This window comes from Cereibacter ovatus, from assembly GCF_900207575.1.
GTDB lineage: Bacteria > Pseudomonadota > Alphaproteobacteria > Rhodobacterales > Rhodobacteraceae > Cereibacter_A > Cereibacter_A ovatus.
This window is the reverse complement of sequence record NZ_OAOQ01000019.1, coordinates 1-56,013: the sequence shown is the minus strand read 5'-3', so window position 1 is coordinate 56,013 and position 56,013 is coordinate 1. Positions and strand designations below refer to the sequence as shown.

55 protein-coding genes and 1 pseudogene are annotated in these 56,013 nt (G+C 66.8%); 40 read left to right on the top strand and 16 right to left on the bottom strand.

Annotation, left to right across the window (positions count from 1 at the left end; genetic code table 11):
• Positions 1 to 386 precede the first annotated feature (386 nt).
• The 4 genes from rsgA (at position 387) to CRO07_RS15360 (ending at position 4,332) form a co-directional block, all read left to right on the top strand.
• Positions 387 to 1,427, top strand: a complete 1,041-nt coding sequence (gene rsgA / locus CRO07_RS15375; protein WP_097031550.1) for a ribosome small subunit-dependent GTPase A — start codon at positions 387 to 389, stop codon at positions 1,425 to 1,427.
• An 848-nt stretch (positions 1,428 to 2,275) separates the two neighbouring features.
• Entirely contained in the window at positions 2,276 to 2,518 is a 243-nt protein-coding gene (locus CRO07_RS18770; RefSeq protein WP_176504594.1) for a PqqD family protein, read from the top strand.
• Positions 2,515 to 3,630 carry a radical SAM protein gene (locus CRO07_RS15365; protein ID WP_097031548.1) on the top strand — a complete coding sequence of 372 codons (1,116 nt, stop codon included), beginning with the start codon at positions 2,515 to 2,517 and terminating at the stop codon, positions 3,628 to 3,630. Before CRO07_RS18770 ends, CRO07_RS15365 begins: the two co-directional genes overlap by 4 nt.
• 225 nt (positions 3,631 to 3,855) lie before the next feature.
• Complete coding sequence (locus CRO07_RS15360) at positions 3,856 to 4,332, top strand: hypothetical protein (RefSeq protein ID WP_141400079.1); 477 nt, start codon at positions 3,856 to 3,858, stop codon at positions 4,330 to 4,332.
• 365 nt (positions 4,333 to 4,697) lie between these two features.
• On the opposite strand, the gene CRO07_RS18460 is transcribed toward CRO07_RS15360, so the two are convergent.
• Positions 4,698 to 4,955 (bottom strand): hypothetical protein, encoded by a 258-nt coding sequence (locus CRO07_RS18460; protein ID WP_141400078.1) that lies wholly within the window; start codon positions 4,953 to 4,955, stop codon positions 4,698 to 4,700.
• A 99-nt stretch (positions 4,956 to 5,054) separates the two neighbouring features.
• Here CRO07_RS18460 and CRO07_RS18455 point away from each other — a divergent pair, with 99 nt between their 5' ends.
• The 4 genes from CRO07_RS18455 to CRO07_RS15335 all read left to right on the top strand — a co-directional run bounded on the left by CRO07_RS18455 (position 5,055) and on the right by CRO07_RS15335 (position 9,104).
• Positions 5,055 to 5,504 carry a hypothetical protein gene (locus CRO07_RS18455; protein ID WP_141400077.1) on the top strand — a complete coding sequence of 150 codons (450 nt, stop codon included), beginning with the start codon at positions 5,055 to 5,057 and terminating at the stop codon, positions 5,502 to 5,504.
• 227 nt (positions 5,505 to 5,731) lie between these two features.
• Positions 5,732 to 6,976: an ATP-grasp domain-containing protein gene (locus CRO07_RS15350; RefSeq protein ID WP_204840028.1), complete on the top strand. Its 1,245-nt coding sequence runs from the start codon at positions 5,732 to 5,734 to the stop codon at positions 6,974 to 6,976.
• 173 nt (positions 6,977 to 7,149) lie between these two features.
• Positions 7,150 to 8,034 carry a GNAT family N-acetyltransferase gene (locus CRO07_RS15345; protein WP_204840027.1) on the top strand — a complete coding sequence of 295 codons (885 nt, stop codon included), beginning with the start codon at positions 7,150 to 7,152 and terminating at the stop codon, positions 8,032 to 8,034.
• Positions 8,035 to 8,441: 407 nt separating this feature from the next.
• The gene (locus CRO07_RS15335) at positions 8,442 to 9,104 is read left to right on the top strand and encodes a trimeric intracellular cation channel family protein (RefSeq protein ID WP_097031542.1); all 663 of its coding nucleotides are present in this window, start codon (positions 8,442 to 8,444) and stop codon (positions 9,102 to 9,104) included.
• 68 nt (positions 9,105 to 9,172) lie between these two features.
• On the opposite strand, the gene CRO07_RS15330 is transcribed toward CRO07_RS15335, so the two are convergent.
• Positions 9,173 to 10,330 (bottom strand): amidohydrolase, encoded by a 1,158-nt coding sequence (locus tag CRO07_RS15330; RefSeq protein ID WP_176504592.1) that lies wholly within the window; start codon positions 10,328 to 10,330, stop codon positions 9,173 to 9,175.
• 46 nt (positions 10,331 to 10,376) lie between these two features.
• A complete protein-coding gene (locus CRO07_RS15325; RefSeq protein WP_097031557.1) occupies positions 10,377 to 11,843 on the bottom strand; it encodes an MFS transporter in 1,467 nt (488 codons plus the stop codon).
• A 378-nt stretch (positions 11,844 to 12,221) separates the two neighbouring features.
• On the opposite strand from CRO07_RS15325, the gene CRO07_RS15320 reads away from it, so the two are divergent.
• The gene (locus tag CRO07_RS15320) at positions 12,222 to 12,749 is read left to right on the top strand and encodes a MarR family winged helix-turn-helix transcriptional regulator (RefSeq protein ID WP_097031541.1); all 528 of its coding nucleotides are present in this window, start codon (positions 12,222 to 12,224) and stop codon (positions 12,747 to 12,749) included.
• A 187-nt stretch (positions 12,750 to 12,936) separates the two neighbouring features.
• Here the strand turns inward: CRO07_RS15320 and CRO07_RS15315 are convergent, their stop codons facing one another.
• Positions 12,937 to 14,721 (bottom strand): ABC transporter ATP-binding protein, encoded by a 1,785-nt coding sequence (locus tag CRO07_RS15315; protein ID WP_097031556.1) that lies wholly within the window; start codon positions 14,719 to 14,721, stop codon positions 12,937 to 12,939.
• A gap of 239 nt (positions 14,722 to 14,960) precedes the next feature.
• On the opposite strand from CRO07_RS15315, the gene CRO07_RS15310 reads away from it, so the two are divergent.
• The 4 genes from CRO07_RS15310 to CRO07_RS15295 all read left to right on the top strand — a co-directional run bounded on the left by CRO07_RS15310 (position 14,961) and on the right by CRO07_RS15295 (position 18,966).
• Positions 14,961 to 15,950, top strand: a complete 990-nt coding sequence (locus tag CRO07_RS15310; protein ID WP_097031540.1) for a glycosyltransferase family 2 protein — start codon at positions 14,961 to 14,963, stop codon at positions 15,948 to 15,950.
• A 69-nt stretch (positions 15,951 to 16,019) separates the two neighbouring features.
• Positions 16,020 to 17,915 (top strand): hypothetical protein, encoded by a 1,896-nt coding sequence (locus CRO07_RS18765; protein WP_204840026.1) that lies wholly within the window; start codon positions 16,020 to 16,022, stop codon positions 17,913 to 17,915.
• Positions 17,912 to 18,751: a hypothetical protein gene (locus tag CRO07_RS15300; RefSeq protein WP_141400076.1), complete on the top strand. Its 840-nt coding sequence runs from the start codon at positions 17,912 to 17,914 to the stop codon at positions 18,749 to 18,751. Before CRO07_RS18765 ends, CRO07_RS15300 begins: the two co-directional genes overlap by 4 nt.
• Positions 18,718 to 18,966: a hypothetical protein gene (locus CRO07_RS15295; RefSeq protein ID WP_097031538.1), complete on the top strand. Its 249-nt coding sequence runs from the start codon at positions 18,718 to 18,720 to the stop codon at positions 18,964 to 18,966. The genes CRO07_RS15300 and CRO07_RS15295 overlap by 34 nt, the downstream gene beginning before the upstream one ends.
• Before the next feature lie 50 nt (positions 18,967 to 19,016).
• Here CRO07_RS15295 and CRO07_RS15290 read toward each other — a convergent pair whose 3' ends face one another.
• The gene (locus tag CRO07_RS15290; RefSeq protein ID WP_235841036.1) at positions 19,017 to 19,295 is read right to left on the bottom strand and encodes a GAF domain-containing protein; all 279 of its coding nucleotides are present in this window, start codon (positions 19,293 to 19,295) and stop codon (positions 19,017 to 19,019) included.
• A 400-nt stretch (positions 19,296 to 19,695) separates the two neighbouring features.
• On the opposite strand from CRO07_RS15290, the gene CRO07_RS15285 reads away from it, so the two are divergent.
• From CRO07_RS15285 to CRO07_RS15245, 9 genes are all read left to right on the top strand, one after another.
• Positions 19,696 to 19,959, top strand: a complete 264-nt coding sequence (locus CRO07_RS15285) for a hypothetical protein (RefSeq protein ID WP_097031537.1) — start codon at positions 19,696 to 19,698, stop codon at positions 19,957 to 19,959.
• 101 nt (positions 19,960 to 20,060) lie between these two features.
• The gene (locus CRO07_RS15280) at positions 20,061 to 21,068 is read left to right on the top strand and encodes a sulfate ABC transporter substrate-binding protein (RefSeq protein WP_097031536.1); all 1,008 of its coding nucleotides are present in this window, start codon (positions 20,061 to 20,063) and stop codon (positions 21,066 to 21,068) included.
• 1 nt (position 21,069) lies between these two features.
• Positions 21,070 to 21,903, top strand: coding sequence for a sulfate ABC transporter permease subunit CysT (cysT, locus tag CRO07_RS15275; RefSeq protein WP_097031535.1), 834 nt, complete (start codon positions 21,070 to 21,072; stop codon positions 21,901 to 21,903).
• A gap of 11 nt (positions 21,904 to 21,914) precedes the next feature.
• A complete protein-coding gene (locus CRO07_RS15270) occupies positions 21,915 to 22,145 on the top strand; it encodes a hypothetical protein (RefSeq protein WP_097031534.1) in 231 nt (76 codons plus the stop codon).
• The gene (cysW, locus tag CRO07_RS15265) at positions 22,138 to 23,013 is read left to right on the top strand and encodes a sulfate ABC transporter permease subunit CysW (protein ID WP_097031533.1); all 876 of its coding nucleotides are present in this window, start codon (positions 22,138 to 22,140) and stop codon (positions 23,011 to 23,013) included. Before CRO07_RS15270 ends, cysW begins: the two co-directional genes overlap by 8 nt.
• 10 nt (positions 23,014 to 23,023) lie before the next feature.
• Positions 23,024 to 23,743 carry a sulfate/molybdate ABC transporter ATP-binding protein gene (locus tag CRO07_RS15260; RefSeq protein ID WP_097031532.1) on the top strand — a complete coding sequence of 240 codons (720 nt, stop codon included), beginning with the start codon at positions 23,024 to 23,026 and terminating at the stop codon, positions 23,741 to 23,743.
• A gap of 3 nt (positions 23,744 to 23,746) precedes the next feature.
• Entirely contained in the window at positions 23,747 to 24,199 is a 453-nt protein-coding gene (locus CRO07_RS15255) for a hypothetical protein (protein ID WP_141400075.1), read from the top strand.
• Entirely contained in the window at positions 24,196 to 24,708 is a 513-nt protein-coding gene (locus tag CRO07_RS15250; RefSeq protein WP_097031530.1) for an Lrp/AsnC family transcriptional regulator, read from the top strand. Before CRO07_RS15255 ends, CRO07_RS15250 begins: the two co-directional genes overlap by 4 nt.
• A 165-nt stretch (positions 24,709 to 24,873) precedes the next feature.
• Positions 24,874 to 25,104 (top strand): hypothetical protein, encoded by a 231-nt coding sequence (locus CRO07_RS15245; RefSeq protein WP_097031529.1) that lies wholly within the window; start codon positions 24,874 to 24,876, stop codon positions 25,102 to 25,104.
• 254 nt (positions 25,105 to 25,358) lie between these two features.
• Here the strand turns inward: CRO07_RS15245 and CRO07_RS15235 are convergent, their stop codons facing one another.
• Entirely contained in the window at positions 25,359 to 27,008 is a 1,650-nt protein-coding gene (locus tag CRO07_RS15235; RefSeq protein WP_097031527.1) for an AMP-binding protein, read from the bottom strand.
• A 14-nt stretch (positions 27,009 to 27,022) separates the two neighbouring features.
• Positions 27,023 to 27,817, bottom strand: a complete 795-nt coding sequence (locus CRO07_RS15230; RefSeq protein WP_097031526.1) for a MetQ/NlpA family ABC transporter substrate-binding protein — start codon at positions 27,815 to 27,817, stop codon at positions 27,023 to 27,025.
• A 428-nt stretch (positions 27,818 to 28,245) separates the two neighbouring features.
• Between CRO07_RS15230 and CRO07_RS15225 the strand changes: the two genes are divergently transcribed.
• From CRO07_RS15225 to CRO07_RS15200, 6 genes are all read left to right on the top strand, one after another.
• On the top strand, positions 28,246 to 29,346 hold the full coding sequence (locus CRO07_RS15225; RefSeq protein WP_235841035.1) for a methionine ABC transporter ATP-binding protein: 1,101 nt from the start codon (positions 28,246 to 28,248) through the stop codon (positions 29,344 to 29,346).
• Positions 29,336 to 30,001 (top strand): methionine ABC transporter permease, encoded by a 666-nt coding sequence (locus tag CRO07_RS15220; RefSeq protein ID WP_097031524.1) that lies wholly within the window; start codon positions 29,336 to 29,338, stop codon positions 29,999 to 30,001. The genes CRO07_RS15225 and CRO07_RS15220 overlap by 11 nt, the downstream gene beginning before the upstream one ends.
• Positions 30,002 to 30,034: 33 nt before the next feature.
• The gene (locus CRO07_RS15215) at positions 30,035 to 30,826 is read left to right on the top strand and encodes a MetQ/NlpA family ABC transporter substrate-binding protein (protein ID WP_097031523.1); all 792 of its coding nucleotides are present in this window, start codon (positions 30,035 to 30,037) and stop codon (positions 30,824 to 30,826) included.
• Positions 30,827 to 30,890: 64 nt separating this feature from the next.
• A complete protein-coding gene (gene acs / locus CRO07_RS15210) occupies positions 30,891 to 32,840 on the top strand; it encodes an acetate--CoA ligase (protein ID WP_097031522.1) in 1,950 nt (649 codons plus the stop codon).
• Positions 32,837 to 33,346, top strand: a complete 510-nt coding sequence (locus CRO07_RS15205) for an OsmC family protein (RefSeq protein WP_097031521.1) — start codon at positions 32,837 to 32,839, stop codon at positions 33,344 to 33,346. Before acs ends, CRO07_RS15205 begins: the two co-directional genes overlap by 4 nt.
• Positions 33,339 to 34,478 (top strand): trans-sulfuration enzyme family protein, encoded by a 1,140-nt coding sequence (locus tag CRO07_RS15200; protein WP_097031520.1) that lies wholly within the window; start codon positions 33,339 to 33,341, stop codon positions 34,476 to 34,478. The genes CRO07_RS15205 and CRO07_RS15200 overlap by 8 nt, the downstream gene beginning before the upstream one ends.
• Positions 34,479 to 34,512: 34 nt before the next feature.
• Here CRO07_RS15200 and CRO07_RS19175 read toward each other — a convergent pair whose 3' ends face one another.
• The 5 genes from CRO07_RS19175 to CRO07_RS15180 form a co-directional block, all read right to left on the bottom strand.
• The gene (locus tag CRO07_RS19175) at positions 34,513 to 34,707 is read right to left on the bottom strand and encodes a hypothetical protein (protein ID WP_235841034.1); all 195 of its coding nucleotides are present in this window, start codon (positions 34,705 to 34,707) and stop codon (positions 34,513 to 34,515) included.
• A complete protein-coding gene (locus CRO07_RS15195; protein ID WP_235841033.1) occupies positions 34,697 to 35,263 on the bottom strand; it encodes an ABC transporter ATP-binding protein in 567 nt (188 codons plus the stop codon). Before CRO07_RS15195 ends, CRO07_RS19175 begins: the two co-directional genes overlap by 11 nt.
• A gap of 8 nt (positions 35,264 to 35,271) precedes the next feature.
• The gene (locus tag CRO07_RS15190; RefSeq protein WP_097031519.1) at positions 35,272 to 36,084 is read right to left on the bottom strand and encodes an ABC transporter permease; all 813 of its coding nucleotides are present in this window, start codon (positions 36,082 to 36,084) and stop codon (positions 35,272 to 35,274) included.
• A gap of 12 nt (positions 36,085 to 36,096) precedes the next feature.
• Positions 36,097 to 37,065 (bottom strand): aliphatic sulfonate ABC transporter substrate-binding protein, encoded by a 969-nt coding sequence (locus CRO07_RS15185; protein ID WP_097031518.1) that lies wholly within the window; start codon positions 37,063 to 37,065, stop codon positions 36,097 to 36,099.
• 95 nt (positions 37,066 to 37,160) lie between these two features.
• On the bottom strand, positions 37,161 to 38,468 hold the full coding sequence (locus CRO07_RS15180) for an O-acetylhomoserine aminocarboxypropyltransferase/cysteine synthase family protein (protein WP_097031555.1): 1,308 nt from the start codon (positions 38,466 to 38,468) through the stop codon (positions 37,161 to 37,163).
• A gap of 423 nt (positions 38,469 to 38,891) precedes the next feature.
• Here CRO07_RS15180 and CRO07_RS15175 point away from each other — a divergent pair, with 423 nt between their 5' ends.
• The 5 genes from CRO07_RS15175 to CRO07_RS15155 all read left to right on the top strand — a co-directional run bounded on the left by CRO07_RS15175 (position 38,892) and on the right by CRO07_RS15155 (position 44,252).
• Positions 38,892 to 40,106 (top strand): radical SAM protein, encoded by a 1,215-nt coding sequence (locus CRO07_RS15175; RefSeq protein ID WP_097031517.1) that lies wholly within the window; start codon positions 38,892 to 38,894, stop codon positions 40,104 to 40,106.
• Positions 40,107 to 40,158: 52 nt separating this feature from the next.
• A complete protein-coding gene (locus CRO07_RS15170) occupies positions 40,159 to 40,746 on the top strand; it encodes a nucleotide-binding protein (protein ID WP_235841032.1) in 588 nt (195 codons plus the stop codon).
• The gene (locus CRO07_RS15165) at positions 40,746 to 42,101 is read left to right on the top strand and encodes a nitrogenase component 1 (protein ID WP_097031516.1); all 1,356 of its coding nucleotides are present in this window, start codon (positions 40,746 to 40,748) and stop codon (positions 42,099 to 42,101) included. Before CRO07_RS15170 ends, CRO07_RS15165 begins: the two co-directional genes overlap by 1 nt.
• A gap of 197 nt (positions 42,102 to 42,298) precedes the next feature.
• Positions 42,299 to 42,862, top strand: coding sequence for an FMN reductase (msuE, locus tag CRO07_RS15160; RefSeq protein ID WP_097031515.1), 564 nt, complete (start codon positions 42,299 to 42,301; stop codon positions 42,860 to 42,862).
• Positions 42,863 to 42,899: 37 nt separating this feature from the next.
• The gene (locus tag CRO07_RS15155; protein WP_097031514.1) at positions 42,900 to 44,252 is read left to right on the top strand and encodes an LLM class flavin-dependent oxidoreductase; all 1,353 of its coding nucleotides are present in this window, start codon (positions 42,900 to 42,902) and stop codon (positions 44,250 to 44,252) included.
• Positions 44,253 to 44,319: 67 nt separating this feature from the next.
• Here the strand turns inward: CRO07_RS15155 and CRO07_RS15150 are convergent, their stop codons facing one another.
• From CRO07_RS15150 to CRO07_RS15140, 3 genes and pseudogenes are all read right to left on the bottom strand, one after another.
• Positions 44,320 to 45,213: a dimethyl sulfoxide reductase anchor subunit family protein gene (locus CRO07_RS15150; protein WP_097031513.1), complete on the bottom strand. Its 894-nt coding sequence runs from the start codon at positions 45,211 to 45,213 to the stop codon at positions 44,320 to 44,322.
• A complete protein-coding gene (locus CRO07_RS15145) occupies positions 45,213 to 45,926 on the bottom strand; it encodes a 4Fe-4S dicluster domain-containing protein (RefSeq protein WP_097031512.1) in 714 nt (237 codons plus the stop codon). The genes CRO07_RS15150 and CRO07_RS15145 overlap by 1 nt, the downstream gene beginning before the upstream one ends.
• A pseudogene (locus tag CRO07_RS15140) lies at positions 45,923 to 47,656 on the bottom strand (molybdopterin-dependent oxidoreductase); the annotation flags it as partial. The pseudogene CRO07_RS15140 and the gene CRO07_RS15145, both read right to left, overlap by 4 nt.
• Positions 47,657 to 47,722: 66 nt before the next feature.
• On the opposite strand from CRO07_RS15140, the gene CRO07_RS15135 reads away from it, so the two are divergent.
• From CRO07_RS15135 to CRO07_RS15115, 5 genes are all read left to right on the top strand, one after another.
• On the top strand, positions 47,723 to 47,917 hold the full coding sequence (locus tag CRO07_RS15135) for a hypothetical protein (RefSeq protein WP_407919639.1): 195 nt from the start codon (positions 47,723 to 47,725) through the stop codon (positions 47,915 to 47,917).
• 55 nt (positions 47,918 to 47,972) lie between these two features.
• On the top strand, positions 47,973 to 48,899 hold the full coding sequence (locus tag CRO07_RS15130) for a family 2A encapsulin nanocompartment shell protein (RefSeq protein ID WP_097031511.1): 927 nt from the start codon (positions 47,973 to 47,975) through the stop codon (positions 48,897 to 48,899).
• Positions 48,874 to 50,700: a family 2A encapsulin nanocompartment cargo protein cysteine desulfurase gene (locus tag CRO07_RS15125; RefSeq protein WP_097031510.1), complete on the top strand. Its 1,827-nt coding sequence runs from the start codon at positions 48,874 to 48,876 to the stop codon at positions 50,698 to 50,700. Before CRO07_RS15130 ends, CRO07_RS15125 begins: the two co-directional genes overlap by 26 nt.
• Before the next feature lie 38 nt (positions 50,701 to 50,738).
• Positions 50,739 to 51,437, top strand: a complete 699-nt coding sequence (locus CRO07_RS15120; protein WP_235841030.1) for a terminase gpA endonuclease subunit — start codon at positions 50,739 to 50,741, stop codon at positions 51,435 to 51,437.
• Positions 51,438 to 51,611: 174 nt separating this feature from the next.
• Complete coding sequence (locus tag CRO07_RS15115) at positions 51,612 to 52,949, top strand: DNA cytosine methyltransferase (protein WP_097031509.1); 1,338 nt, start codon at positions 51,612 to 51,614, stop codon at positions 52,947 to 52,949.
• On the opposite strand, the gene CRO07_RS18950 is transcribed toward CRO07_RS15115, so the two are convergent.
• Positions 52,936 to 53,712, bottom strand: coding sequence for a hypothetical protein (locus CRO07_RS18950; protein WP_204840025.1), 777 nt, complete (start codon positions 53,710 to 53,712; stop codon positions 52,936 to 52,938). The two genes, CRO07_RS15115 and CRO07_RS18950, sit on opposite strands and share 14 nt — an antisense overlap.
• A 278-nt stretch (positions 53,713 to 53,990) precedes the next feature.
• On the opposite strand from CRO07_RS18950, the gene CRO07_RS15105 reads away from it, so the two are divergent.
• Positions 53,991 to 55,400, top strand: a complete 1,410-nt coding sequence (locus CRO07_RS15105; protein ID WP_097031508.1) for a phage portal protein — start codon at positions 53,991 to 53,993, stop codon at positions 55,398 to 55,400.
• A partial coding sequence (locus tag CRO07_RS15100) for an HK97 family phage prohead protease (protein WP_176504589.1) occupies positions 55,393 to 56,013 on the top strand: 621 nt, incomplete at its 3' end. The genes CRO07_RS15105 and CRO07_RS15100, both read left to right, overlap by 8 nt.

Genomic DNA, 56,013 nt, shown 5'->3' with positions numbered 1-56,013 from the left:
CTTGACGCACAGGACACAAAGTCCGCTTTCGGGGCCGCGCGGGGGGATGCGATCGACGGGGCCGGCAAGACCCTCGCCCCCGGGATCAGAGGGGCGTAAGGAAAAGAGGCAAAGGGCGCGGCCTCGTGACGGGGAGCACTGTTGCCATTCTGGCGCGGACCGTGCCCCTTTGCCAGCCGCGCGCCCAAGCCGCCTTGGACCGCCGCACCCGAGGTTGTAACATGCCCCACGACCGTCGCAACCACAGCCCAAGGAGAGGACATGTCAGAGCTTGCATCCCTTCGGGCCGGGGCCGTCTGAGCGGGACACCCGCCGCCGCCCCGCCCGCCTGAACGTCACCGGCGCCCCCGGCGCCTGTTCTTCAGTGTCCATGCGAGGGCTATTCCTTGACCCCATCCTTCACGCTCGCCGATCTCGGCTGGGCTTCCGACTTCCTGCGCCAGCTCGACCTTCAGGAACTGGCGGCCACCCCCTGCCGCATCGCGGCCGTCCACCGCAGCCGTGTCGAGGCGCTTTCGGCCGCCGGCCCGCTGTCGCTGACACCGCCTTCCGGCGTCTCCACCGGCGAGATCGCCGTGGGCGACTGGGCGCTCTGCGACGGCACGCGGCTGCTGCGCCTTCTTGACCGCCGAAGCAGCCTATCGCGCCGCGCGGCGGGCACCGGGGCGGCGCGGCAACTGATCGCCGCGAATGTCGACACGCTGTTCGTCGTCACCTCCTGCAACGCCGACTTCAATCCGGCGCGGCTGGAACGCTACCTTGCGCTTGCCCACTCGGCCGGGGTCGAGGCGGTGATCCTGCTGACCAAGGCGGATCTTGCGCCCGACCCCGAGGCATGGCGCGCGCGGGCCGAGGCGGTTGACCGCCGCGTTGCCGTGCAACTGATCGACGCCACCGCGCCCGAGGTCGCCGTTTCGCTTGCCGACTGGTGCCGCAAGGGGCAGACGGTCGCGCTGGCGGGATCTTCGGGCGTCGGCAAGACCACGCTTGCCAATGCGCTGACCGGCGCGGCCGAGGCCACGGCGCCGATCCGCGACGACGACGCCAAGGGGCGCCACACCACGACGGGCCGCCACCTGCGCCCCATCACGGGCGGAGGCTGGCTGATCGACACGCCCGGCATGCGCGAGTTGCGCCTGACCGACGCGAAAGACGGCATCGCCACGGTCTTCGACGACATCGACGCTCTGGCGCGGGCCTGCCGCTTTGCCAACTGCCTTCACCTGCAAGAGCCGGGCTGCGCGGTGCAGGCAGCCCTGACCGACGGACGGCTTGATCCCGGCCGCCTCGCCCGGTGGGAGAAGCTCCGGCGCGAGGACCGGCACAACTCGGCAACGCTGGCCGAGGCGCACGCCCGCGACCGCGCTTTCGGCCGCATGGTCCGCGAGGTGCTGCGCGACAAGAACCGCCGTCGCGGCGACAGTTGACAATCGGGCTGCGGGCGGCTGCATCGCCCGCAGTCCCTTCACGGCCTGCGCGGTTGACAGCGCCCCCCGTCGGGCGATGCCGGCCCCGTATCATCCGGATGGCCTCATCGCCCGCCATCTTGCCCCGTCGGCGGTCATAAGACGTTCTGGTTTCGGGACAGCCGGGCCGGCGGCGGATGCATCGGCCCGGCGGACGGGTTCCCGAAATGCGGGTTTGCACGGTCATGCCTTTCCGGCCTTGCGCCGAGGCGATGACAGCGCCGGCAAGAACCGGAGGTCTGACAAAACGGAACGTCTGGCCCCTGCGCCCGGCCGGCAGGTGCGACGATCCGCGACATTGACCGATCGTGCGGCCGGATGCAGCACTTGGCTACCCTCGCATCCATTGTGCGGGATCTTCGGCACCCGGCAGATCGGCGGGACAGTCAGGACAAACCCTTCCGCGAGCGATCTGTTCATGATCCGGCTTCCAGGAGAACGTCCATGAACGTTGCATGTGCGCCCACCAGAACACCGCTTGAAAGCAGACTGCCCTACGCCACTCCGACTGTCCGGGTCTCGGAGATCCTGGCTGGAAGCGAGTCCGCCTCGAACGGCAATTATCCAAGTCCCAACGAGCCCTGCGACTGCGGCCAGCCACAACCCCCCGGCAATTATCCCAGCCCGAACAGCCCCTGCGACTGCAAATAGGGTTGGGCGCACCGCGCCGGCATCACATCGCCCGGCATCTTGATTGCCCGCGCCGCGACATTCGCCCTGCACGCCGCGTCAGCGGGGCGAATGTCGGTTGCCGTCCGGGCGCATCGTCGATCGGAGGAACGGCCATCAGACAGCAGGACGGTTTTCGGGTGCGCAGCATCGGCAGCGATCACCTTCTTGTTCCTCTCGGGGCCCGCACCCGCGAGGTCAGGGGCCTTGTGGTTCTGAACGAACCGGCCCGGTTCATGTGGGATCTTCTGGCCGAGGAATGCTGCGTCGAGGATCTGGCGGCGGCGCTGACGGCCCGGTTCAATGTGAACGCCGACCGCGCGCGTGCGGATGCCGCTGCCTTTGTCGAGGAAATCTCGCAGATCGGGTTGCTTCGGCCATGAGCCCGCACCCCGAAGGCCATGTCACGATGGTCAAGGCCCTGCAACGGCGGGCAGCGGGGCTGCGTCAGCCGGTCAGCGGCCTGTTCGAACTGACCGAACGCTGCAACCTTGCCTGCGGGATGTGCTATGTGCGCCAGCCTGCCAACGATGCGGCCCACCGCGCCCGTGAACTTCCCGCGGCCGACTGGGTGTCCCTGGCGCAAGAGGCCGCGGATGCTGGCATGATCTTTCTCTTGCTGACCGGAGGCGAGGTCTTCCTGCGGCGCGACTTCTTCGACATCTACGCACCTTTGACGCGGATGGGGCTGATCCTTACACTTTTCACCAACGGCACGCGGGTCACCGACCGGATCGCGGCACGCCTGGCCGAGGCACCGCCGCAGATGACCCAGATCACCCTTTACGGGGCAAGTGCGGCAACCTACGGCGCGGTGACGGGCGTGCCCGAGGCGTTCGACCACTGCCGCGCGGGCATCGAGGCGCTGCTGCGCCATGGGGTTCCGCTGGAACTCAAGACGACGATCACGCGGCAGAACCGGGACGATCTCGAACCGATGCGGCAGATGGCGCGCGACTGGGGACTGTCGCTGGCGGCGAACTGGATGCTCATGCAGCGGCGCGACGGGGCGGCCTGCGGCGCCGAAGAGTGCCGGCTTTCGCCGCAGGATTGTGCGGCACTTGCCGCCATCGAACGCCCCGGCACGCTTGCGGCCATGTCGGCGACGGGTTCCGGCAACCTGTCCGGGGATAGCGCGTGCTTTGCCTGTCAGGTCGGAAAATCCTCGTTTGCGATCAACTCTTTCGGCAGGATGCTGCCCTGCCTGAATCTTGACCGGCCGGCCCTTGAGCCGCGCGAGACCGGCTTTTCAATGGCGTGGCGGCAGCTTCAGAGCCATGTGGATGCCGCACCCCCGGTCGATCCGGAATGTGCGTCCTGCGAAGCCGCCGCTCACTGCCCCCGCTGCCCGGCGTGGTCGGTGACCGAGACCGGCTCGCTGACGGCGCCGGCCCGTTATCTCTGCGATCTGATGCAGGCGAAACGCGATCTGGCCGCGCGGCAGGCGGAAGGGGGCGCTGTCCCGACATCGCCTGTGGCGGCCCCGGACGTATGAAGGCGTCCATCTGCGCGCCCGGGAAACCGGGTCGCAGGCCAGGGCGGGCAGCAAAGGCTGGACCATCTTCCAAAACCATCCATGACCTCACGCGGCCCATGGCTGACACCCGCCCGCCGTGGTCTGCTTCGATCTGGTGGAAGCAGACCGGCAAACGCAGGCAGCCGCGCGAAGCACCGGGACATCTGTCCACCACTCGGGCGGCAGCATGCGATCCATGATCGCATGCGCCTTTTTCTCGTCACCACAGCTGCTAAGATGAACGTGTCCCCATTTGAAGGTAAGGGCACATGTAAAGTGTCGGTTTCGGTGTCGGTTTCGGTTCCCATCCCAAAGCCCGGTCCACAGGCATGGATCGCCGCGGTCTGGACAGGTGATCCAAGGTGCTTTGGCTATCACGATTCCTTTTTTCGTGACATCGGCGCACCGAAATCGCCGCGGCCTGATCCATGGGTCATCTTGGGTGCATTCCTTGCCGTCGTCACGCTCCGCCTTATCGTGCCCGGCCCGTTCGCACGGTTTGCGGATCAGGCCGTCAAGCTGCGTCCGGCGCATCGTGCCGTCGGCAAGGGGCCTGATCCGCGCCACGCCATGGTGACCGCGGGAATGGCCGCCCTGTGCGGCAGCCGGATCGCCGCAGCGATCCGGCGCCACGGACAAGCCCGGCACGCCAGCACCATCGCCCATGCGGCGCAAGCATGAGGCGCCCGGCCCTCTCACTCGCTTTCGCGCCGGATCAGCCGTCGCCTCGCCACGCGGACATTCTTGTGGCCATGGGGAATGCGCCCCCTTGCCGTGTCCGGTTCGAAAGCGACGGCCCCCCGCTTCGGCGGTCCGGTGATGCGCTTTTGTGCCTGGGCCTTATCCCGGCGATGGAGGTCGATGCCCCGCTTCACATCAGCCCCCCGCCCGGGCCGGCGCTTGCAAATCGCGTGGGCGAGATCGTCACCCTTCTGAGGCGCTGGTATCCGGGGCTGTCGCCCCTCATCTGGTCAGCGACCGGGAACCCGTCACCACCGCCGAAAGGCCGGGGGACCGCGCTGTTCTTTTCCGGTGGGGTCGACTCTTCATATTCCCTGGACCTTGATCGCGCCCGGATCGACACGCTGATAACCCTTGTGGGCGCCGATGTTCCCGCGACCGAAACCGATCGCGTCACGCGCCTTGCCGCCACCACTCGCGCGGTGGCACAGGCGGAAGGCATGCGGCACGTCCTGATCACGACCGATATCCGCGCCGTCTTTGACAGTATGATCGGCTGGGTGGAATATCATGGTGCGGTGCTTGCCGCCGTAGCGCATATGCTTGGCGATGAAATCGGCCATGCCCTCATCGCATCTTCGGCGGATGAGGCGACATATCTCCGCCCATGGGGAACGCATCCCGACCTCGACCCGCTCTGGGGTTCAGAGACGGTGGCCTGCGTGCATCACGCGCTTGCCCCGCGGTTTTCCAAGATCGCCCGTATCCTTGACAAGCCGCATCTGATGGCGGGGCTGCGGGTCTGCGACTACGACGATGCCAATTGCGGAACCTGCCCGGATTGCGTGTTCATGCTGAATGCGCTGGCGGTTCTTGACGGGTTCGACCGCGCCCCGACCTATGACAGGGCGGACTTTGTCGACGGACGGGTGATTGCCGATGGGCGCGGGACACGGACCGATCTGCTGGATATGCGCGCGGCGGCCGTGGCCAACCGCAGGCCGACGGATCTGCCGCACGCCATCGACCGCGCCATCGCGGCGTTTGACCGTCGCGACCGGCTGACGCGGGCGCTGGCACTTGAAACGCTGCACCGAAAGTTCAAGCGATGGAAGCGGCGGCGCCGTTACCTGAGGGCTGCCGCCGCGCCTTCGGAAAACTTGCGCCGGTAGGGCCGCTTGCGGCTGGTGCTGAACCCCGAACCCGCCGTGTGATCGTGCGGCTTCCCACGGTGCCGATGGCCCCGACGGCAGGATCGTGCACGCCACCATCCTGCGCGCAAATGCAGACGACGTGGACAATCCCCTTCGCGGCGGGTCACAGCGCATTTGCCCATCGCCCCGGGGTGACGAGCGGTGCCTCCTTGGTCGATGGACAGCCCCATTCGACTCGCGATACCGTGCAACGCATGATCACGCTTGCCGAACTCGTGCCCGAAGACACCTTCATCGCGCCGCGGCTTTTGGAAGAGATGCAGCCGGGATCGCCTTTCGTCGGACAGCAGGCCGAAGCGTTGAGCGGCGCACTTCTGGCGGTTTGTGGAAGTCTGCCCATTCTGGCGCACGAGGCGGCCTCGACCGCACCGCTGCTGGATGCAATCGCAGCTTCAGGTCTTTCGCCGCCGACGGCTGTCGACCGCTTCGACAGCCGGGACGGGTATGTGGCCCGCGTCTGCGAACGGATGGCGCAGGGGGGACGCGCATGGTTCACCTGTCCCGTGCCCCTCGGTCTCTTTCCCGACGAACCGATAGTTGTGCCGCCGTCCCTGATCGCCGATCTGAACCTGCGCAGCGCGATCGACCGCTTGGTTCCGCCGGAAAACCGCACGAAGCGCCGGGTCATCGAGGGGCGGGCAGATGTTGCGCAGGCGCTGGCGGCACTGCGGCCGGGCCTTGTCGTGAAGGACGCCCGGTTGCCGTCATCCTCTGGCGGAGCCGGGGTCTGGGTTCTTCGCCGGAAGCGGCATGTCACCCGTGCCCGCACGGGTCTGGCCGGCGCGGATCGTATCGTGATCGAGGCGCGCGTTCCCTACACCGCCAATTTCTGTGTTCAATGCACCTGTGCCGGCAAGAACGAGGTCGCGTTCCTTGGTTCAAGCATGCAGCGCACAAGAGCCTCTGGCATCTACCTCGGGAACAGGTTTGACCCGGCGGCGCAGCCGTCGTCCGAGACATGCGCACTGGCCCTGACGATCGCTGCCGCAGCGGCGCAGCTTGGCTACCGCGGTATCGCGGGCTTTGATATTCTTGAACGCGAGGATGGACCGCCAGTCGCGATCGACCTCAATTTCCGTCCGAATGCCAGCACGCCATTCCTGATGGCCTTCGGTGCCCTTGGGGCAGCACGCGGATTTGATATGGCCGACCTGATCTTTGCGACATCCGACACGCCTTCCCGCGTGCTTCTCGCCCGGCTCTGGCCACTGATTCACGAAGGCTGGCTTGTCGTTCTGGGCCTTTTCGATCCGCAGGTGGCCAGCATGCCCAACGGGCCCACCAATATGCGTCTGATGGTGATGGGGCGGGATCTGAACGAGATCCAGCGCCACCGCAAGACACTTCGGCGGGCGGGGCTGGCGCTGGCAGATGAAAGACTGTCCCCCGTCCAACGCATTGCCAGGCGACTGAGAAGGTTCATGCCATGACGCTCATCCTCCGCCTGTCGACCACGCTGGACGAGGTCTCTGGCCAAGCGGACCAGTGGAACGCACTTGCGGACAGGCTCGGTGCGACGGCGATTTTCCATGACGCGGCGGCCACACTGGCAAACCTGACGGTTCAGATGGCCAAGTGCCGCGCCAGCCCGTTTGTGCTGACCGTGTTCGAGGGCGAAACGATGATCGCCGCCGCCCCCATGGTCTGGGGTCAGGGTTGGATTGGCCTTGGCGTTCTCCATTGGGCCGACAGCGACACTCCGCTTTACTCTGATCTCTTGTGCCGGCCCGACCGCGAGAAAGACGTCTTTCCGCTTCTGGCAAAAGGGCTTCTGGCGCAGCCCGGCCTTCGCAAGCTGAAGGTGGACTACGTTCCCGACGACAGCGCACTGGCGCGTTTCTGTGCCTTTCTCGGCGCAGAGCCAGGCTGTCCGGTGCCGACACCCCATATAGATCTTTCGATGGGGCCGGTCCTGGACCGCTTGTCCCCGCGGCGGCGCAAGGATTTGCGCAACTACCGCCGCAAACTTGAGGCGATGGGGCCGGTTACCTTCGAGCAACACAGAACCCCCGAAGACCTGGCGGAACTGGTGGCCTGGATTTTCCGGTTCAAGCGCAGCAAGCTGGCCGACCACGATGGCGCCAACTGGATCCAACGCCCGCAGACCGAGCACTACTTTCGTGATCTTGCGATGCGGCTGGCCGCGCAGGGTCGTGCGCTTGGCCATCGCCTGCGTGTGGGCGATCAGACCGCAGCCGCCAGCCTGACATTCCGGCGCGGGGATACGGCATTCTACTCGAAGATCGCCTACGATCCCTGTTTCGCCGCCGGCTCTCCGGGATGGCACGAGCTTCTGGCTCTTTCCGAATGCCTCAGGGCTGATGGCGTTCATCTTTTCGACCTGATGATCGGCACCGGCTTCGTCAAGGAAAAGATAGCGAGCGGCGCCAATGTCATGCGCAGCTGGCGGTTGAAGGTGAATCCGTTGACCGCTTTTCTACCCCGAACCGGATCACGGGCGTATCGTCGATCGGCGCCAGCCCCATGAACTGGTCTACAAGGCGGGCGGCCTGCGCAGGTGACGACAAAGGATCGAAGCGGCGTGACGCCGGACTTGGGGATCTCTCGGGCCATGGGCCGCAACCGGAAGCCGCGCGTCAGGCGATCATCCCCGCGCTCGTTGGCGATGCGGCCGGCGGGAAGGTGCGGATGGGTTCGAAAGCCACCCGCGCGGCACAGTGTTCGCTGCACGGGTTCGTCCGGTGCATTTACATGCACGGCGCAATCGTATCGGAACTTCGGATTTCGATTATGGACGACAATACCGCGTTTTTGTAGATAAGATCAGGTTGCTCGATCCGCGGCGGATGGTTAGATCGTTGCACAACGCTCGCATTTCGGCCCTTCTGATGCGAGCCGACAGAAGTTCCCTTTTCCCGATCCCGGAGGATTGTCGTGACCGAGTTGGAGCCCGTTCTTCCCGTACTGGTCGTGCTCGACCTGGCCTCGGCGGTGGTCTTTGCCATCACCGGCGCGCTGGTCGCCTCGCGCAAGCAGATGGACATCGTGGGCTTTCTCTGGCTCGGGATGGTGACCGGCGTCGGCGGCGGCACGCTGCGCGACCTGCTGCTGGGCGTGCCGGTGTTCTGGGTCGTGAACCCCTTGCCGGTGGCGCTCTGCCTTGGGGCGGCGGGGCTGGTGCATTTCTCGGCCCATCTCGTTCATTCGCGCTACCGGCTGCTGCTTTATCTCGACGCCTTCGGGATGGCGCTGGTCACGATCGCGGGCACGGCCAAGGGCCTGGACGCCGGGGCAAGTCCGCTTGTCGCCATGGTGATGGGGGTCATCACCGCAGCCGTTGGTGGCATCCTGCGCGATACGCTTGGGCAGGAGCCCTCGATCCTCTTGCGGCGCGAGGTTTATGTGTCGGCCTCGGCGGCAGGGTCGCTGCTGTTCATCCTTGCCCTTGCTGCGGACCTGCCTCGGCTTTGGGCGATGGGGGCGGGACTGGTCGCCGCCTTCGTCATCCGCAGCCTTGCGATCCGCTTCGACTGGGCGCTGCCCGTCTATCGCGCCCGCCCCGGCCGCACTCCGGGCGCGCACGGCGAGGTGGAATAGCGCCCACCCGGGGCATGAAACGCGAAAGGCCCGGCGGTGACGCCGGGCCTTTGCCGTATCAAAGGATGTCAGGCCAGATACCCTTGCACAAGCGCCACCCAGTAGGCCGCGCCGATCGGCAGGTTCGTCTTGTCGAACATATATTCCGGGTGGTGGACCATCTTCGTGTCGCCGTTGCCGATCAGGCAGTAGGTGCCCTTTTTCTGCTGTAGCATGAAGGCGAAATCCTCGGAGCCGAGATAGGTCGGGCCGGGGTGATGCACCACCTCTTCGCCGAAGGCCGCGCGGGCGATGGCCGCGGCGCGGGCGGTCTCGGCCGGGTCGTTGACGAGAACCGCCCCCGGCTGGCCCTCGCGGATCTCGTAGCTGCAATCATAGCATTCGGCCTGCGTGCGGGTGATCGAACGGACCTTGCCCAGAACCAGGTCGCGATCCTCGGGCGTGGTGGTGCGGATCGACAGGCGCAGCGTCGCGGTCTGCGCGATCACGTTGCCGGCGTTGCCCGACAGGAAAGCCCCCACCGTCACCACGGCGCGATGCTGCGGCGCCACGTTCCGCGCCACGATGGTCTGTAGCGCCATCACCAGCGAGGCGCCCGCCACCACCGGATCGATTGACAGTTCCGGCATCGAGCCATGGCCGCCCTTGCCGGTCAACTCGATCTCCCAGTTGTCCACCGCGGCCATCATGTCGCCATCGGCGAAATAGAACTCGCCGGGTTTCAGGCCGGGCATGTTGTGCATCCCGAAGACCGCATCCATGGGAAAGCGGGTGAACAGCCCGTCGCGGATCATGGCGGGCGCGCCCTGCATGGTTTCTTCGGCCGGCTGGAAGATCAGCCGCACCGTGCCGTTGAAGGCGCGGGTGCGGGCAAGGTGCTGCGCCGCGCCCAGAAGCATCGCGGTGTGGCCGTCGTGGCCGCAAAGATGGGCGACGCCGGGCACGGTGCTCTGGTAGGTAAGGCTGTTGACCTCCTGGATCGGCAGCGCGTCGAAATCGGCGCGCAGGCCGATCGCCTTGCCGCTGCTGCCCACGGTCATCGAGGCGACGATGCCGTGCCGGCCCACGCCGGTCTCGACCTCATAGCCCCAGCCGCGCAGCTTGTCAGCGATGAAGGCGGCGGTTTTGTCCTCGTGCATCGAAAGCTCGGGGTGGCGGTGCATGTGTTCGAACCACTCGGACATCTCGCCCTGGGCGGCTTCAAGTTCTTTCCGGATCGCAATCATGGCGAATTTCCTTGTCTGGAAGGGGGCTGCGTGCAGCCCGAAGGGGTCAGGCCTGGGCCGGCGCCTTGCGCGCGGCGGGGACGGTCAGCAGGATCGTCAGGATCGCGACGGCCACCATCAGCAGGTTGAAGCCAAGCGCGATCATCGCCGCTTCACGGGTGGCAAGGTTGTCCTGCCGGCCGACGAAGGTGATCACGCCTTCAAGCCAGCTGATGCCGTCGGTATCGGCCTTCAGCGCGGTGAAGATCGCGGCCGACAGCGCCACCCCGAACGAGCCACCCAGCGACGAGGCCATCTTGTAGATGCCCGCGCCCGCACCCGCCTGCTCGGCCGGAAGGTTGGACAGCGCGGCGTCAGTCGAGGGCGTGGCGTAGAAGGCAAGGCCAAGACCCAGCAGGATGTACGAGATCACCACGAGGATCTTGTAATCGCCAAGCATCAGGTTCGTCGGCATCAGCAGCAGGATCGACAGACCCGAGATCAGGCAACCCCAGATCATCGGCTTGCGCGCCCCGAACCGTTGCAACAGCTTTTCGCCGACCCGGATGAAAGCCACGATGGTGATCGCATAGCCAAGCGTCAGAAGACCCGCCGCCTGCGCGGTCATCGCGCCACCCATCTGCAACAGCAGCATCGAGACGATGATCGCCCCCGCGATGCCATTCAGCATGAAGTTCGAGATCGTGGCCCCGGTGTAGATCCGGTTGTCGAACAGGCGGAAGTTGACGAAGGCCTGCGGATTGCCGCTTTCGGTGCGGAAGAAGATGATGCCGAAGATCACCGCGACCGCCGTCAGGCCCAAGGTGGCCGGGCTGGTCCAGCCCATCTTGCTGGCCTGGGTCGCCACGATCTGAAGCGCCACCATCGCCAAGAGGAACGAGCCGATACCCACCACGTCAAGCTTGTAGTCGCCCTTGGTCTCGGCCTTGCTTTCGGGGGTGCCGCGCACCATGAAAAAGCCGATCAGCGCCACGACCGCCGAGATGATGAAGATGTAGCGCCAGCCGACGTTCGAGGCCATGAGCCCGCCGAAAAGCGCGGCAAAGCCCGATCCGCCCCACGACCCCATCGACCACAGGCTGATGGCACGCTGCCGCTCGGCGCCGTCCCAGTAGGTCTTCACCAGCGCAAGGCTGGCCGGCATGATGCAGGCGGCCGAGAGGCCCTGAAAGATCCGGCCCGCCATCAGGAAGGTCGAGCCCATGGCGCCGGTGGGCGCGAGACCCACAAGCAGCGATCCGATGATCGACAGGATGAACCCCCAAAGAACGACCCGGACGCGGCCGACCCGGTCGGCCAGCCCGCCGACGACGACGATGAAGATCCCTGAAAACAGCGCCGTGATCGAGACGGCGATGTTCATCAGGCTTTGCTCGATGCCCAGATCCTCGGCCATCTTCGGCGCGATGTTGAGCGTGGTCTGGGCGAACAGCCAGAAGGCCAGAACCCCCAGGATGATGCCGTACAGCAGGCGGTCGGTGCCCCTGTAGGCCGGTATGGATGAGTTACTCATCATGCTTCCCCAATGCTGAAATGCCATCCACGAAGTTTCCGGGGGGACATGGTGCCGGAAGGACAGAGGACAGGATGAACCTGCGGACGCTTCGTGTTGTGATCCCAGCCTGCCCTTGCCGCGGCATCCTGTCATTGATTGAGATCAAATTGCGTTCACAATGCAACTATTGCTGTTTGCCACTAAAGTGTCGAGCATCGAAGGGCGGACAGGCGCATCCCAGGAAAACGGCGCCAATTCCCAAGAACGCCGCGGGCGGCGCCGCAAGGTGTGCATGCTTTCGGACCCGCGGCCGGAAGAATTTGCGCGGTTCCACTGTTGCATCTTGATATCATTCGGTTAGTTCTGGCAGTTGACTGTCCCGCTTCAGGATCTGCCATGCCCTCGATGCACGCAACGGAACGCTTCACCTACCGGCTCGACGCCATCGCCCACCGCGCCATCGCGTCGAACGACGACCTGTTCGTGCGAGAGACGGGACTTACGATCCTTGAGGTGCGCCTGCTGCGGATGATCGACGACGACCCCGGCACCAGCTTCGTCGAGATCAGCCAGCGAATCGCGGTCGAGCGGACCAAGATCTCGCGGATGCTGCAACGGCTTTTGTCGATGGAGCTGATCCGCCGCGAGAACGCGCGCAACGACGCACGGAAGTTCCGGCTGTTCACGACAGAGCTGGGGCAGATGGCCCGCTCGCGGTCGGAAGTCCTGTCCGACCGGCTTGAGGCGCTTCTGCTGGCCCCGCTGCCGACCGATGAGGTGGCGCAGCTGAACGCAAGCCTCGCCCGGATCCTCGAATGGGTCAGCTCGCCTGAATATGCCCGCCGCATCGCCGAGGTCGCGGGCATTCCCTCCCCGGCTCCCGGCGACGAAACGCCGGCGGACCGCGACGCCGACGCACCCTGACGCACGCCTGCCGCTAACCGGGCCGAGGGCGGAAGCGGACGCATCATTTGCGCGACGCGGGGCCGTAATCCGCCCATCAATTCACGTCCCGGCGCCGCGGTTCACGGGACGCAAAGGGCAGCAAGCGGCGGTGTCGCGCTACTCGCGACAGGGTTCCCCCTGGGGCGCGGCTTTTGCGCGGTCGCCCTCAGGCGGGTGCGAACTGCTGTTCGTAAAGCGCGCGGAATCTGCCGTTCCGGGTCAGAAGCTGATCGAGGCTGCCGGTCTCGACGATGCGGCCACCTTCCAGATAGCAGATCAGGTCTGCCTTCAGCACGGTCGACAGCCGGTGCGCCACCACGATGGTGGTGACGCCCACGGTAATGCGGTCCAGCGCGTCGCGCACCATTGCCTCGGAATGACTGTCGAGCGCGCTGGTGGCTTCGTCCAGCAGCAGGATCGGCGCCTGCCGCAGCACCGCCCGCGCGATGGCCAGACGCTGGCGCTGGCCGCCCGACAGGAAGGCGCCGTTCTCGCCGATCGGCGTGTCATACCCTTGCGGCAGGGTCTGGATGAATTCGTCGGCATGGGCGATGCGGGCGGCCTTGTGCACCTCGTCGTCGGTGGCATTGGGCCGCACGAGACGCAGGTTCTCCATCACCGTGGCCGAGAACAGGAACGTATCCTGCCCGACATAGGCGATCTTGCGCCGCAGCGAGGCGGCGGTGGCCTGCCGCAGGTCGCAGCCATCCAGGGTGATGCGGCCCTCGTCGGGGTCGTAAAGCCGCAGGATCAGGTTCAGCAGCGTGGACTTGCCCCCGCCCGAGGGGCCGACCAGCGCCGTCGTCCGCCCGGTCGGAAAATCAAGCGTGATCCCGTCGATCACCGCCTTGCCGCGGGGATAGCCGAAGCGCACGCCCTCCAGTTTCAGCGCCCCCGGCCCGTCGGGCAGGTCCACCGCATCGGGCGGATCGATCATCATGCGCGGCTGGTCGAGAAGGTCATACATCATCTGCACCCCCTTCATGCCACGTTCGATCGAAACCCGCATCTTTGACAGCCGCTTGGCCGGTTCATAGGCCATGAGGAACGCGGTGACGAAGGACATCAACTGCCCCGGCGTGCCCACCGACTGGCCGAAAACGCTGACCGCGCTCAGCATCACCACCCCCGCGATCGCAAGCCCGGTCAGCGTGTCCATCAGCGGCGTGGTCGCGGCCTCCAGTCGGGCCATCTTGTTGATGCGCTTTTCCACCCGGCGCACGGCGTTTTCCATACGCAGGGCCATCCGCCGTTCCAGCGCGAAGGCCTTGATGACCCGCACCCCGGTGGCGGTTTCCTGCACCACCTTGATGATCTCGGCCTGGCCCGACAGTTCCTGTGCGGTCAGCGCGCGGACCCGGGCCAGGATCTTCTGGATGAAGAACAGCGCGACCGGCCCGACCACCAGACAGACCAGCGACAGCACAGGCTGCTGATAGACCATCACCCCCACCAGCCCCAGCAGCGTCAGGGCATCGCGCACGAAGCCGGTCACGATGGTGTCGATCACCTTGCGCGCCCGCTGCGCGCTTTGCGTCACCCGCACCAGCACATTCGATGAGTCGGTGGTGCTGAAATAGTTCAGACCCTGTTCCAGCAGCCGGTTGTAAAGCTGGATCTGCTTTTCCGCCACGATGCTGCTGCCGGCCTTGGTCATCAGCACCATCTGCGCGAACGAGGCGGCGCCCTTCATGAAAAAGACCACCGCCACCGCCGCCGCGACAAGGAAGATGCGGCCGCGGTTCTCGCTGTCGTTCATCGAATCCACGATCGCGCCCATGACCCAGGCCGTCATCGCCGTCGAGACCGCCACCAGCACCATGGCAACGATGGCCGCCAGATACTTGCCCCGATGCTGCGGAACGCTTTCGCGCAGCAGCCGCCACAGCAGGCTTCGCGGTGCCCGACCATGGGGCCCGTTCTGAAGGGCCTGTCGTCCCCGTCTGGTCATCCGCATGTCCCTCTGGCCGGCTTGTGTCGTCGGCGGACCTCCTAGCAGCTTGTCCGCAAGGCGTCGACTGCTCTACCCGCCTGCCAGCCTGCGGGCGGCCAGATGCTGCTGTTGCCGCTTTCGTCAACGCGACGGGTTTCACAACCCTCACGGGCAAGTTATGAGGACATGGGCTTTTGACGGCTCTCCCCCGGTGGGGGGACCGGGCACCTGCCCGGCAATCGGACGAGATGACGTATATGACCAGTAATCCAGCCAGAAACCGACACCTGACCATCGTCGTGGCGACCCTGACCCGGCAACGGCCGACGATGTTGCAGGCGCTTTTGCTGTCATGGGGGCGGATGGTCCTGCCGCCGGACTGCACCCTGCGCTGCCTTGTGGTCGAGAACGACAGCGCCGAGAATTCCCGCCAGATGGTCGAGACCTGCCGGATGCCCAACGGCGCGGCCCTGGCCTATGTTCTGGAACCCGAACTCGGCATTCCCTTCGCGCGCAACCGCGCCGCACGCGAGGCGATCGCGGGGGGCGCCGACCTTCTGGCCTTCGTGGACGACGACGAGGAAGTGGCCCCCGACTGGCTGGACCGTCTGGTGGCGGGCTATCGGAGATCGGATGCGGTGCTGATCGGGGCGCCCTTGCGCATCGGCCCGCTGACCGATCCGGCGGCGCGCTGGTCGGAACGGCTGATGCACCGAAGCCTTTCGGCGCGCTACCTGCGCAAAGAGGCCCGCGCGGCACGCCGCGCCGATCTGCCGGGCTGCCCGGGGGTGACGGTTGTCACCAACAACTGGCTGGCCGAGACGGGGCTGTTCACCGAACATGGCCTGTGGTTCGACGAGACCATGCGCTTTACCGGCGGCTCGGATGCAAAATTCTGCGCCGATGCCCGCGCGGCCGGACTAAGGGTGGGCTGGGTGACGGATGCCTTCGTCCATGAGACTGTCCCGCCCGAGCGCCTGTCGTTCCTTTACCAGTTCCGCCGCGGTCGCGACCAGTCGAACACCCATTTCCTGCGCCGGATCGCGAAAAGGCCGGCTTCGCGCTTTGGCGTGCTGGTCAGCGTGCCACTGCGGGCAGTGCTGGTCATGGCCCTGATCCTTGCGCTGCCGCTGACCCGGGGGCGGACCTATGTCGATGTCGCGCGCAGCGCGGGCTGGATCGTGGGGCGACTGTCGGCACTGGCGGGCCGGCGGTCGGCTCTTTATTCTCAAGTAACGGGGAATTGAGATCCAGCCACGGCGCCCCGTGCGGCCGAAGCCACAAAGGAAAGTTGAACGTTGTCCACTGCTCCCCTGATGCCACCGGCTGAGGCCGCGCTTGTGCGCGAAGCCTATGCGGAGGCGAGTGTCATTCTGGAGTTTGGATCGGGCGGGTCCACATGGATCGCCGCGCAGATGCCAGACAAGACCATCCTGAGTGTGGAAAGCGATCGTGCCTGGGCGCATGACATTGCCGCCCGGCTTGCGGCAGAGTCACCGCTCTCGATGCCCGTCATCCATCATGTCGATATCGGGCCGGTCGGCAAATGGGGCAAACCTGTCAATTCCGAGCACTGGACGGACTTCCATCGATATCCGCTGGCGCCCTGGTCGGTTCCCGGCTTTCCCTCGCCGGATGTCGTCCTGATTGACGGGCGGTTCCGCGCGGCCTGCTTCCTGTCTGTTTGCATCAACTGCAAGAAGCCCACCCGTATCCTGTTCGACGACTACAAGGACCGTCCCAATTATCGCCTCGTTGAACGGTTCTTCAAACCGGTGCGGATGGTGGGCCGGATGGCCGAGTTTCATGTCACCCCACTCAGCGTTGATTCCAACGCGTTTCAAGACGTGATCCCCGCCTTTTTCCAGGTCAGCTATGCGGCCCCGCCGGCGGGGCCCGCGTCAGAGCCTTTTGACGTGAACGCGCCCATGCAGGCCAGAATAAAGCGCCTCAAGCGACAGCGGCTGCTGCTTTTGGCCCCCTATCTTCTGGCGCTGTCACCGGTGCTGCTGCCGGCGGCGCTGGGGGTTCGTCTTCTCAGGTGGTCCCGACGGAAATGCAGGAGCAAGGTTGCGAACAGCGCCCCGGTTCCCGCGAAGGCCACGCCAAGCGTGGTTCCGGACAGGTCATGGCAACACGATGCCGCCCCGTTGGCGAACCCTTCGGTCCCTGACATCGGGCAGAACCGAATGAAGGACGAGTTTGTTCTTTATCGGATCATCGGCAACGACCTGGAACCGCGCCATGCGGCGGGGCAGTCGATCACGAACCTCGGGTTCATCCTTGAGCACGAAGGCGAACTGACGGATTGCCGCAAGAAATGGGTGCTGAACCGGATCTACGATCCCGAACAGGAACAGAAGCTTCTGCGGTTGCTTGAGGATCACCGGCAGGATTACATTCGCATTCCCTTCGACTTCGACGAATATGCAAAGATCCCGCTCGACTTCAGCCTGTTCCCCGGGGGCGCAGACTTCTTCCAAAGCGCGGATTTCCGGCGTCTGGACCCCGAGACCCAGCTTCGCGCCACGGTCCAGACCTATCGGCTGCGCAACAATTATGTGATGCACAACAACGGCGCCCGCAACATCGCCCTGGCAACCGGCCGGTCGGAAGCAAAATGGGTTCTGCCCTGGGACGGAAACTGCTTCCTGCCCCGATGCAGTTGGGATGACATCCGTCAGGCGGTCGATGCGCAGGGACATCTCAAGTATTTCGCCGTGCCAATGGCTTGGATGACCGACAATCAGATCCTGCACGGCGATACGGGCTCGATCCTCGCGAACGAAGAGCCCCAGATCCTGTTTCGCGCTGACACGGTCGAAACCTTCGATGAGGCGCATCCCTATGGTCGCCGGCCCAAGGTCGATCTTCTGATGCGTCTGGGGGTGCCCGGCCCGTGGCAGCATTGGACGTCCGACCCGTGGGATCTGCCCCTTTCGCAGCCCTGCGCTGACTCGCGGTTTGTGGGAAGCGCCGGCTGGGTGGCGCGGCTCTCGTCGGGCAAGGCTTTTCTCGAGGCGAGCGGGTCCGAAGCAAGCAGGCATCGCGCCCTGACACGCAGCCGCTCGATCCTGCTGACGCTGCGCAAACTGGACGACGAGGTTCTGCGTCGTCGTGCCGGTTGGTATCGACAGGCGATGGACCACAGCGCCGATGTCGGCAGCCCGTCGCAATCATTCCGTAGCAAACATACCGAGAGAGGGTCGTGAAACCAGATCTAGCCCTGCATGCCGGCTTGCCGAAGACCGGCACGACCGCGCTTCAAAGCCGCCTTGCCGCCTCGCGCGCGGCGCTGCTGGGTGCGGGGTGGCTGTATCCCCAGACCGAAACGGCCAACGCCCATCATTTTCTGGCGCTGTCTCTCGACTTCGCGAACCGGGGGCCGCGGCTGATGGTCAGCCGCTACGGCCGCGACAATGGCCCCGCGGTGTTCGATCGCATGTGGACACGGATGTTGGCCGAGATCGAGGCGTGCCGGCCCGCAGGCGTCATCCTGTCAACCGAGTATGTTTCCAGCCGCATCGGTCTTCCTGGGGGCGACATGCTCTGCGAAAGGCTGCGCGAAACTTTTGGCAACATCCACGTCACGCTTTATCTTCGACAGCCGTCGACGTGGCTGACCTCGATGCTGCAACAGACGGTGAAATACTCTGGTCTGTTGACCCAGCCGCGTCCGATTTCGTGGCGCAAGGACATCGAGCTGTGGGAAAGCCGGTTCCCCGGCTGCGTGGCGGTTCGGAAATACGAGCGGAATGGACTCCGATCCGGCGACATTGCCGAAGATTTCCTGTTTCACGCGCTCGGACGAGAGGATATCCCACTCGCCCCCGCGGTTCAGGTCAACGAGACGATGTCGGCCGAGGCAGCCCTGCTGATGCAGGATTTCCAGATCCGGCATCAGCCGGACAAGGACGACATCCCCACGTCCGAAAAGCGCCGTTTCCGCGAGCGGCTCCGCGAGGCGGATCGTCAGGTTACGCCGCAGGCCCCGCCAAAGCTTCGGGCCGATATATGGATGAGGGATCGACCGACCTTCTGTGGCTAAGGGACCATCACGGGATTGTCTTCGACGGGATCGACTATCGCCGGATCGGACGCCTGCCGACGCTCGACCGAGAGGTTCGGCTGATTTCCGACGCTTTCGAAATCGACGAGAAGCGCCTTGCCCTGCTGCGGCAGACTTTGAAATCGCCGCGGCGAAAGAAATCTGCGGCGGATGGCCTGTGGCGCCGGTTCTCCAGGATATTCGGTATCCGCTGAGGGTCGGTTGCAGCGGCCGGAGGTCTGTGGTTGCGGACAGCTCTTGCCGGCTACGGCGGCCGCCGCTCGGAGCCGGCGATCCGGGGGGTCATGTTGTGGCAGACCAGCATGCCCCACAGCCTCTCGCCATCGGCCAGCCCGATGGTCAGGCTGGCGGCCACATGCGTGTTCTGCATGTATTCGCGGTGGATCGGCGAGACACTGCGAAGCGAGCTGTGCGTCAGGTCGAGCGGCACGAGATCGTCCAGCCCGGGATGAGCCAGCAGCGGCACCGGCTGGTAGCGCCAATCCGCGATCGAGCCCACCCGCTGGCGCAGGTATGACCCCACCTTCGGCGCGACAAGCCAAATCGGCAGAATCGGTCGTGTCTTCCCGGCACCGCGCGGGGCAGGAACCGGGCCACCGGCCGCCCTGATTCGCGGCAGGCCCCGGCCCGCGGGCGCCCCGTTCTCCCCGCGGCGGCCCGTTCTGCCCGAAAATCAGGCAGAGCGGCGGATGGGAAAAGATCCCCTCCGCCGCGGATGCCCGTTCGCCACACGCCTCGGCCGCAGCGACAAGACGCGGCTCCGGCGGGGTTTCCGCCCGATCTTCTTCCACGGCCGGCGGGGTCGGAGAAAATCCTTCTCCCACACCGCCAAAGATCGCCCGATCTCTTTCCTTGCCAATCACGATTTCATCTGTCGTATTTATCGGGACGGCACGGGGCCGTCGGAAGGCAGGGAGACGACCATGGAAGCGAGAGCGTTCGACAGCCGTCAGCCGCAGGGCTTCCGGCGCATGTGCCGCGACCGCGACGCGGAGCGCGCCGGCCCGGTCTGGAGCCTGCATCTGGTGCATCGCGAGACCGGCGCCGTGCTGCGGGTGAACGGGATGCCGCTGGTGATCTACACCCGCGACGCGACCGAGGGGCTGGCCAGCCTGCTCGAGGACCGCGACCCGCGGCTGTGGCGGGCCGAGGTCCGCCGGGTCGCGGACCCGCGCGCCCGGATCTGACCGGCATGACAGTCCCGGACCGCCCGCGCGGTCCGGCCCCCAACCGACACCACGGCGACAGCCGCCACCAAGGCGACGACCGACAGGAAAGTGAGAGACAAATGATGCAGACCTTCCAGAGTTTCCCGCGCGCGCTGGCCGTGGCGGGCCTTGCGCTGGCCGCAGCTTTCGGGGCGCCGGCCTCGGCCGAGACGCTGCTGAACGTCAGCTACGACCCCACGCGCGAACTGTATCGCGAGGTGAACGAGGCTTTCGCGAAACACTGGCAATCGCAGGGCCACGAGGCGCCGACGCTTGAGGTCAGCCACGGCGGGTCCGGCGCGCAGGCGCGGTCGGTGATCGACGGGCTGAACGCACAGGTGGTGACGCTGGCGCTGGCGTCCGACATCGACGCGATCGCGGCGAAGTCGGGCAAGCTGCCCGCCGACTGGCAGTCGAAGCTGCCGCACAATTCCTCGCCCTACACCTCGACCATCGTGTTTCTGGTGCGCGAGGGCAATCCCAAGGGCATCGCCGACTGGGGCGATCTGGTGAAGGACGGGGTGCAGGTCATCACGCCCAACCCCAAGACCAGCGGCGGGGCGCGCTGGAACTATCTGGCGGCCTGGGCCTGGGCCGAGAAGAACGACCAGGACCCGAAGGCCTTTCTGGCCCGGCTGTTTGCCAATGTGCCGGTGCTGGATACCGGCGCCCGCGGCGCCACCACGACCTTCGCGCAACGGGGGCTGGGCGATGTGCTGCTGGCCTGGGAAAACGAGGCCTGGCTTGCGCTGAAGGAGCTGGGCGAGGACCGGTTCGACATCGTCGTGCCCTCGGTCTCGGTGCTGGCCGAACCGCCGGTGGCGCTGGTCGAGGGCAACATCGCCTCGGACGCGCAGCGCGAGCTGGCCACCGCCTATCTGGATTTCCTTTACACCCCCGAAGGGCAGGCGCTGGCCTTCAAGCATTACTACCGCGGCTGGGACGCTTCGGCCGCCGACCCCGCCGATGTGACCCGCTTCCCGGCGCTGGATCTGGTCGACATCGGCCATTTCGGCGGCTGGGCCAAGGCGCAGCCCGAACATTTCGGGGACGGCGGCATCTTCGACCAGATCTACGAGGCGAAGTGACATGCGCCCGCTGGCCCTTCCCTCGCCGCTGCCGGGCCTTGGCCTTGCCATGGGCATCACCGTCACGACCCTGTCGCTGGTGGTGCTGCTGCCGATCGGCGCGCTGCTTCTGCGCGGCGCGGCGATCGGCCCGGCCGAGATCCTGGCCCTGCTGGGACGCGACCGGGTGCAGGCGGCGCTGATCCTGTCGTTTCGGGCCGCACTGGTGGCGGCGGCGTTCAACCTGGTCTTCGGGCTGGCGCTGGCCTGGGTGCTGGCGCGCTATCGCTTTCCCGGCCGCCGCCTTGTCGATGCGGCGGTCGACCTGCCCTTCGCGCTGCCGACGGCCGTGGCCGGCATCGCGCTGACCGCGCTTTACGCCCCGAACGGCGCCTTTGGCCGGCTGCTTGAGCCGCTGGGGATCAAGGTCGCCTATTCCGAGGCCGGCATCTGGATCGCGCTGATCTTCGTGGGCCTGCCCTTCGTCGTCCGCTCGGTTCAGCCGGTGATCGAGGAAATCGACCGCGAGGTGGAAGAAGCCTCGGCCACGCTGGGCGCCTCGCGGGCGCGGACCTTCCTGCGCGTCATCCTGCCGATGCTGGTGCCCGCGCTGCTGACCGGCTTTGCGCTGGCGCTGGCGCGCAGCGTGGGCGAATACGGATCGGTCATCTTCATCGCCGGCAACCTGCCGATGGCAACCGAGATCGCGCCCCTGCTGATCGTGATCCGGCTGGAAGAATTCGACTATGACGGCGCCGTGGCCATCGCGCTGGCAATGCTGGGAATTTCCTTCGCGCTGCTGTTGGCCATCAACCTTGTCCAGATCTGGAGCCGCCGCCGCATGGGCGCAGTTTGACGAGGACCACCATGAACCATGATCCCGATACCCGTCCCGGCTGCCTCGGCCCGCTGCTGATCGCGATCGCGGCAGGGCTGGCGGGCGGCGCGACCGCGCTGCTGACCGGCCAGGGGCCGGGGGTGGCGGTCGGCCTTTACGCGGCCTGCGCTTTGGCGGGCTTCCTGCTGGCGCTGGCGATACTGGCGCTGGCGGCCCCCGTTCCCCGCCCCGTTCCCCATCCCGAGGTCTGCCATGAGTGATACGGCTTTCGCCTCTCGCCTGCCCACCGCCCTTGCCGCCACCGCCGAGCCCGCCTGGGTCCGCCGGCTGCTGATCCTGACCACGCTGGGGCTGCTGGGCCTGCTGGTGCTGGCCCCGCTGGCCGCCGTCTTTGCCGAGTCGCTGCGCAATGGCATCGCGCTGGCGGTGGCCTCGCTGGGGAACCGCGACGCGCTGGCGGCGATCCGGCTGACGCTGATCGTGGCCGCGGTCTCGGTGCCCATGAACGCAGCCGCCGGCATCGCCGCCGCCTGGGCGATCACCAAATTCGACTGGCGCGGCAAGGCCTTGCTGATCACGCTGATCGACCTGCCGTTCTCGGTCTCGCCGGTGGTGGCGGGGCTGTGCTTCGTGCTGCTGTTCGGGGCGAACTCGCTGATCGGCGGGTGGCTGGTCGCCCATGGCTACCCGATCGTCTTTGCCCTTCCGGGCATCGTGCTGGCCACGATGTTCATCACCTTCCCCTTCGTCGCGCGCGAACTGATCCCCGTGATGACCGAACAGGGCCGCGCCGAGGAAGAGGCCGCACTGACCCTTGGCGCCTCGGGCTGGCGGATGTTTCTGACCGTGACGCTGCCCAACATCCGCTGGGCGCTGCTTTACGGCGTGCTCTTGTGCAACGCCCGCGCCATGGGCGAATTCGGCGCCGTGGCGGTGGTCTCGGGCAAGATCCGCGGCAAGACCACCACCATGCCGATCATGATCGAGATGCTTTACAACGAATATCTCTCGGTCGCGGCGTTTTCGATGGCGGCGCTGCTGGCGGCGCTGGCCCTTGTCACCCTGACGCTGAAATCCGCGCTGGAATGGCGCTATGCCGACCAGCTGGCCGCCACCCACCGGCATTAGGACACACCCCATGCATATCCAGATCGACGAAATCGCCAAACACTTCGGCCCGACCGCCGCGCTGCACCCCGTCAGCCTGTCGATCCCGTCAGGCGCGCTGATCGCGCTTCTGGGGCCGTCAGGATCGGGCAAGACCACGCTCTTGCGCATTCTGGGCGGGCTGGAATTCCCGACCTCGGGGCGGGTGTTGTTCGACGGCCAGGACGCGACCGGCCTGACGGTGCAGGAACGCCGCGCGGGCTTTGTCTTCCAAAGCTATGCGCTGTTCCGGCACATGACGGTGTTTGAAAACATCGCCTACGGCCTGCGCGCCCGGCCCCGCCGAACCCGCCCCACCGGGCCCGAGATCGACCGCCGCGTGCACAAGCTGCTCGATCTGATCCAGCTGCCAGACATCGGCGCACGCTATCCCGCACAACTGTCAGGCGGCCAGCGCCAGCGGGTGGCCCTCGCCCGCGCCTTGGCGATAGAGCCCCGGATGCTGCTGCTTGATGAGCCCTTCGGCGCGCTCGATGCCCGCGTGCGCAAGGAACTGCGCCAGGGCCTGCGCGAGATCCACGACGCCACCGGCCTGACCACCGTCTTCGTCACCCACGATCAGGACGAAGCCATGGAACTCGCAGATCTGGTGGTTGTGATGTCCATGGGACAAATCGAACAGATCGGAAAACCCGCAGAAATCCGTGCAAAACCAAAAACAGACTTCGTCAGACAGTTCATATCAGCGTGAATGATGGCGCAGGACCGAAGTCCGACCAACGCCCGGATCGCACGGCTTGTGCTGTGGGTGACCACCAGTCCGTTCCACCCGGACCCCCTCTTACCTCCTGATCTGTTGGACGCAATCCGGGTTCTGGCGGTGAAAGGCTGGCGACTGCGGCGCGCGGGGCCCCGCAACCATGCGGTCTGGCAGGCGGAACCTGCGCTTCAGCACCGGCTGCGGGTCGTGATCGTGCCGGATGGGCGCGCCCGTCTGTCGCTGCCGGAATGGAACGCACTGCTGCGCCACCGGCTGCAACCGCTTCTGCCGGCGCTTGCCCCGGCCGATCCGGCCCTTCTTGGCCAGGCGGCCGACCGGCTGCGGGCCGCGCTTGCACCCGAATGGCTTGGCCCCGGCCGGCCTCTCGGACCCACTTCCGCCGCGCACGACCTGCGCGCACGCCACCCCCTGAGGACGGATAGATGACACTGCTTGACACCACCCCGGAAAGCCTGACCCGCGCCCCGGCCATGGACCGGATCGACCGCAAGATCATCCACGAGTTGCAGCGTGACTGCTCGATCTCGATCGCACAGCTGGCCGACCGCGTGGGCCTGTCGCAGACCCCGTGCTGGAAGCGCATCCAGCGGCTGGAACAATCGGGCGTGGTCACCGGAAGGGTGGCCCTTGTCGATCCCGTGCGGATCGGGCTGGGCCTGACGGTCTTCGTCGAAATCGAGGCCCCCGACCACAGCCCCGCCTGGCGCGCACGCTTTGCCGAGACGGTGACCGCCCTGCCCGAAGTGGTGGGCCTCTGGCGGATGGCGGGCGATGTCGACTACATGCTGAAGGTCGTCATGCCGGACATGCACGCCTTCGACCGCTTCTACCAGCGCCTGACCGAGGCCACCGCGCCCAAGAACGTCACGTCGAAGTTCGCCATGGAGCGCATGAAGGACACCACCGTCTATCCCGTCAACACGACAGATCCCTGACAGCGGCGCATCGACTGTCGGCCCGATGCAGGCGGTGCTTCGGAATGGTTTCCTACAGAATGCGCCGCCGACAGACGGAAGTCATCGCCGCAGACTGGAAAAGAGGCAGATCAAAACACGACAATCATGCTAGTATATTCGCGGATGAAATGGAGTCACCGACCGATGCATTCAGCGCAGACATCCTTCGCCAACGCCGGCATCACGTCAGTGTCCGAAGGCCCCGCCCGTGCCACGATGATCGGCAAGGCGCAGGTCCGCATCCTGTCGGCGACGCGGCCCTGCCCGTTCGCCCTTGCGGTGTTCCTTCTGGCCTATGCTGCGGTGGTAGGGATCATCGTGGCGCCGTCGGGAAGCCTCAGTTCGCCCGGCGCAGGTGCCTCCGACATCCGGTGACATGATGTTCCACGGTCCGGACCCGGAACTCGCCCGTCTGCTGATCCCCCAGCCGCAGCCGAACCCCAAGGCCCGCCCGCTTTCCCTGTTCCGTCTGTTCGCGCGGTCTTGCGCAGCCGTCACCCTGCGGTCGTCTGGCGAAGCGCAAGCCAACCCGACTGTCGCGGCCCCCGACGATCGGCAAGCCTGACAGGCCCTTCCTCCACAGAACATCAGCCGACCGGCGCCCGCTGGAACGGGCGCCTGCCGTCGGTTCAGGTCGACGATGGCGCCGCCGCGATCCGGCGGGCCTCTTCGCGAAGGGCCGCCTTCTGGATCTTGCCGGTCGCGGTCTTCGGCAGTTCGCGGAACACCACCCGCCGCGGTGCCTTGAAATGCGCAAGGTGATCGCGCACCCAGGCGACAAGATCGGCCGCGGATGGCACCGGACCATCGGCGCGCAGGGTGACGAAGGCGGCCGGTGACTCGCCCCAGAACGGGTGCGGCTCGGCCACCACGGCCGCCTCGAGCACGGCGGTATGGCGCGACAGGACTTCCTCGACCTCGAGCGAGCTGATGTTCTCGCCGCCCGAAATGATGATGTCCTTGGCGCGGTCCTTGACCTCAAGATAGCCGTCAGGGTGCAAGACGCCCAGATCGCCGGTGCGCAGCCAGCCCCCCGCCAGCGTCTCGGCGGTGGCGGCGGGGTTCTTCAGATAGCCGAGCATCACCGTGTTGCCGCGAAAGGCGATCTCGCCCAGCGTCCGGCCATCGGCCGGAACCGGTCGGCCCTCCGGGTCCAGCACGGTCACATCCTCGACCGCCACCAGCGGCACCCCCTGCCGCGCGCGGACCGCGGCCAGCTCGGCCGGGGCGAGGTCGGCCCATGCCGCCTGCGGCGCGCAGACCGTGGTCGGGCCATAGCTTTCGGTCATGCCATACATATGGATCACATCGAAACCCCGCGCCGCCGCGGCGGCCAGCACGGCCGAGGTCGGCGCCGCTCCGCCGGTGCCGATGATGACCGGGCGGCTGCCGGGGCCGCGCTCGGGCACGCCGTCGCGGACGTTCAGGATCATCGTCAGCACCACGGGGGCCGCGCAGAGATGGGTGATCGCCGCCTCGTCGATCCGGTTCAGGATCGCGACCGGATCGACCCGTGGCAGGCAGACCTGCGTGGTTCCCGCCGCGGCGGCGGCCCAGATGCCGCTCCAACCGTTGCAATGAAACGCGGGCAACGTCCAGAGATAGCGGCTGTCGCTGCGCAGGCCCAGCACCGCCATGTTGGCCAGCGCCGCCAGATGGGCGCCGCGGTGGTGCAGCACCACGCCCTTCGGGTTGCCCGTGGTGCCGCTGGTGTAGTTGACAGCGATCGGATCCCATTCGGATTGGGGCAGCCGCCAAGGCGCAGGCACCGCCGCGGCCAGCGCAGCCTCATAATCCGCGGCGCCCGATAGCCCGGCGGGCAGCGGGCCCTCGCCCGCCACCAGCACCGCAGGCGGATGGTCAAGGCCCGCCAGGGCCTCGGCCGCAAGCGCGGCAAGGCTCGCGTCAACCAGCAGCACCTTCGCCTCGCTGTGGGCAAGGATGAAGGCCAGCCCCGCCCCGTCCAGCCGGGTGTTCAGCGGGTTCAGCACCGCCCCGGCCAGTGGCACCCCGAAATGCGCCTCGAGGATCAGCGGCACGTTCGGCGCCAGCACCGCCACCACGTCGCCCGGTTCGACCGAAAGCGCGGCCAGCGCCCCGGCAAGCCTGCGGCAACGCTCGGCGTAATCGGCCCAGGTGAAGCGTCGGTCGCCGTCGATTACGGCGACCTGCCCCGGCCAGACCCGCGCTGCCCGGCGCAGGAAGGTGAGGGGCGACAGCGGCACATCCGTTGCCGGCGAGGGCGTCAGACCGGCCCATCGGTCCTGCGGAAAAGGCATCGTGAAATTCCTTTTCACCAAGTGGGCAGGATGGTGCCGTCAAAGCGCGACAGGATGAACTCCTTCACCTCGGGCGAACGGTAGAGGTTGATGAAGGTTTTCAGCCGCGCATCCTCGGCATTGTCGCGCCGGGTGGCCCAGACCAGATGCCAGCGGCTGTGCTCGTCTTCCAAAATCAGCGCCGTCTTCGGATCAAGCCCCGCCAGCACGGCATAGTTCAGCGTGATGACGGCGGCATCGACATCGGGCAGCGAGGTCGGAAGCTGCGCCGCGTCCAGTTCCACAAAGCGCAGGTTGCGCGGGTTCCCGGCCAGATCAAGCACGGTCGCCGTGATCCCCGCACCCTCCTTCAACCGGATCACGCCGGCCTTCTCCAGCAAGAACAGCGCGCGGGCCGCGTTGCTCGGATCATTCGGAATGGCGATGGTGCCGCCTTCGGGCAGATCGGCAAGCGAGGCAAGCCGCGCCGAATAGACCCCGGTCGGCACCACGATCGAGGCCGGCCCCGGCACCAGATCGAAACCGCGCGCGGTGATCTGGTTCTGAAGATAGGGGATGTGCTGGAAGTTGTTGGCGTCAAGGTCGCCATGCGCCAGCGCCTCGTTGATCAGCGGCCAGTCGGTGAACTCTATGATCTCGGCTTCGATACCTTGCGCGGCCGCCAGTTCGGCCGTGTGGCGCAGGATGTCGCCATAGGGGCCGGCAGAGACGCCGATCTTCAGCGGGTCGGCGGCCAAGGCGGGCAGCGCAAGGCCCAGCGTGGCGCCAAGGCCAAGGGCCGCGATCAGGTGGCGGCGAGTCGTCTTCATCTGTCGTCCTCTCGTGTTTCTTGTCTGGCAGGCGGCGGGAATCGCCCGCGGCCGGTGTCGGATGTCGACCGGCACCGACTGTAGGCGCGGACGGTTCCGCGCCGAATTCCAAAGACGACTCAACCAGTAGAGATTTATCCTACCACCCCACGCAGCCGGAGAGAGTTGTTCCCGTGCGGCCCGCCTGTCTCTGCATCGTTGGGTGCAAGGGCGCCGGATGCTGTCGGCCTGCCCGCCGCGGACGGGGAATGGTCTTCTCCCGAACGGCCCGCGCAGAGACGGGACGCATCGTATTCCGCCAGTCTTTGGATTGGCCCACGCAGCACCCGGCCCTTATCAATTCCCCAAGAAAAGGTTGCTTCAAAACAAAAGGTTGCCGCCATGCCCTGCCAAGTGCCGACATCCAGACCCAGCGCGGGAGGACAGACATGAGCCTGCTGCGCCCCCTGCCTGCCCTGCCTTCCACGCTGGCCGAAGCCGCCGCGGGGACGACCCCCGCCGTAGCGTTCGAGCAGGTGTCGAAAAACTATTCTGCGCGCCGGGGGCAGCCCCCCGTGCCGGCGCTGCACGATGTCAGCCTGAGCCTCGATCCGGGATCGATCACCGGCGTCATCGGGCCCTCGAGCGCCGGAAAGTCGACGCTGATCCGGCTGGTCAACGGGCTGGAACATGCCACCTCGGGCCGGGTGTGCGTGTTCGGCCGCGAGGTCGGCGCCCTGACCGAAGCCGAATGGCGGCGCGAGCGGCGCTCGATCGGCATGATCTTCCAGCATTTCAACCTGCTGTCCGCGCGCACGGTGTTCCAGAACGTGGCCCTGCCGCTGGTGATTGCCGGCGTTCCGTCAGCGCAGATCCGGCCCCGGGTCGAGCGGCTGCTGGATCTGGTGGGCATCGCCGACAAGCGCGACCGCTACCCTGCCGAACTGTCGGGCGGGCAGAAGCAGCGCGTCGGTATCGCCCGGGCACTGGCCAACGATCCGCGCATCCTGCTGTGCGACGAGGCGACTTCGGCACTCGACCCTGAAACCACACTGTCCATCCTGCGGCTGCTGCGGCAGGTGAACCGGGATCTGGGTGTGACCATCCTGCTGATCACCCACGAAATCCCGGTCATCAAAGAGATCTGCGACCGGGTGGCCGTGCTTGAAGCCGGGCGGATCGTCGAAAGCGGCCCGGTGTTCGACGTCTTCACCCGCCCCGCCACCCCCATCGCCGCGCGCTTTGCGGTCGCCGCGACCGGCGTGGACCTGCCTCCCGAATGGGAGGCGCGCAAGGTCGCCCCCGGGCAGGCGGGCGGGCGCAGCCTTGTCCGCATCACGCTGGCCGGGCAGGCCGGCGCCGCGCTGGCCCGCCTCGGCGCCCTTGGCCCCGGCGTCGAGATTGTCTCGGCCCGGATCGACGCCATCGGCGGGCGGCCCTTCGGGGTGGTGCTGGCGCTGCTCGATCCGAAAACCGTGCCGCTGGCCCGGCTGCGGGCGGCCCTGCCCGATCCCCGCCCCTTGATCGAGGAGATCGCCCATGTCGCCTGAACTGATCCGCCTGATCGCCGAGGCGACCTGCGACACACTCTACATGGTTGCCATCTCGGGATTGATCGGGGCGGCGGCGGGGCTGCCGCTGGGGCTCTTTCTCGCCAACAGCAAGCGGGGAGAGTTGTTCGCCGCCCCCGCACTGAACGCGGTGCTCGGCATGATTGTGAACGCCACCCGCTCAACCCCGTTCATCATTCTGGTGGTGGCGATCGTGCCGCTGACGCGGGCCATCGCCGGCACCTCGATCGGCACCACCGCCGCGATCATCCCGCTGTCCATCGCCGCCGCGCCTTTCATCGCCCGCATCGTCGAGGGCGCGGTGCGCGAGGTCGATCACGGCCTGATCGAGGCCGCCCGCGCGATGGGTGCAACGCCCCTCCAGATCGTGACCCGCGTCCTGCTGCCCGAGGCGCTGCCCGGCATCGTGCTGGGCCTGACGCTCGCCGTTGTCAGCCTGCTGGGCTACTCGGCGATGGTCGGCGCGGTCGGCGGCGGCGGTCTGGGCGATCTTGGCATCCGCTACGGCTATCAGCGGTTCATGCCCGAGGTGATGGCCGTCGTCGTCCTCGTCCTCGTCCTGCTGGTGCAGGCCACCCAGACCGCCGGCGAGCGGCTGGCCATCCACCTTAACAAGCGCATCCGCCGGCCCTGACCGGCGGCCCTTCCCCATCCCAAGGAGATCGACATGTCCCGAAACCTGCTGTCCCGCGCCCTTCTGCTGGGCGCGACCGGAGCCGCCTTGCTTGCCCTTCCCGCACTGGCCGAAACCCTGCGGATCGGCGTGACGCCCGGCCCCCACGCCCAGATCCTCGAGGCGGTCCGCCCGATTGCAGCGCAGAAGGGCCACAAGATCGAGATCATCGAATTCTCGGACTATGTGGTGCCGAACGAGGCGCTGAACGCCGGCGAGATCGAGGCCAACAGCTTCCAGAACCAGCCCTATCTTGACAACCAGATCCGCGACCGCGGCTATGACATCGTGGCGGTGGCGCAGACGGTGAACTTCCCGCTGGGGATCTATTCCGCGAAACATGCCGACTGGGCCAGCCTTCCTGAAGGCGCCACCATCGCGATCCAGAACGATCCGACCAACGGCGGCCGCTCGCTTTTGCTGCTGCGCGACCACGGCGCGATCACCCTGCGCGAGGGCGTGGGCTTCACCCCCACCGTGGCCGATATCGTCGAGAACCCGAAGAAGCTGAAGATCCTCGAGATCGACGCGGCGCAGACGGCCCGTTCGCTGCCCGATGTGGATGCGGCGGCGGTCAACACCAACTACGCCACCGAGGCCGGGCTGAAGCCGTCAGACGCGATCCTGCGCGAAGACCCCAAGGGCCCCTATGTCAACCTGATCGCGGTGCGCAAGGCCGATGCCGATGCCGCATGGGTCAAGGATCTGGTCAACGCCTATCACTCGCCCGAGGTGCGCGCCTTCGTCGAAGCCGAATTCGAAGGTTCCGTCCTGCCGGCCTGGTAAGGCCGGGACGGACCGGGGGTCGTCGACCTCCCCGGCGACCCCCACTCTTTTCGCAGGAAATCCGATGACTGAACTTGTCCCTGTCCCGCAGGATCTTGCGGCGCGTGCCCATGTCGATCTGCCGACCTACCGCCGCCGCTATGCCGCATCGCTGCGTGCGCCCGATGACTTCTGGGCCGCCGAGGCCGCGTCTCTCGACTGGATCCGCCCGTTCCGCGAGGTGTCAGACACGAACTTCGACCCGGCCGACCTGCGAATCCGCTGGTTCGCCGATGGCACGCTGAACGCCTCGGTCAACTGCATCGACCGGCACCTGCCGGCCAAGGCCGATCAGCCCGCCCTGTTGTGGGAGGGCGACCGGCCGGGGGAAAGCCGCACCGTCACCTGGGCCGAACTGGCCGATCAGGTCAACCGCCTCGCAAACGTGCTGCGGGGGCTGGGGGTGGCCAAGGGCGATGTGGTCACGATCTACATGCCGGTCCTCCCCGAGGCGATCGTGGCGATGATGGCCTGCGTCCGCATCGGTGCGGTGCATTCGGTGGTGTTCAGCGGCTTTTCGGCCGAGGCGCTGGCCGACCGGATCCGCGATGCGGGCGCGCGCGTGGTCATCACGGCGGACGAGGGGTTGCGCGGCGGCCGCGTGGTGCCGCTCAAGCGCAATGCTGACCGCGCGGCGGCCGCGGCCGGAGGCGTCGCGCATCTGATCGTGGCCGCGCGCACCGGCGCCGCGGTGCCGATGACCCCCGGTCGCGACATCCGCTGGGGTCCGGCGCTGACTGCCGCCGATCCCTGGTGCCCGCCCGTCGAGGTCGGGGCCGAGGATCCGTTGTTCGTGCTCTACACTTCGGGGCCGACCGGGCGGCCGAAGGGTCTGGTCCACACCACGGGCGGCTATCTGGTGCAGGTCGGCACCAGCTGGCGCACCATCTTCGACTGGCACGAGGGCAATGTCTTCTGGTCTACCGCCGATATCGGCTGGGTGACCGCGCACAGCTACAAGATCTACGGGCCGCTGCTGAACGGCGCCACCTCGGTCCTGTTCGAAGGGGTGCCAACCTTTCCCGATTCCTCGCGCTGGTGGTCGATCATCGAGAAGCACCGTGTCGCGATCTTCTACACCGCCCCCACCGCGATCCGGTCGCTGATGCGCGAGGGCGAAGCGCCCGTGCGCCGCCACGACCTGTCCTCGCTGCGCGTGCTGGGCTCGGTCGGCGAGCCGATCAATCCCGACGCCTGGCATTGGTTGCATCGCATCGTGGGGGGCGGGCGCTGCCCGATCGTGGACACCTACTGGCAGACCGAGACCGGCTCGGTGCTGCTGGTGCCGATCCCGGGGGCGGTGGCGAACAAGCCCGGCGCCGCCGGCAAGCCCTATTTCGGCGTCCGCCCCGTGGTGATGGACCCCGCCGGCCGCCCTGTCGCGGGGGCGGGGCGCGGCAGCCTGTGCTTCGCCGGCTCTTGGCCCGCGCAGGCGCGCACGATCCTGCACGACCACGACCGCTTCCTGCGCACCTATTTTTCGCCCTTCCCCGGCCATTTCTTCACCGGGGACGGAGTCGAGCGCGATGGCCTTGGCTATTACCGCATTACCGGGCGGATCGACGATGTGCTGAACGTCTCGGGCCACCGGCTGGACACGGTCGAGCTGGAAAGCGCCATCGCCAGCCACCCCGCCGTGGCCGAAGCGGCGGTGGTGGGCATCCCCCATCCGGTCAAGGGACAGGCGATCTTTGCCTTCGTCACGCTGAAGGCCGACCAGCCGGAGACCGAGGCGCTGAAGGCTGCGATCGTGGCGCTGGTGCGCGAACGGATCGGCCCGATTGCCACGCCCGAGGCGCTGCTCTGGGCACCCGCGCTGCCGAAGAACCGCGCCGGCAAGATCCTGCGCCGCGTGCTTGCGAGGATCGCCGCCGGGGACTACCACGATCTGGGCGACACGACGACACTCGCCGATCCCGAAGCGGTGGACGAGATCATCCGCCGCCACCGGGCCAGCCAGAAGGAGCCGACATGAACGCCGAGGATCTGCGCGCCCTACAGGCGCCGCTGAAGGAAAGCTACAAGGCCGATCCCGCGGCGGCGCGGGTCACGCTGCGGGCCAGTGGCACGCTGGGCGAGGGCCTGTCCTGCCGGCTGGAAACCGGCCGGGCGCTGATCGAGGCCGGGCTGCATCCGGCCACCGGCGGCAGCGGCGCGCAGGCCTGCTCGGGCGACATGCTGCTTCAGGCGCTGGTCGCCTGCGCGGGCGTCACGCTGAACGCCGTGGCCACGGCCATCGGGTTCGAGCTGCGCGGCGGCACCGTCACCGCCGAGGGCGATCTGGATTTCCGCGGAACGCTGGGGGTGGACCGCGAGGCGCCGGTGGGGTTCTCGGCGATCCGGCTGCGCTTCGATCTCGACACCCCCGAGCCGCAGGACCGCATCGACACGCTGACGAAACTGGCCGAACGTTACTGCGTCGTGCTTCAGACGTTGACCGTGCCGCCGGCCATCGCGTTGCAGGTCGCCGCCCATGACTGACCGCGCGCTTACCCCCGAGACGCTGGCCGCGCAGGCGCTGGGTCATGTCGACGGCCCGACCGGGGCGCTGATCCCGCCGATCCACCCCTCGACCACCTTTGAGCGTGACGCCGACACCGGCTATTCCCGCGGCCGCGTCTATGCCCGCGCCGACAACCCGACCTTCGACGCCGCCGCCGAGACGCTGACCCAGCTGGAAGGGGGCGAGGCGACGCTGCTGTTCTCCTCGGGCATGGCGGCGGCGACGGCGGTGTTTCTGGCGCTGAACCCCGGCGATCATGTGGTGGCGCCGCGGGTGATGTATTGGGCGCTGCGCGGCTGGCTTCTGGATTTCGCCAGCCGCTGGGGGCTGCGGGTCGATCTGGTGGACACATCGGATCTTGACGCGGTGGCGGCGGCCGTGCGGCCCGGCCAGACCCGGCTGATCTGGCTGGAAACGCCCGCCAACCCGACATGGGAAGTGGCCGACATCGCCGCCGTGGCCGGGATCGCGCATGCGGCGGGGGCGCGGCTGGCGGTGGATTCCACCGTGGCCACGCCGGTCCTGACCCGGCCGCTGGAGCTGGGCGCCGATATCGTCATGCATTCGGCCACGAAATACCTCAACGGCCACAGCGACGTGGTTGCCGGCACGCTGACCACCGCGCGGCGCGACGAGGTCTGGTCGCGGATCGAGACGATCCAGCGCCAGAACGGCGCGATCCTCGGCCCGTTCGAGGCCTGGCTGCTGCAACGTGGCCTGCGCACGCTGTTTCCCCGCCTGCGCTGGCAATGCCATTCGGCTTCGCTGCTGGCGGACCGGCTGGCCGCCCATCCGCGGGTGGCGGCGGTGCTCTATCCCGGCCTGCCCGGCCACCCCGGCCACGATGTGGCGCGGCGGCAGATGCAGGGCGGCTTTGGCGGGATGCTGTCGATCCGGGTCGCGGGCGGGCGCGAGGCCGCCATCGCCACCGCGGCGCGGGTGCGGATCTGGACGCGGGCGACATCGCTTGGCGGGGTGGAAAGCCTGATCGAGCACCGCGCCAGCATCGAGGGGCCGACCTCGCCGGTGCCCGACGACCTGCTGCGCCTGTCGGTCGGGCTTGAGTCGACCGAAGACCTTTGGGCGGATCTCTCAGCCGCGCTGGACTGAACGGGCCGGACCCGCGAGAGAGGGTCCGGCCCGTTCAATCCAGCCGGTGGATCAACGACTGGTCAAGCACGGCCATGACCTGCCGCCGCAGATCCTCGAACCCATGGGCGCTGCGGTCGCGGGGACGGTCGAGGCTGACCCGGATCTCGGCCTGAACCCGCCCCGGATGCGGCCGCAGGATCACGATGCGGTCGGCCAGCACTATCGCTTCGTCGACGTCATGGGTCACCACGATCAGCGTCGGTCGCGGCTCGGTCCGTTCCCACACATGCAGCAGATGGTCCTGAAGGTCGATCCGGGTGAAGGGCATCGAGCGCCGAGAACGGCTCGTCCAGCAGCAGCACCTCGGGGCGGGTCACCAGCGCGCGGGCGATCGCCACCCGCTGGGCCTGCCCGCCCGACAGCTCACGCGGCCAGACGCCCGCCTTGTCCACCAGCCCCACGCGGCGCAGCGCCTCTTCGACCAGCGCCCGGCGTTCATGGGCGGGCCTGCGGCCCAGCCCGAAGCCCACGTTCCCCGCCACCGTCAACCAGGGAAAGAGCCGCGGCTCCTGGAACACCACGCCGATCTTCTCATGCGGGCCACTCACCTCTGCGCCGTCCAGCACAACCCGCCCCGGGGCGGGCCGGTCCAGCCCCGCGATCAGCCGCAGCAGCGTGGACTTGCCGCAACCCGAGCCCCCGAGGATGGCAAGGATCTCGCCCGCCTCCACCCGCAGCCCGATGCCCTCCAGCGCCTGCACGCCGTTGGGATAGGTCTTTCCGATATCGTTCAGCGCCAGCATGGGCTCTCCTAATGGTGGCGGGCGAAGCCGTCTTCCCAGCGCAGGAACGGCGCCGAGATCCAGCCCAGAAGACTGTCGGTGGCCTTGCCCAGCAGGGCGAAGGCGATGATGGCGGCCACGATCTGGCCCGGCTTGCCCAGCTGCTGCCCATCGATCAGCAGATAGCCCAGGCCCTCTGATGCGCCCATGAACTCGGCCGCGACCACGAACATCCAGCCAAGGCCAAGGCCCGATCGCAGCGCGGTGACATAGGCGGGCAGCACCGCGGGCAACAGGATGCGCCCGACCATCGCCGGCCCGGACAGCCGATAGATGCGGCCGACCTCGACGATCCTGCGGTCGACGGATCGGATGGCCGCCATCAGGCCCAGATAGACCGGAAAGAACACGCCCACCGCGATCAGCACGATCTTCGAGGTCTCGAAGATGCCGAACCACAGGATGAACAGCGGCACCCAGGCGATGGAAGGGATGGCGCGCAGCGCCTGAAGGCTCGGGTCCAGCAGGCGGCTTGCCAGCCGCGAATAGCCGGTCAGCGCACCCGCCAGCGTTCCCGCCGCGACGCCGAGGCCGAAGCCCGCGCCGACGCGGCCAAGCGTCGCCAGCGCATGATCGGCCAGCACGCCGCCCTGCCAGAGCGACCAGAGCGTGCCCGCGACCGCAGACGGCGGCGGAAGCAGGCGGCCGCTGTTCAGCCCCACAGCCACCGCCGCTTCCCAAAGAATACCCAGACCGAGCGGCAAGATCAGACCCAGCGCCCAGCCGGTTCCGCCAAGACGCCGCACCACGGATCGCGGCGCGGCAAGCGAGGTGTCGACCATCGCCCCGCGCTCTCAGTTGGTCGCCGCGGGCAGGCGGTCGTCGAGCAGCGCATCCACCATCGCCGGGACATCGACCGCCGCCTCGATCACGCCCGCTGCCTGCAGGGCGACGCCGGCCCGCAGGATCGACTCGCGCTGCGCGGTGCCGATGCGGGGCTGCGACAGGTCGGTTCGTTCGTCCAGTTGCCGGTCGACCACCGCAGCCGGCAGGCCCGTGACCCCGGCGACAATGCGCTTCAGCCCGGCCGGGTCGGCCTCCGCCTCGTGCCGCGCCGCCTCGTAAACCTTCAGCACACGTTCGACGATGGCGGGGTTTTCCTCAAGGAACGCCTCGCGCACGTTCAGGATGCCCCAAGTATTGGCCGCCGGATCGCGGTGGAACAGCAGCGCCCCGTCCTCGATCTCGGCCGAGGCCATCAGCGGGTCGAGACCGGCCCAGGCGTCGACGTCGCCGCGGATCAGCGCGGTGCGGCCATCGGCATGTTGCAGCAACACCACCCGGACGTCATCCTGGCTCAGCCCCGCCTCGGCCAGCGCCCGCACCAGAAAGACATGCGGATCGGTGCCGCGGGTGACGGCGACGGTCCGGCCCTTGAGGTCCGCGACCGAGGTGATGCCGCTGTCGGCCCGCGTGACCAGCGCCGTCCATTCCGGACGCGAGTAGCTGTAGACCGACCGGATCGGGTTGCCGTTGATCCGCGCGAGCAGCGCCGCCGAACCGGCACTCGATCCGACGTCGAGCGAACCGGCGTTCAGGAACTCCAGCGCCTTGTTCGAGCCGGCGGACTGGACCCAGGTGATGGCGATGCCGTCCTTCTCGAACTCGCGCTCCAGCAGGCCCTTCTCTCGGATCAGCAGGGACAGGGGATTGTAGGTGGCCCAGTCGATGCGGATCTCGCGCAGGGGTTCGGCGAGGGCCGGACTGGTGGCCAGCGCAAGGGCTGCGGTGGCGGCGAGGAATAGGCGACGGGTCAGGGTCATGGCAAGCCTCCTTTTATCGCGCCTGCCGTTGCGGGGCGCGGGGGTTGGCGAACGGGATGAAGGGGACCGCCGCGGGGACTCGCAGCGGTCGTGGCTCAGGCGGCCGCAGTCTGGCGGCCGGCCGCCTCCAGCGCCTGTTCAAGGTCGTCCAGGATGTCGTCGATATGCTCGATGCCGATCGACAGGCGCACATAGCCGGGCGTGACGCCGGTCCGCAGTTGATCCTCGGCGGTCAGCTGCGAATGGGTGGTCGAGGCCGGATGGATCGCAAGGCTGCGCGCGTCACCGATGTTGGCGACATGATAGAACAGCCGCAACGCGTCGATGAAGCGGCGCCCGGCCTCGCGTCCGGCGGCCAGTTCGAAGCCGACAAGGCCCCCCTGCCCGCGCGGCAGGTATTTCGCGGCCCGTTCGGCGGCGATGCCGTTCTGGAAGCCCGGATGAATCACGCGCGACACCTCGGGCCGGGCAGAGAGGAATTCGGCCACCCGCGCGGCGTTCTGCGAATGACGCTCGATCCGCAGCGGCAGGGTCTCGATCCCTTGCAGGGTCAGGAAGGCGTTGAAGGGCGAGAGCGCCGCGCCAAGGTCACGCAGCAGCGTCGTGCGCGCCTTGACGATATAGGCCACCGGTCCCAGCGCCGCCGTCGCCTGAACCCAGACCGCGCCGTGATAGCTGGGGTCGGGGGTGTTCAGCGCCGGCTGGCGGACGGGATGGCCCGCCCAGTCGAAATTGCCGCCATCGACGATCAGCCCGCCGATAGAGGTTCCGTGCCCGCCCAGATACTTGGTCGAGGAATAGACCACGATCGCCGCCCCGTGGTCCAGCGGGCGCACCAGCAGGGGTGCGGCCGTGTTGTCCACGATCAGCGGAATGCCCAGCGGCCGGCCGAGCGCCGCCACTTCGGCAATGGGGAACACCTCGAGCTTGGGGTTGGGCAGGGTTTCGGCATACCAGGCGCGGGTGCGGTCATCCGAGGCGCGCAGGAAGGCCTGCGGATCGGCGGGGTCCACGAAGCGGACCTCGATTCCCTGATCCTTCAGCGTGTTGGCGAACAGGTTCCAGGTGCCGCCGTAGAGGGCGGTCGACGACACGATGTTGTCGCCCGCCCGGGCGATGTTCTGGATCGCATAGGCCGAGGCCGCCTGCCCCGAGGCCACGGCCAGCGCCGCCGCGCCGCCTTCCAGCGCGGCGATACGCTGTTCAAGGACGTCGGTCGTGGGATTGCCAAGGCGGGTGTAGATGTTGCCCAGCTCTTGCAGCGCGAACAGCGCCGAGGCGTGGTCGGCATCGCGGAACTGGTAGGATGTCGTCTGATAGATCGGCACGGCAACCGCCCCGGTTGTCGGATCGGCGCGGTAGCCCGCGTGAAGGGCAAGCGTTTCGTTGCGTTGGCTGGTCATGGTGTCTCCACAGGTCGGCATAAGGCGATTTGTTCTGTCGTGATTAAAGCCGATTTCCCTCCGGCGTGAATTCCAAAGACCGGTGCCGGGACGATGGCGGCCTGCTGCGACTCTGGCCGGATCGGGAAGATTATTCTCTACAGCCGCCACACCCGCCGCTTCCGTTGCGGCGCGCCGGGCCATCGCCGGGCGTCGTGCCGGAAATCCCTTCCCCGAAGCCTACCGCCCGCGGGCAATCCGTTCCCCTCAGGCAGCCCAACTTGGAATGGACCGGGATCGTCCCTTCTGTATCCTTAAATCACGACACGTTTTGACGAGTATTGTCCCTTCGGGACTTCGCAGAGGAGCTTTCCATGATCCGCATTGCTTCGGCCACGGCGCTGCAAGACGCGCCCGCCGCCCGCGCATGAACGAGGCCCATCCATGACCGCACAACAGATCGGACTGAAGGACCGCCTCTGGAAGGAACTGGCGCTGAAGGCGGAACTGAACACCGACGGCGCAGCCATCAGCCGCGAGGCGCTGGCCTTCATCGCGCCGGGCGTGAAGACACAGGAACAGGTGCATACGCTGTTCGAGATGGATTTCGAGATCCACGACGACGAACTTCCTGCCTATTTCCGCCTCGACCACGGGCTCGTCGTGCCGTTCCGTTGGAATCCCGATGCGCGCCACCGGATCGTGCTCGACGGCAACCGCACCATCGTCGTGAAGGACGACGAACAGCTGGCCGAGGCACATTTTCCCGCAAGGCCCGCCTATTACGGGCAGAAGACCTCGGACGGGGCGGCGATGGCCACCATCGGCTCGCTCGGGTCGGACCGGCAGTTCTTCGTCGCCTATTCGAACGAATGTTCGTATAAGGACAAGGGCGAGGACTGCCTGTTCTGCAACATCAACTTCACCAAGGACACCTACGGCGAAAAGTCGGGAATCTTCTGGAAAACCGCGAAGCAGATCGGCGAGACCTATGCCGAGGTTCATCGCCAGGGTCTTGTCGATCACGTCAACATCACCGGCGGCGTGATCCCGGAACGGCGTGAACTGGAATACTACCTCGACGTGGCCGACGCGATCCGCAAGCATTCGGGCGTCGAGGATTTCAACGGCACGGCCGTGGTCGCGGCCCCGATCGACCTGCGCAACCTCGACCGGTTCCGCGAGGCGGGCTATCGCACGGTGGGCCTCAACCTCGAGTTCTGGGACAAGGGCATCTACAACGCCATCTGCCCCGGCAAGGCGCGGGATTCCGGCGGCTGGGACCACTGGCTGCGCGCCATCGAATATTCGGTCGGCGTCTTCGGCCACGGCAATGTGCGGTCGAACTTCGTGGCCGGGACCGAGCCGAAGAAAAGCCTTCTGGCCGGCATCCAGCATCTGGCCGACAAGGGCGCGGTCGGCACCGCGTCGATCTGGTGCCCGAACCCGGGGTCGGACCTCGAAGGCCACCGAGCGCCCGAGCCGCAATGGTATCTCGATCTGGGGCACAGGATCGCGGCGATCTGGAAGAAGGCCGGGTTCACCTGGGCCAACCTCTACGACTCGAACGCCTCGGTCGATACGCTTCAGCACGACATCTGGCGCATCGAGGCCGAGACTCTGCCGATCTTCCAGCGCGACGCCGTCGCCGCCGAGTGACATCGCGGGCGGCGTCCGCGCCGCCCCTTCTCCTCATCGACAGGTTCCTCCCGTGAGCAGCACAGAACCCCGCCATATCGCCATCTACGGCAAGGGTGGCATCGGCAAATCCACCACCACCTCGAACATTGCCGCCGCGCTGGCCGAAGCGGGTCACCGCGTCATCCAGATCGGCTGCGACCCGAAGAGCGACTCCACCACCATTCTTCGCGGGGGCGCCGAGCTTCCCACCGTGCTCGACAGCCTGCGCGACCGTTCGCGCAAGCCGAAACTCGAAGAGATCTCGGCCACCGGCTTCGGCGGCGTCCTCTGCATCGAGGCCGGTGGCCCGGTTCCCGGCGTCGGCTGCGCGGGCCGCGGGATCTCGGCCGCCGTCGATCTGCTGGAAGACTTGCGCGTGTTCGAGACCTTCCAGCCCGACTACGTGCTTTACGACGTGCTGGGCGACGTGGTCTGCGGCGGCTTTGCCGTGCCGATCCGCGACGGCATCGCAGATCGCGCCTTCGTCGTCACCTCGTCGGATTTCATGGCGATCTTTGCCGCCAACAACCTGTTCAAGGCGATCGACAAATATGCGCCCTCGGGCGGGGCGCGGCTGAACCGAAGCCCCGACTGGCACATCAAGCAGGAGGTGCGCTGATGGCCCGCCCGCTTGTCGGCCCGCAGGCATCCTGCGCCCTGCACGGCGCTATCCTGACGGCTGCTGCCATCCCGGGCGTGATCCCGCTGGTGCATTCCACGCCCGGCTGCGCCCTTCGCGCCGGCGCGGGCGTGACGGGCGAGCTGTCCGGTGCCCCGCCCGGACTGCCGCTTGTGGCTTCGACCAATCTTGCCGAAAAGCATGTCGTCTTCGGCGGCACCTCGCGTCTGCGCGAAGAGATCAAGAACACGCTCGCCGTGGTCCGGGGCGGGCTTGTGACCGTCCTGACCGGTTGCCCGACCGAGATGATCGGCGACGATGTGGCCGCAATGGTCAAGGAGGTGACATCGCAGGGCGAGGCGGTGATCGACATCCAGACCGCCGGCTTCCGCGGCCCGGCGCGCGCGGGCTACGACCTTCTGCTGTCCGCATTCGCCAGCCGGCTGGAGCCGCGCGCCGAGCCGGCCGATGTGCCGCGGATCAACATCCTCGGCATCGTGCCCGGGATCGATCCGCACTGGCTGTCCGAGATCGAGGAACTCTCGCGCCTTCTGGCCGGCATCGGCCTGCGCGCCAATCCGATCTTCGGCCCGGCGGGCGGGCTGGACGCGCTGCACGCGCTGGGACGGGCCGAGGCGAGCCTGGTGCTGTCGCCTTGGGGGCTTGGCCCGGCCGAGGCGCTGCGGCAACGGTTCGGAATTCCGACCGTCGTGGCCGAGGGTCTTCCGGTCGGGATCGCGGCGGCCGAGGCGCTGCTCCGCCGCCTGTCCGAGGCGCTTGGCCGACCGCTGGATGGCGCGGCCGAGGCTTTCCTTGCGTCCGAGCGCCGGCACGAGGACTACCTGCTGAACCAGATCCTTGGCCGGCTGGTCAGCGCCGGGCGGCAGCGGGTCGCGGTGATCGGCGGAAGCCTTGCCGCGCCGGGCCTTGCGCGGTTCCTGACCACGGTGCTGGGCTGGAAAATCGCAGCCCTTGTCGTGACGGACGAGCCGCCCGCGGCCCTGCGACCCGCGCTGACCGCCGAAGGGGCGATCTTCGCACCCGACGCCGCGAGCCGGACCGAAGCCATCCTGACGAGCGGCGCCAGCCTTGTGATCGGCGGCGCGGACGACCGCGCTCTGGCTGGGCGTCGGGGGATAGCCTTCGTCGATGCCGGCAGCGCCTCCGGTCTGGGGGCGCTGACCGCGGGCCATGCCGGGCGTGCCGGCGCGGCACGACTGCTTTCCGCTCTTGTGACCGGCCTCGAGGCCGCGGATGCCCCCGCACTGCGGCCATATCCTGCGGAGGAAGAAAAGGCCTTGTCCCTGGGCCTTCTTGCGCTGGCGGTCGACCGACAGGTTCAGATCCTTGCCTGAAGGTCAGCCCTCGGGGTCGCGCCGCGCTGGCGCGGCCCCGCCGTTGCCCGCAAGTCGCTCTTCGGGTTCCCGGAAGCCAAACCCCTTCCGGCAGGGGCACCGAGAGAACGCCCCTCTCTTCAACCGGCCATCCTTGGCAAGCACCCTCGCCCCCGGACGTCAAATGCGACCAACCAGGTCGCGTACAGGAGCCCATGATGACCCACAGGATCGTCGGATTTGCAGGTGGCCTCGGCCGCCCCTCGAAAACCCGGGCGCTGGTCGCACATGCCGTGACCGCGACGACCACGGCCTTCGGCGGAACCGCCGGCCTGCACGATCTGTCCGATCTGCAACCCTCGCTGGGTCAGGCCGCACGGCTGGACGAGCTGCACCCGCGTGCCGCCCGCATCGTGCAGGATCTGCTTGCCGCCGATGCGCTGATCGTTGGCAGCCCGGTCTACAAGGGCAGCTATACCGGCCTTTTCAAGCATCTCTTCGACCTGATCGAGCCCGAAGCCCTGATCGGCAAGCCGGTCCTTCTTCTCGCCACCGGCGGCGGCAGCCGGCACGCGCTGGTGATCGAGCACCAGCTGCGGCCGTTGTTCGGCTTCTTCGAGGCGCAGACCCTTCCCACCGGCATCTATGCCGCGAATGCCGATTTCACCGACGGCGAGCCATCCTCGCCGGTCCTGCTGGACCGCATCCAGCGCGCGGTGGGGCAGTTTTCGTCCTGGCTCGGCCCTGTCCGGACGACAGGGCCCGCGCTTCTGCCCGCCTGATCCGATTTCCCTTCCGTCCTCAGCAAAGGAGCACTCCATGACCCGCAAGATCCGATTGGGCGCCTTCCTGCCCGGCGGCGGCCAGCACATCGCCTCGTGGCGCCACCCGGACCAACCCGCCGATGGCGCGACCAGCTTTGCCTTCCACCGCCGCCTTGCCGAGACCGCCGAACGCGGGCTGTTCGACGCCTATTTCCTTGCAGACGGCCTGGCCGTGGGCTTTGGCGGTGCGCGCGAAGGTGGCAATGCCCGCGTCGCGGGGTTCGAGCCGGTCACCCTGTTCTCGGCGCTGGCGCCGCTGACCCAGCACCTGGGCTTCATCGCCACATCCTCGACCACCTACGAGGAACCCTACACCACGGCCCGCAAGTTCGCCTCGCTCGACCTGATCTCGGGCGGGCGCGCGGGGTGGAACGTGGTCACGACCACCGGCGACGCCACGGCGCAGAACTTCAACCGCGACACCCAGCTTCCCCACGCCGACCGCTACCGGCGCGCACACGAACATGTCGATGTGGTCAGGAAACTGTGGGACAGCTTCGAAGATGACGCCTTCCTGCGCGACAAGGAGACCGGGGTGTTCTTCGATCCCGAAAAGCTGCATGACGCGGACCACAAGGGCGCGCATTTCAGCGTGAAGGGGCCGCTCAACGTGCCGCGCTCGGCGCAGGGGCATCCGGTCATCGTGCAGGCGGGCCAGTCCGAGGACGGTCGCGATTTCGCCGGCGCCCATGCCGAGGTGATCTTCACCGCCCACCAGAATGTCGAGACCGCGCGCGAGTTCTACGCGGATGTGAAGGCCCGCGCCCGCGCCCATGGCCGCAATCCCGACCATGTGCTGATCATGCCCGGCGTCTCGCCCTTCGTCGGCCGCACCGAGGACGAGGCGCGCGAGAAATACGACCGGCTGACCGGGTTGATCCTTGAAGAGGACGGGATCGGGCTGCTGAACGGCCTGACCGGCGGAACGCTGGATCTGAAGGGCCATGACCTTGACGGTCCATTGCCGCCCGCCCCGCCGACCGAGGGCATGAAAAGCCGGCAGGAGCTGATCCGCCGGATCGCCGACGAGAACGGCTTCACCATCCGCCAGCTTTACCGCTGGGTCGCCTCGGCCCGCGGGCATTTCACGGTCATCGGATCGGCCACGCAGATTGCGGACACGCTTCAGGAGTGGTTCGAAACCGGAGCCGCGGACGGGTTCAACATCCTGCCGCCGTGGCTGCCCACCGCACTGGACGATTTCGTGGATCTGGTGATCCCCGAACTTCAGCGCCGCGGCCTGTTCCGCACCGCCTATGAGGGCCGGACCCTGCGCGAAAACCTTGGGCTTCCCTACCCCGAAAACCGCTATTCTGCGGCGCGGGCAGCATCCCGCGCGGCCGAATAGCGCCCTGCCCCCACCCGGCGCGATGGCCGTGCTCCGGGTGGGGGATCCTTCGTCGATCAGCGGGGGATCAGCCTCTGGCCGCGGGGGCGGGCTTCAACGCTGCCTTCGGCGCAGGTGCCAGTGGCACCCCGTGGAACAGGCCCGCAACATGGCGCGCCTCGGCAAAGAACAGCCAGCGGGCGACGAACGCCCCCGCCAGATGCAAGGCGCCGGCCAGCGGCACAGCCCCGGGCGCAAGGATCAGGACCGCAGCCGGGGCCACACCCGCAAGAAGGACCGCCAGTCCGCGCAGCACCCGTGAACGGGGCCGACCCGTGACGATTTCGCGCGTCAGCCATGTCGGGCCGGTTGAAGGCGGCTCGAAGCTGCGCACCCGACCGAAGCGGGCCAGACCTGTCACGCGACCCGTGGTCAAGGCACATCGCGCCACATGCCGGTCGCCCGAGACGAAGCTTGCAGCAAGGCCCGCCGAGAGGGCCACGCAGAGGGCTGCCGCCCACGGCCCCGGCATCGCGATCAGGGCGCCCCCCGCCGCGGCAAACCCCGGAAACAGGGCTGGCGTGGACCAGTGATGCCAGCGCGGAACAGCGCGCAACTGGCCGTAGATCATCGCGGTCGAGATCACCGTGCCAAGGCAGGCAAGTCCCCCAGCCATCCCCCAAAAGATTGGCCGCGGACCTCCGGCCAGATCGGCCAGCGCCACCGGCATGAGCAGCGCAAGGGCAGCGACAGCGCCCCATGCCTCGCGCGAAAGCCAGCTTGTCCGCAGCCGGCGGAAGGCGAACCGGGCCCGCAGCGGATGTGCAAGATGGAAGGTCGAGGCCACAAGGCCTGCAAGTGCAAGCGCATAGCCCGCGGCCCAGACGCTCGGGCTCGCCCTCGCCAGCGCCGCAAGGGCCAGCGTTCCGAAGCCTATCCCCGACAGGACGGTGAACAGAAGAAGTGACGGGGCGGGCCGCATCAGCGCCGCCCCGCCAAACGGTCGATCCAGGCCCGCACCCCCTGCCCCGGCGCAATCGGCGACAGCGGCGGCACCGCGGGCGCCGCGTCCTTCGGGCGGGGCGGCAGATACCTGCCCGCTGGCCGGGTGCCCAGTTCGGGCAGCAGGGCGAAGCCGCCACGCTCGGCGACCAGGCGGCTGAGCGGGCTATGCGGATCGCCAAGGTCGCCCACATGGCGGGCGCCGGTCGGGCAGGCCCGCACGCAGGCGGGCGCACTGTCATCCTCGGGGCGCGAAGGATCCTGTGGCAGGTCGAGGCAGAGCGTGCATTTCCGCATCACGCCCGCCACCGGATCGAGTTCCCGCGCGCCGTAGGGGCAGGCCCAGGCGCAAAGCCCGCAGCCAAGGCAGCGCGCATCGTCGATCGCAACCACCCCGTCAAGGCGCAGGTGGCTGGCGCCGGTCGGGCAGACAGGAACACAGGGCGGATCCTCGCAGTGCTGGCAAACCCTTGGAAAGGAAAGGATCTGCGCCGGCCCGGTTTCGTTTTCGATCTCATAGCAATGGACGCGGGTGAGAAAGGCGCCCTCGGGCGCGGCGCCGTGGCTGTCGCGGTCACCCAGCGTCGTCGCGGGGCTCAGCGCGTGCCAGCCCTTGCAGGCGACGGTGCAGGCGTGACAGCCCACGCAGGCGTCGAGGTCGATGACGAGTGCAAGCTTCCGGCCGCCTGTCATCGCCGCCCCCGGACGGTCAACCGGATCGGCGCGAAGGCGGGTCGGACCTGCAATCGTGGGCCGATCCGATCGAGCCGCACCCTCAGGTCGAACCACGCGGCCTGACCCGTCACCGGATCGGCATTGGCCCGGCGCCCGCCCCCCTCATGGCTGTCGGGCAGAAGATCGTGCATCAGATGGTTCAGCAGGAAGCCCACGCGCGCCTCGGGTGCATCATCGTCCAGCGCCCAGGCCCCCTTGCGCTTGCCGATGGCGTTCCATGTCCAGACCGTACCGGGATTGAGCGCCGACATCCGCGCGACGGGACTCTCGATCCAGCCGGCCGTAGAGGTCAGGCGCGCCCAGTCGCCGTCCTGAAACCCCAGCCGCTCCCACTCGACCGTGGGCACGAACAGCACGTTCCGCCCCAGGATCTGCCGCAGCCAGCCGTTCATCGACCCCCACGAATGATACATCGCCGCGGGCCTTTGCGTCAGCGCGTGAAGCGGGAACTCGGCCGCCTGCGCATCGCTGTCCGGCGGCGTCCATTCGGGCAAGGGATCCATCGCGGCCAGCAGCCGGGGCCGCATCTCATCCGGCGGCTGGTACGGGCCGTGCCCCAGCGCGGCAAGCTGGAAGCGCCGCAAAGGCTCGCTCCAGATCGTGAAGAGATAAGGCTGCGGCCGGTCCTGAAATCCCATGCCCACCGCCCAGTCCTGCCATGCCCGGTTCCAGGGCTTGAAGAAGGCGGCCTCGGGCGGCACTTCCGCGGAAAAGACCCCGCCCGCCTCGATGTAACGGGCCAGCTGGTCGGGGTTGGGGGCGCCGCGTCCCTGCGCCGATCCATCGCCGCGCCAGCCGGCCAGCGGCCCGATGCCGGGCCGGCGCTGGTGCCTCACCAGATAGTCGGCATAATCGGCATAGGTGGCCGAGCCATCCGCTTCGGCAAACCCCGGCAGGCCCAGCCGGTGGCCAAGGTCGATCAGCACCGACTGGAACGGCCGCACATCCCGGTCGGGGGCAGTGATCGGCCAGCGGATGGCGTCCACCGCCTGGTCGGCGCGACTGGCCGGACGGTCCAGCAGCGAGATTGCGTCATGACGCTCCAGATAGGTGGTGTCGGGCAGGACCAGATCGGCATAGGCCACGGTTTCCGACGCATAGGCATCCGACAGGATGATGTGGGGAATGCGGTAGCTGCCGTCGGGATCGGTGTCAGTCAGCATCCGCGCGACCTCGGCCGGGTTCATGGACGAGTTCCACGCCATGTTCGCCATGTACAGAAACAGCGTATCGATCCGGTAGGGCCTCCCGGCATGGGCATTGGCGATCACCCGCTGCATGAGTCCATGCGCGGCGAAGGGGGCATCCCAGCTGAAGGCCTCGTCGATCCTCGCCGGGTGGCCGTCCTCGGTCAGTGCAAGATCCGCCGGGCCACGGGGAAAGCCCAGATGCGGTCCGTCCAGCGGCTGTCCGGGCCGGGCGCGGAAATGCGGCACGGGATGGGCGGACATCGGCCTTGGGTAAGGCGGCCGGAAGCGCATGCCGCCCGGCACCTCGATGCAGCCAAGAAGCATCTGAAGCAGGTGAAACGCCCGTGCAGTCTGAAAGCCGTTCGTATGCGCGGCGATCCCCCGCATGGCGTGAAATCCGACCGGGCGGCCAATCATGCGGGCATGCCGGCCCCCGCGGAAATCGGTCCAGGGCTGATCGAGCGCGATCGCCTCGTCAAAGGCCATCGGGTGCAGCTGTTCCAGGGCGTGACGCTTGGCGCAAAAAGCTTTCCGACCGACGCCGAGGGGCGCGCCATCAAAGGCATGCCCCGCCATCCGATCGTCGAGGACGACGTCATCATCTATTCCGGCGCCACGGTTCTCGGCCGTGTCACCATCGGGCGCGGCGCCATCCTTGGCGGCAGCGTCTGGGTGACCGAGAACGTGCCGCCCCACGCCATCGTCTCGCAGGCCCACCCGCATTCCACGGACCGGCCGCCGGAGAGGCAAACCGCCTGATCCCTCTCCCGAGCCCGATACCAACACTTTCAACCAGTTCCCGGAGTAACAGACAATGGCAGACCTTCTGCCCCAGGCAGCCCTCAGCGACAGTGCCGCGCGCCAGCTTGCCAATGCGACCAAGACCGCGCCGATCCTGCCCACCATCAGCCCGCGCTGGCTGGTCCATCTGCTGCAATGGCTGCCCGTCGAGGCCGGCATCTACCGCCTGAACCGGGTGAAGAACCCCGAGGACGTTCTGGTGGCCTGCACCGAGCGCGACGAGGCAGAGCTGCCGCAGACCTTCGTCAACTATGACGAAACCCCGCGCGAGTATTTCCTGAACGGCGTCTCGACGGTGCTGGATGTCCACACCCGCGTCAGCGACCTTTATTCCAGCCCCTTCGATCAGGTGAAGGAACAGTTGCGCCTTGCCATCGAGACGATCAAGGAGACGCAGGAAAGCCAGCTGATCAACAACCCCGACTACGGGCTTCTGGCGAATGTGGCCAAGGGGCAGGTGCTTTTTCCGCTGACCGGCGCGCCGACGCCGGACGATCTGGATCTTCTGATCGCGAAGGTCTGGAAAGAGCCCGCCTTCTTCCTGACCCATCCCGACGCGATTGCGGCCTTCGGGCGGGAATGCACAAGGCGCGGCGTGCCGCCGGCCACCGTCAGCCTGTTCGGCGCGCAGTTCCTGACCTGGCGCGGCCTGCCGATCATCCCCTCGGACAAGGTTCCGGTGGTGGACGGCCGCACAAAGATCCTGCTTCTGCGGGTGGGCGACAAGCGGCAGGGCGTGGTGGGGCTTTACCAGCCGGGGCTGGCGGGTGAGCAAAGCCCGGGTCTGTCGGTGCGCTTCATGGGCATCAACCGCTCGGCCATCGCCTCTTACCTGATCAGCCTCTACTGCTCGCTGGTGGTGCAGTCGCCCGATGCGCTGGCGGTGCTCGAGGATGTGGAGATCGGCAAGTTCCATGACTATCCCGACAGCTACAAGTGACCTCGCGCCCGCAGCGGCGGGCTTGCCGGACGTGGGGCTGCTGACGGCCTTGGCCAACCAGTTCTTCGCAGCCCTGCCGGGAACCACGGCACCGCTTTCGGCCGGCGGGCCGTTCGCCCATCCGGTGCCGAACGCCCCCCTGCCCCCGGGCCTTGCGCCCGGGCCGCTGGCGAACGGGCCCATGTTGCCGGGGACGCTTGCCCCCGGCGCCAATGTCGTGCCCTCCACGCCGGAACAGGCGCTGGCCGGCATCGCCTCGGCCCCCGCCCTGCTGCCCCATGCGGCGGCGGCGAACGGGCTGCCGGATCATGCGGCCATCGTGCCGCCTGCCGTGAATGGCCGTTTCGGGGGCCATTCGCTGGCCATGCCGCAGGCGGCGCGGCCGCCGATTCCCACGGAACGCCCGCCGCGCGAGGATCGGGTCAGCGCACGCAGCCACGGCCTTCCGGGCGAGGACGATCTGCGTGCGTTGCTGGCAGGCGGCACTGCTCCCCCTGCCCTGCCGACGGCACCCGCACCGACCGAACCCGAGTTCTACTTCGTTCCGGCGCGGCCCGCGGTTCCGCAAGTGCCCGCCTCCGGTCATCCGGCCTTCGACGTTCATGCGGTGCGGCGCGACTTTCCGATCCTGCAAGAGCGCGTGAACGGCCGGCCGCTGGTCTGGTTCGACAACGCCGCCACCACGCAGAAGCCGCTGGCGGTGCTGAATCGGCTGGACCATTTCTACCGGCACGAGAACTCGAACATTCACCGCGCGGCGCACGACCTGGCCGCCCGCGCGACCGACGCCTATGAAAAGGCGCGCGAGACGGTCCGGGCCTTCCTTGGCGCCTCATCCGCGGACGAGATCATCTTCGTCCGTGGCGCGACGGAAGGGATCAACCTGATCGCCAGAACCTGGGGGACGAAGAACATCGGCGACGGCGACGAGATCCTCGTCTCGCAGCTTGAACACCACGCCAACATCGTGCCCTGGCAACAACTGGCGCAGGAAAAAGGCGCGCGGCTGAAGGTGATCCCGGTCGATGACAGCGGCCAGGTGATCCTTGAGGAAGCGCGGCGGCTGATCTCGGCCCGGACAAAGATCGTGGCCGTCACGCAGGTGTCAAACGCGCTTGGCACCGTGGTGCCGGTGGCGGAGATCGTGGAGCTTGCCCATCGCGCAGGTGCCGTGGCGCTGGTCGATGGCGCGCAATCGGTCAGCCACATGCGGGTGGACGTGCAGGCGATCGGGGCGGATTTCTTCGTCTTCTCGGGCCACAAGGTGTTCGGCCCCACGGGCATCGGCGCCGTCTTTGGCCGAAAGGCGCTGCTTGACGACATGCCTCCCTGGCAGGGCGGAGGCAACATGATCGCCGACGTGACCTTCGAGCGGACGGTATTCCAACCGCCACCGCATAGGTTCGAGGCCGGCACCGGCAACATTGCGGACGCGGTGGGCCTTGGTGCCGCGCTGGACTATGTCGACCGGATCGGGATCGAGACCATCGCACGCTACGAACACGACCTGCTGGCCTACGCCACCCACCAACTGGCGCCGATCAAGGGCGTGCGGCTGATCGGAACCGCGCGCGACAAGGCGTCGGTGCTGTCCTTTGTGCTGGAAGGAATGAAGCCCGAGGACGTCGGCCGCGCGCTGAACTCCGAAGGCATCGCCGTCAGGTCGGGGCATCATTGCGCCCAGCCGATCCTGCGCCGCTTCGGGCTGGAGGCGACGGTGCGGCCGTCGCTGGCCTTCTACAATACCTGCGACGAGGTGGATCGCTTCATCTCGGTTGTCAGGCGTCTGGCGCGGGCCTGACGGCGGCGGCCCGTTCGATCCGGCGGGCCGCCACGCCTTTGACGGCGGGCGTCGATGTGCAGGGCGACCGGATCGAGGTGCAGATCGTCGGCTGGGGCCGCGACGAGGAGGCATGGGTCATCGACTACCGCGTGCTATGGGGCGATCCATCCGGCCCGCGCCTCTGGTCTGACCTGGACGTCGTGCTGAACGGGACTTGGGGCGACCTGCCCGTGCGTGCAGTCGCCGTCGATACCGGCGGCCACCACACCAAGATGGCCTACGAGTTCTGCCGCACCCGCCTTGCCCGCCGCGTCTGGGCGATCAAGGGCCGCGGTGGCCCCGGCATCCCGGTCTGGCCCCGTCGCCCCACCCGCAGCAACAAGGCAAAGATCCCGCTCTTCATCGTCGGCGTCGATGCCGTGAAGGACGCCGTCTACGCCCGCCTGAAACTGACCGAACCCGGCCCCGGCGCCATCCACTTCCCCCGCCGCCTCGATGCCGACTACTTCCGCCAGCTGACCGCCGAACGCGTCGTCACCCGCTTCGAACGCGGCCGCCCAATCCGTTCCTGGCAACCAAAGCGCGACGGCGAACGCAACGAAGCGCTGGACACCTTCGTCTACGCCCACGCCGCCTTGCACGGGCTGATCAGCATGGGGATGCGGTTGAACACGGAGGCGGCAGGGCCAGTCTCGCCACCTGTGACGCACGGCGCACCACCAACACGGGCTATAAGGTCGGCTTGGATGGGTTAGAGGACATACCGCTCTCTCCGTTCTACGAGTGATCTCCAACCAAGCCAGGACTATCGACTGGATTGGAGACCCGTTTTCGTGCTACGCAACATTTCGATGACGATGCGGTCACCTACACCATAGCGTGCGGCAGAAGGGTGGAGTCACTGTCGAAAATGGGAGCATGCTGGGCCGATGACAGCACACTATGATACTAGCGAAAAGAGAGACGCGTTTAAGGGCGTTAGCCTGTTTTCGGGTGGAGGGATCGGCGACCTTGCCCTTCGTGCCGTTGGGGTTGATGTCCTTGTAGCATCCGAACTGCTGCCCGACCGTGCTTCCGTTTTTCGATCCAATTACCCAAACACAACAATGGTCGAGGGCGATATTCGCAAGACAAAGGCAGAAGTCATCCGGGAGGCCAAGAACAGGCTTAAAGGGAGACCTCTTGATATTCTTTTTGCCACCCCACCGTGCCAAGGCATGTCGAAGAATGGCCGCGGAAAGCTGCTTCACGGTGTTCGAAGCGGAGTGAAGCCAAAACTTGATGAGCGCAATAGACTTGCGCTTGATGCAGTGGAAGTCGCACTAGCGCTGCGGCCTAAACTGGTGGTCTTCGAGAATGTTCCGGAGATGCAGAATGCCGTTATCGAGCATGAAGGTCAGGTGCGCGACCTTCTCGAGCTCATCTCCGAACTCTTGGCGCCAGACTATGAGGGAAAATGGGACGTTGTAGAGTTTGCTGACTACGGGGTGCCCCAGCGACGTCAGCGACTGATAACAGTCTTCATGCTAAAATCGTCACTGCCCACTAATCTCAAGAAGTGGGCAGTTTTGCCAACGGCAACGCATTCTCAAAATCCAAGCATTTTTACTCGACCGTGGGTTACGGTGGACGAAGCGCTTTCAGGTGTGCCGCCGCTTGATGCCGCCAACAGGAAAATGGCGTCTCACAAAGACATCTCTTTCCACCGCGTCCCGATTCTCGACGATTCGAAGTATTTCTGGGTCTCAAATACCCCCCCAGGAAAGGGGGCCTTTGACAACCAGTGCGTCAATCCGGCCTGCGGGTTCGACAAGAATCCAACGCATGGATCGAAACACAACTCAGAGGGCATTAATCAAGCCAATCGCGACACGCCACTGAATTGCTTGAAGTGTGGCGAACTTCTACCAAGGCCTTGGGTGCAAGAAGGGACTGAGTTCCGCCTAATGTCTGGTTTCACAAGTGCATACAAACGCATGCGTGGTGATCTGCCAGCCAGTGCTCTGACTAGGAACCTCTCCTATGCTTGCTCTGATCAGAAATTGCACCCGAGGGAACATCGGGTCCTGTCGCTCCATGAAGCCTTCATTCTTCACACCGTTGACGTTTATAATTTTGACTGGAGACGTGACGACAACAAGACGCTATCCGACAAGACTATACGCGAAATCATCGGAGAAAGTATACCCCCGAAAGGCTTGGAGGCGATCTTTAAGCACCTAGTTGCAACTCTCCTTGAGCATCGAACCGCCGCTAGAGCTGCTTGATTGCAGCTGTCATCAGCTTGGCTTTGTTATGCTTGTCAAAGAACGACGCGTATGTTGACGACTTAATCACTGTCACCCACCCTTCGTACATTTTCTTGACGCCGTCCCGCGTCATGATCGAAACGGAAGTAGTCCGGCCTCCGCCTTCCTTGGGCTGAACAATCTTTCCCCAATCATTCTCAACAAGATCAGCCCTGTAGAACACGGCAACGATGGTCGGGCAACGCTCTATGAAATCCCAGTAGATCCCAAAGAGATGATTCGTCTCGCGATGATGTGCCTTCCAATCATATCCTGTTGCAACGTGAATTCTCTGATCGCCGATGTCTGGCTTGTCGAAACCGCGTTTTAAACACGCGGCCGGCGTGGGAACGCTGCCGCAAGTTGCCTTAACCTCAAAACCACCGGTAGGAAAAGGACTGAAGGGACCTTTCTCTCGCAGCCTCTTGGAAAGCGCGTCCCATGCCGCATTGCCATCATCGTCCATCAAGAGCAAATCGGGATACCCATCTTGGTGTGGATTCTTGCGAAGCAGGTCCGGGTGCTCCAAGATCATTGAAGCCGCAAAGACTTCTCCCACAAAGGCGCTGAGGTTTCTCATGCCCAGTATTTCAAAGACGTTGACCTCAAAACTCGCCAGTTTGTCGACAATAGAGCGGGTCCGATGAACAGCCTTCTCAATTTCATAGGGCTGCAAAGCATAACCTCTTGGGCCGACAACCGAAGAAGTGGGATTTGTTACATATTCAAACTTCACTGCCATTTTTTCTTGTCACCGTTTCTTCAATTAGGGCCCAGATCCAGTGCGGATAGTGTCGGGTTCCTATCGCTGAGGCTTCTTGGTGGTTCGGTCGGACACCTTGATTTTGTTAGAAGTATCAGGCGAAGTGATTGAACACAATCACGCCCGCTCATGCGCACCAGCATTCGAGTACTTGGTGACCCGTTCAGCGGTGAACTGATCCGTGTCTTCCAGACATTCACGGCCGTTTCCAACCGCTCTGATACCCCGACGATGCCGTGCATGAGACACTGCGCGCCATGCGGACGCTCCTTCATCGCCTTCTCGACTTCACGCGCACGCGCGGCTTTGACGCTGCGGGGCGCGGTCGGCGTTGGGAGGGGGCGCGGACGGTCGACGGGCTGAACACGGCGATCCTTGCGGGCGCGACCACTGCGGCGCGGCGGGCAGGCTGGTATGCGCGGAACAACCCGTGGGTCGCGGCGGCGGTGGATAGCCTCGTAGGCAATGTCGTCGGCGCAGGCATAAAGCCGCAGTCCACTCATCCCGACCGAGCGGTGCGCGAACGGCTTCAACTGCTGTGGCTGCGCTGGACCGATCATGCCGATCCTGGTGGGCTTGCCGATTTCTATGGGCTGCAGGCCATGGCCGTGCGGGCGATGATCGAGGGTGGCGAGAGTTTCGCCCGGCTGCGTGTCGTTCCTGATGCCGCGGCTGTCCCCCTGCACATCGACCTGATGGACCGCGACCAGGTGCCGCTGGACCTGCATCGCGACATCGGCGGCGGCGCGCGCATCCGGGCGGGCATTGAATTCAACGGCGCTGGGCAGCGCACAGCGTTCTGGGTGATGCGCGACCGGCCCGGCGATCCGCTGACCTCCCTGCGGCTGGAACCGCTGCGCTTGCCCGCTACCGATTGTCTGCACCTGTTCAAGCCGCTGGCGGCTGGCCAGCTGCGCGGGATCACCTGGCTCGCCCCAGTGCTGCTGCGGCTGCACGAGTTGGACCAGTTCGAGGATGCGGCGCTGGTAAAAGCTAAGGTCGCGGCGCTGTTCACCGGCTTCATCACTGATCCGGATGGAACGGCGGGCGGTTTGACCGGCAGCAACTCGGGCGGCGCGTTGACGGTTGGCATGGAACCCGGCAGCCTGATCCCTCTGCCGCCAGGCACCGACATCCGGTTTTCCAACCCGACCGAGAGCGAATCCTATGGCCCCTTTGTCAAGAACCACCTCCGCGCCGTGGCGGCCGGGATGGGCCTGCCCTATGAACTGGTTTCCGGCGACCTTGAGGGCGTGACCTATTCCTCGATCCGCGCCGGGCTGATCGAGTTTCGCCGCCGCGTCGAGCAGTTGCAGCACAACGTGGTCGTGCATCTGTTCTGCCGCCCGGTCTGGGACCGCTTCGTGCGGCTGGCGGTGCTGTCGGGCGATCTGCCTGCGCGAGACTTCGACCGTGACCCAGCCGCCTATCTGGGCTGCGAATGGCTACCTCCCAAGTTCGACTACGTCGATCCCAAGAAGGACGTCGAGGCCGAGATCCTCGCGATCAATGCCGGTCTCAAAAGCCGTCGCCAGGCGATTTCCGAACGGGGCTACGACGCCGAACAGGTCGATGCCGAGATTGCCGCCGACAAGGCGCGCACCGATGCGCTGGGCCTGAGCTTCGGTGCGCCGCCTGTCCAGAACGAGGACATTCCCGATGAATGACACCGTCACGCTTCTGACGCGCCGTGCCGACCTGGCCCCGGCCAGCGCCAACCGCGATGATCGCTCCGTCGAGGTGATCTGGTCGACTGGCGCACCGGTGCGCCGCCGTGACATGGCTGGCCCGTATGTTGAACGCCTCAGCCTCAATCCGCAGGCAGTGGACCTGTCGCGGTTGCAAGGGGCCAGCGTGCTCGATGCCCATCGCCAATTTGCCGTCCGCGATGTGCTCGGCAGCGTGCAATCCGCCGCCGTCGATGGCCAGCGTGGCACGGCGCTGATCCGCTTTTCAGCCCGCCCAGAGGTGGAACCGCTTTGGCAGGACGTCCTGTCCGGGATCCTGCGCCATGTCTCAGTCGGCTATTCGGTCGAGGAGTGGGCCGAGACCACCGACAACGGCGCGCGGGTGCTGACCGCCGTGCGCTGGACACCCCACGAGATTTCCCTTGTCCCCACCCCGGCTGACCCCGGCGCACATATCCGCATGGAGACCCATATGACCGACACCACCATCACCCCGGCCCCGCCCGAGGCGCAGACCCGCGCCGCGATCAACACCGAGATCCGCTCCATCGCCCGCATCGCCGGGCTGGACCAGTCCTGGATCGACGGCCAG

Coding starts and splice junctions, on each gene's coding strand:
- CRO07_RS15365 (WP_097031548.1), top strand. CDS start 2,515: ATGAGCCCGCACCCCGAAGGCCATGTCACGATGGTCAAGGCCCTGCAA.
- CRO07_RS15360 (WP_141400079.1), top strand. CDS start 3,856: ATGCGCCTTTTTCTCGTCACCACAGCTGCTAAGATGAACGTGTCCCCA.
- CRO07_RS18460 (WP_141400078.1), bottom strand. CDS start 4,955: ATGGCCGATTTCATCGCCAAGCATATGCGCTACGGCGGCAAGCACCGC.
- CRO07_RS15330 (WP_176504592.1), bottom strand. CDS start 10,330: ATGATTGCGATCCGGAAAGAACTTGAAGCCGCCCAGGGCGAGATGTCC.
- CRO07_RS15325 (WP_097031557.1), bottom strand. CDS start 11,843: ATGAGTAACTCATCCATACCGGCCTACAGGGGCACCGACCGCCTGCTG.
- CRO07_RS15320 (WP_097031541.1), top strand. CDS start 12,222: ATGCCCTCGATGCACGCAACGGAACGCTTCACCTACCGGCTCGACGCC.
- CRO07_RS15315 (WP_097031556.1), bottom strand. CDS start 14,721: ATGACCAGACGGGGACGACAGGCCCTTCAGAACGGGCCCCATGGTCGG.
- CRO07_RS15310 (WP_097031540.1), top strand. CDS start 14,961: ATGACCAGTAATCCAGCCAGAAACCGACACCTGACCATCGTCGTGGCG.
- CRO07_RS18765 (WP_204840026.1), top strand. CDS start 16,020: ATGCCACCGGCTGAGGCCGCGCTTGTGCGCGAAGCCTATGCGGAGGCG.
- CRO07_RS15295 (WP_097031538.1), top strand. CDS start 18,718: ATGGATGAGGGATCGACCGACCTTCTGTGGCTAAGGGACCATCACGGG.
- CRO07_RS15285 (WP_097031537.1), top strand. CDS start 19,696: ATGGAAGCGAGAGCGTTCGACAGCCGTCAGCCGCAGGGCTTCCGGCGC.
- CRO07_RS15280 (WP_097031536.1), top strand. CDS start 20,061: ATGATGCAGACCTTCCAGAGTTTCCCGCGCGCGCTGGCCGTGGCGGGC.
- cysT (WP_097031535.1), top strand. CDS start 21,070: ATGCGCCCGCTGGCCCTTCCCTCGCCGCTGCCGGGCCTTGGCCTTGCC.
- CRO07_RS15270 (WP_097031534.1), top strand. CDS start 21,915: ATGAACCATGATCCCGATACCCGTCCCGGCTGCCTCGGCCCGCTGCTG.
- cysW (WP_097031533.1), top strand. CDS start 22,138: ATGAGTGATACGGCTTTCGCCTCTCGCCTGCCCACCGCCCTTGCCGCC.
- CRO07_RS15260 (WP_097031532.1), top strand. CDS start 23,024: ATGCATATCCAGATCGACGAAATCGCCAAACACTTCGGCCCGACCGCC.
- CRO07_RS15255 (WP_141400075.1), top strand. CDS start 23,747: ATGGCGCAGGACCGAAGTCCGACCAACGCCCGGATCGCACGGCTTGTG.
- CRO07_RS15250 (WP_097031530.1), top strand. CDS start 24,196: ATGACACTGCTTGACACCACCCCGGAAAGCCTGACCCGCGCCCCGGCC.
- CRO07_RS15245 (WP_097031529.1), top strand. CDS start 24,874: ATGCATTCAGCGCAGACATCCTTCGCCAACGCCGGCATCACGTCAGTG.
- CRO07_RS15235 (WP_097031527.1), bottom strand. CDS start 27,008: ATGCCTTTTCCGCAGGACCGATGGGCCGGTCTGACGCCCTCGCCGGCA.
- CRO07_RS15230 (WP_097031526.1), bottom strand. CDS start 27,817: ATGAAGACGACTCGCCGCCACCTGATCGCGGCCCTTGGCCTTGGCGCC.
- CRO07_RS15225 (WP_235841035.1), top strand. CDS start 28,246: ATGAGCCTGCTGCGCCCCCTGCCTGCCCTGCCTTCCACGCTGGCCGAA.
- CRO07_RS15220 (WP_097031524.1), top strand. CDS start 29,336: ATGTCGCCTGAACTGATCCGCCTGATCGCCGAGGCGACCTGCGACACA.
- CRO07_RS15215 (WP_097031523.1), top strand. CDS start 30,035: ATGTCCCGAAACCTGCTGTCCCGCGCCCTTCTGCTGGGCGCGACCGGA.
- acs (WP_097031522.1), top strand. CDS start 30,891: ATGACTGAACTTGTCCCTGTCCCGCAGGATCTTGCGGCGCGTGCCCAT.
- CRO07_RS15205 (WP_097031521.1), top strand. CDS start 32,837: ATGAACGCCGAGGATCTGCGCGCCCTACAGGCGCCGCTGAAGGAAAGC.
- CRO07_RS15200 (WP_097031520.1), top strand. CDS start 33,339: ATGACTGACCGCGCGCTTACCCCCGAGACGCTGGCCGCGCAGGCGCTG.
- CRO07_RS15195 (WP_235841033.1), bottom strand. CDS start 35,263: ATGCTGGCGCTGAACGATATCGGAAAGACCTATCCCAACGGCGTGCAG.
- CRO07_RS15190 (WP_097031519.1), bottom strand. CDS start 36,084: ATGGTCGACACCTCGCTTGCCGCGCCGCGATCCGTGGTGCGGCGTCTT.
- CRO07_RS15185 (WP_097031518.1), bottom strand. CDS start 37,065: ATGACCCTGACCCGTCGCCTATTCCTCGCCGCCACCGCAGCCCTTGCG.
- CRO07_RS15180 (WP_097031555.1), bottom strand. CDS start 38,468: ATGACCAGCCAACGCAACGAAACGCTTGCCCTTCACGCGGGCTACCGC.
- CRO07_RS15175 (WP_097031517.1), top strand. CDS start 38,892: ATGACCGCACAACAGATCGGACTGAAGGACCGCCTCTGGAAGGAACTG.
- CRO07_RS15165 (WP_097031516.1), top strand. CDS start 40,746: ATGGCCCGCCCGCTTGTCGGCCCGCAGGCATCCTGCGCCCTGCACGGC.
- msuE (WP_097031515.1), top strand. CDS start 42,299: ATGACCCACAGGATCGTCGGATTTGCAGGTGGCCTCGGCCGCCCCTCG.
- CRO07_RS15155 (WP_097031514.1), top strand. CDS start 42,900: ATGACCCGCAAGATCCGATTGGGCGCCTTCCTGCCCGGCGGCGGCCAG.
- CRO07_RS15150 (WP_097031513.1), bottom strand. CDS start 45,213: ATGCGGCCCGCCCCGTCACTTCTTCTGTTCACCGTCCTGTCGGGGATA.
- CRO07_RS15145 (WP_097031512.1), bottom strand. CDS start 45,926: ATGACAGGCGGCCGGAAGCTTGCACTCGTCATCGACCTCGACGCCTGC.
- CRO07_RS15135 (WP_407919639.1), top strand. CDS start 47,723: ATGCCCCGCCATCCGATCGTCGAGGACGACGTCATCATCTATTCCGGC.
- CRO07_RS15130 (WP_097031511.1), top strand. CDS start 47,973: ATGGCAGACCTTCTGCCCCAGGCAGCCCTCAGCGACAGTGCCGCGCGC.
- CRO07_RS15125 (WP_097031510.1), top strand. CDS start 48,874: ATGACTATCCCGACAGCTACAAGTGACCTCGCGCCCGCAGCGGCGGGC.
- CRO07_RS15115 (WP_097031509.1), top strand. CDS start 51,612: ATGACAGCACACTATGATACTAGCGAAAAGAGAGACGCGTTTAAGGGC.
- CRO07_RS18950 (WP_204840025.1), bottom strand. CDS start 53,712: ATGGCAGTGAAGTTTGAATATGTAACAAATCCCACTTCTTCGGTTGTC.
- CRO07_RS15105 (WP_097031508.1), top strand. CDS start 53,991: ATGCGGACGCTCCTTCATCGCCTTCTCGACTTCACGCGCACGCGCGGC.